The sequence below is a fragment of the Streptomyces abyssomicinicus genome (assembly GCF_008974245.1).
Classification (GTDB): Bacteria; Actinomycetota; Actinomycetes; order Streptomycetales; family Streptomycetaceae; genus Streptomyces; species Streptomyces abyssomicinicus.
The window spans coordinates 283146-339952 of record NZ_BBZI01000012.1; the positions used below are offsets into that span (position 1 = coordinate 283146).

Sequence of the window (56807 nt, forward strand, 5' to 3'; positions counted from 1 at the left end):
GGCGGGTCAGGGACGGATCAGGGGCGGCTCGGGGGCGGCCTGGGGGATGTCCCTGATTCCGCCGGTTCCGGCCGTGGACCGTGGCGTCGCGGCATGCGGCGGGGGCACGATGGAGGGAGCGGCATCCACCCGCCGCCCCGTCCGTCAGGAGGCATTGATGCTCGCCGAAACCATCTGCAGCGCGGTGTCCGCGGCCGGCCTGGGCATCGCCGCGGTCACGGCCTTCCGGCGCCGCTTCCTGACGGCCGCCCGGATCGCCGCCTACTCCCTGGTCCCGCTCGGCCTGGTGCTGACCGGCGTCGTCGCCTGGGCCGCGGACACCGCGTTCAGCCCGAAGGCGTGGGCCGGGTTCGGCCTGCTCGGCGGCGCCTGGCTGCTGTTCCTGATCACCCGCTCGGTGGAGCGGCGCCGCCTGCGCAGGGCCGAGGCCCCGGCCGCCGACGGGCAGCGGCGGCAGCCCGCGGCCACCGCCGCCCCCGAACGTCGCTCGGTGGGCCCGGCCCCGGAGACGGGCCGCCGCGCGCCCGCGGCCGGCTCCGGCGACCAGGACGACTTCAGCGACATCGAGGCGATCCTCAAGAAGCACGGCATCTGAGCCCCTGCCCTGTCCTGCCCTGCCCCGCCCTGCCCACGCCCCGCCCTGCCCCGCCCGGGTCAAGCCGGGCGGTCGTATGATCCGACGGTTTCGGCCGGTGATCACGCACGGCTCCGCGACCGGTCCGAACCGGTCGGGAAGCGGGCCCGTCGGCATACGGTCGACCCACTACCGTGCAGGTCGTGCGGCTTGATCGACCCGGCACCGGGCGCTGCCCCATGATGGCCGCGAGATGCTGGACACGACACGGACCGGGGCCGCTCCTCCGGAAGGAGACGAGCACGAGCCCCGCGGGTGCCTCTTCGCCCTGTCCCAGCCGCCGTTGATGATCTTCCTGGCGGTGATCGGGACCTTGTTCCTCATGGCAGCGCTGCACGACCTGCTGCTGCTGTGAGCCGGCCGCGCGCGTCCCCGGCGACACCCGTCGGGGGCGGCGTTCTCAGCCGCCCGCGGGCGGGCGGAGGGCCGCACTCAGCCCGCCGCCTCCTTGCGGCGCGCCCGGTAGGCCGCGACATGGAGCCGGTTCCCGCAGGTGCGGCTGTCGCAGTAGCGGCGTGAACGGTTGCGTGAGAGGTCCACGAAGGCGCGGCGGCAGTCCGGGGCCTCACAGCGCCGCAGCCGCTCCCGCTCCCCGGCGACGACGAAGAACGCCAGCGCCATGCCGCAGTCCGCGGCCAGGTGGTCGGCGACCGAGGCGCCCGGCGCGAAGTAGTGGACATGCCAGTCGTAGTCGTCGTGGTCGGTCAGCCGGGGCGTGGTGCCCGCCGCCGCGACCAGCTCGTTGATCATGCCCGCGGCGATCCGGGTGTCGGTGGCGGCGAAGACGGCGGCGAACCTCCCCCGCAGCCGCCGCACCGCCGACAGGTCCAGCTCGGTGAGGGTCCCCACGTCGCTGATTCGGTGGCCGGCCACGAAGGCCTCGAGCGCGCGGAGGTCCGCCAGCCCGTCCGCCGTGCCGTCCTCCGGCGCGGTGTTCACCAGGTCCACCACGGCGTCCAGGGCACACCTGGTGTCATGGGTGATCAGCACGTATCGCTCCCTGCCTGGGCATCCGCGGGCCGCCCGCCGATGGTGGCCGATCGTAATGGCTTTTCGGCCGGGGGGAAGGGGTGGTCGGTCGGTGGAACGCCCCGGCGCCGTCCACCGCGGGGAGAACCGCGGCGACGGCGCCGGTGCGTGCGTATGCGGTTGTGCCGGCCCGTTCGAGGCTGTGCCGGCCCCGGCCGTCTCCCCGAGTGGACGGCCGAGGTTGCTCGAGCTGTGGTGCGGCCGGGGCCGGAGGCGCCCCGGGGGTCTCCCGCTCCTAGCTCTCCGCCAGGATGTGCGAGAGTTCCTGGTCGAGATCGAAGTGACGGTGCTCCGTGCCGGGTGGCACGGCGGCGTCCGTACGCTTCAGGAAGGACTCCAGGGCCCGCGCCGGGGCCTCGAGCAGGGCCTCGCCCTCCGGGGAGCTCAGGGCGATGCAGACGACCCCCTGGCCGTGACTGCGGGACGGCCAGACACGGACGTCGCCCGTGCCGGTGGGCCGGTGCAGCCCCTCGGCGAGGAGATCACGGGCGAACACCCACTCGACCGTCTCCTCGGCTCCGGTGTGGAAGGTGGCGTGCACGGCATAGGGATCGGCCGTGTCGTACCGCAGGCCTGCGGGGACAGGCAGTGAGGACTCGCTCGATACAACGAGGCGCAGGTGCAGCTCGCAGCTGACCGTGGTGTTCATAAGCGCCAGGGCCTTTCGCTCAGTGTGCGCTCGGGGATTCGCACGTCGGCGAAATCGACATGCCACACACGATGCCGTTGTAAACCCCTCTGAGGGTTTTGCGTGCGTTTATGTACCTCTTCTGGCCGAGGGTACTTCGATAGAGGCGACCATTCCGGTGATCACTTTCGCTCGGGTAGGGTTTCGCGAGTGAATACGGGGAGTGACGAACCTGGGGAGACGCGGGGGATGCGCACGACAGCGGGCGAGGTGGAATCCGACGTGACACATGACGATCGTGGAACCCCGGCCGACGGCACGGAAGGCGGCGCGCCGGGCGCCGGTGCCACCATGAGTGAGGTGGCGGACACCGAGGGCTCCGGGCAGCCGGAGGGAAAGCACGAGCGGGCGCTGGGATCGCGGGCGCCCGAGTTCGTCCAGCGGCGCCGCGCGCTCCACGTGAGCTGGCAGGTGGGCGTCTTCCTGGTCGGCCTCGCGGTGATCGGGGCCGGCGTGCTGATGTTGGTCTTCCCCGGTCCCGGCTGGGTGGTGATCTTCGGTGGCATGGCGATCTGGGCCACCGAGTTCGTCTGGGCGCAGCTGGTGCTCCGCTGGACGAAGCGCAAGGTCACCGAGGCCGCGCAGAAGGCGCTGGACCCCAAGGTGCGCCGCCGCAACCTGACGCTCACCGCGATCGCCCTGGTGATCGTGGCCACGCTCTGCGGCATCTACCTGTGGAAGTTCGGCCTGGCCATGCCCTGGAACATCGACCGGCGGTGACCTGGGGGGTGGTGCGGAGCACCCCCTGACATGGGGTAATGTTCTTCCTGCGCCCGGGCGATTAGCTCAGCGGGAGAGCGCTTCGTTCACACCGAAGAGGTCACTGGTTCGAACCCAGTATCGCCCACCGACGAGGAGGGTCCGGTTCCGTGGAAACGCGGAGGCGGACCCTCCTCCTTTTGGCCTCCCGGGGCGGCTGTCCGGGCCCGCGCCGGTGAATTCGGTCCGGAATTGGGCGATTGTTTTCGTGGAACGCCGCACATTTCCCGGCGCGTTCACGGAGCCGCTTCCTCCGTTTATCCTGCGCTCCGTCAAGTCTCTGCCGAGGACCGGCAATTCGCCGCGCCATCGCGAATACGGCAATGGGAGCCGGGGCCTCCGCGGGGAAAGCGGCAACTCGGTGCGACACCCCGCGTGTTCGCCGCCGGGCCCGTCGGCCGCCGCCGAACGGCTCGTGGACACTGGGGCCATGAGGCCGAGCGAGCTCACCCGGTACCGCTTCTCCGGCCGCTGGACCCTGTCCGCGGCGCCCGGAGCCGTCTACCGGGCCCTGGAACACGTCGACGCGTACCCCCGCTGGTGGCCGCAGGTGCGACGGGCGGTGCGGACCGGGGAGGCATCCGGGCAGGTGCTCGTCCGCTCGCTCCTCCCGTACGACCTCCGCCTGGGCATCCGGGCCGTCCGGCACGAGCCGGCGGCCGGCGTGCTCCAGGCGGAGCTGTCCGGGGACCTGCGGGGCTGGATGCGCTGGACCGTCCGCCCGGCGGGCACCGGCACGCTGGTCCTCCACGACCAGGACACCGTCCTCGCCAAGCCGGTGCTGCGCCTGCTCGGCGTGCCCGGCCGCCCGCTGCTGCGGGCCAACCACGCCCTGATGATGCGCGGCGGACGCCGTGGGCTGGAGGCCTTCCTGGCGGGCGGCGGGGAAGCGGTTTGAACGAAGGGCCGTCGGGCCTGTATTGTTCAGTGCGTTCCCGGGCGATTAGCTCAGCGGGAGAGCGCTTCGTTCACACCGAAGAGGTCACTGGTTCGAACCCAGTATCGCCCACAACACCGGAGGCGATCCGAGACCGCGACACAGCGGCCGGGTCGCCTCCGTCGTTCCTCCGGACAGCCGGCGTCCCCGGACGCCGGCCCGTCGTCCGGCGGCAGTCGCCCGCCGGCGGCCGAGCACTCAGGCGGCCGCCGTCAGTCCCGGGCGCAGCGGCCACGAGCGGTCCACCGCCTCCGGCGTCCCGCTCCGCGCGAACCACGCCTCCAGACCCTTCGCCTGCGCCGCGTGCCAGGTCTGCTGGAGCGTGTGCAGTTCGGCCGGGGACAGCCGCTCCAGCCGGGAGGCGAACCGGCGCCCGACCGCCCGCGTGACGTCCAGGGCCGCCATCGCGTCCGCCGCCGCGTCGTGCGCCTCGGTCAGCTCCACGCCGTAGAACCCGCACAGGTCGACCAGGGTCCGGCGGCCCTTGCGGTACCGGTCGAAGTGCTTGTCCAGCACCCGCGGGTCGATCACCCGCAGCGGCGCCGACCGGAACCAGCGGTCCAGTGAGGACGCCCGGTGCCGCCGGAGCTCACGGTCCAGCAGGGTCAGGTCGAAGGGCGCGTTCATCACCACCAGCGGCCGGCCCGCGGCCGCCTGCTCGCCCAGCGCCCTGCCTATCTCGTACATCACCGGAGCCGGCCAGCGGCCGTTGCGCTCCAGATGGTCCTGGGTGAGCCCGTGCACCGCCGTCGCCTCGGCCGGAACCGGGACCCCCGGGTTCACCAGCCAGCGCGTCACGCGCGGCCGGGTGCCCGGTGCGTCCTGCACCACCAGGGCGGCCGACACCACGCGGTCGTTCTCCACGTCCACACCCGTCGTCTCCGTGTCGAAGGCGACCAGTGGGCCCTCGTACCAGCACGTCATGTCTCCGCAACCCCTCGCTCAACTCCCCGCACACGCAAGGCGGCAGACGGAACGTCCACCGTGCACCGGTGATACCCGGGCCGTTTGCGCCGTACGCCGGACGGAGACAACAGAGATACGGGTCCGCTCAGTTCAGCGGCTCCGCCCTCGAACCGTCCGGCCGGAGAGGCTGTTGGGCATGGCTACGGCGCAGCCCGAGCGCGGGGGACTGCTGCCCGAACGCGCGGCGCACCCACGCGGCACACTCGCCACGACCGCCTGCATGGAGACCCTCCAGGTGGGATACCTGCACGCCGTCGCGGCCGCGGCCGGGTGCTCGCTGTCCCAGCCGTTCCCCGACAACGGCATCGACTGGCACGTCAGCCACAGTTCGCCCGGCCACACCGTGGACGACGAGGTCACCATCAAGGTCCAGCTGAAGGCCACCTACCAGATACCGCCCCGCCCGCCGGGACGGCACTTCTCCTTCACGCTGGACAACGGCCACCTGGCCAAGCTGGCCCGCACACCCGTCACCGTGCACAAGATCCTCGTGGTGATGCTGGTTCCGCGCGCCCGCGACCAGTGGCTGACCGCGGGGCACGACCGGCTGGACCTCAGGCACTGCTGCTACTGGGTCAACCTCGCCGGACATCCGGTCACCGGGCGCACCCGCACCACCGTGCGGGTGCCGACCTCGCGCATCTTCGACGACCGGGCGCTCTGCGAGATCATGAACCGGGTCGGAAGGGGAGGCATACCGTGACGCACCGGCCGATCGACGACCCGGGGCGCGTCCCCCGTCGTGGGCGCCCCCGCCCCCATCCCGCGGACGGCGCGGACGACGGGGAGGCGGCATGCCCCGTGATGCCGCGCCCCCGCGGGCTCCGGAGGACCGGCGACCAGCGTCCCGGCGGGACGCCGCCCGACCCGGGGCAGGTGGACCCCGCCGTCCTCGCGGCACTGCTGGCCCGCCACGGCTGGCGGCGGCGCGGCGGAGCCGCCGGCCGATACGGCCGGTGGACGCCGCCCGGGCCGCGCGGAGAGCGCACCAGCCTGCTCGTGCCGGAGAGCCGCGCCTTCCCCGACAGCGCCGACCTGCTCGGCGAGGCCCTGGACGCCCTGGCCCGTACCGAGGAACCCGCCGCCCGCGAGATCCTGCTCGCCCTCGCCGTGCCCAGCGACGAGATCCGCTGGCGCCGGGACATCCCCGAGGGCCACTCCCGCGCGGGCGCGGCGGCGCCCTGGACGGCCGAGGAGGGGCTGCGCTCGGCGGCACGCCACACCCTGCTCGCCGCCGCGCTGGCCGGACGGGCCCGCACCGGCTACCACGGGGCCCGCCACCGCAGGGCCGCCGCGGCCGCGCTGGAGGACGTGCTGCTGCTCGGAACCGCCACCGGCGGTCGGGTGCTCACCGCCTTCGCGCCGGTCGCCCCGGCCCGCCCGCTGGCGGTCCGGCTGCACCAGGCGCTCCGCGCCACCCGGGAGGCCGTCGACCACCGACGGGCCACCGGCGGGATGGACGCCTTCGACGCCGCCGTCGCCGCCGGGGTGAGCCGTGAGCTGACCGAGGCCCTGGTCACCCTGGTCCGGGGCACCGAGGGAGCCGGCGTGACGATCTCCTGGGCTCCCGCCGCGGGGATCCCCGAGGGGTGCGGTCCCGACGCCGAGCCGGTCGATTTCTCGCCCGGGGACCTGCCCGCCCTCCGCGAGGCCGGCGTCCGCTACCGGCGTGCCGAGCCCTCCGTCACCGTGCGGCTCACCGGCACCGTGGACCGGCTGCGCCGCACCGGCGCCGACGGGGCGGGAACCGTGCGGCTGCGGGTGCTGACCGGGGCGGAGGTCCCGCACGTGCGCGTCACCCTGGACGAGGAGTCGTACCGGATCGCCGGACAGGCACACCTGGTCGGGCTGCCCGTCCGACTGGACGGCCGGCTCGACAGCCGGGCCGGCTTCCGCCGCCTCACCGGCGCCTGCGGGGTCACCCCGGTCACCGTGGACGAGGCCGAGCGCGAGCGGCTGATGAAGTCCCTGCAGGAGAACCTCGACTTCTTCGAGGAGGCGTGCGGGGAGGACTGCGAGGGCTAACCGCTTCGCGTGGGGTGCGCGCGGCTCGGTAGGATTCCCGTACACGTCAGCTGTGACGTGTCGAGATCCTCACCTCAGCAGGCCTTCAGTCAGGAGAGACCGGTGTCAGACGTCCGTGTGATCATCCAACGCGATTCCGAGCGGGAAGAGCGCGTGGTGACGACGGGCACTACGGCCGCCGACCTCTTCGCCGGCGAGCGCTCGATCGTCGCCGTCCGCGTCGGGGGCGAGCTCAAGGACCTCGCGTACGAGCCGAAGGACGGCGAGAGCGTCGAGGGCGTCGAGATCTCCTCCGAGGACGGTCTCAACATCCTCCGCCACTCCACCGCGCACGTCATGGCGCAGGCCGTCCAGGAGCTCTTCCCGGAGGCCAAGCTCGGCATCGGCCCGCCGATCAAGGACGGCTTCTACTACGACTTCGACGTCGAGGAGCCGTTCACCCCCGAGGACCTCAAGCGCATCGAGAAGAAGATGCAGGAGATCCAGAAGCGGGGCCAGCGCTTCTCCCGCCGCGTCACCACCGACGAGGCGGCGCGCGAGGAGCTGTCCGGCGAGCCGTACAAGCTGGAGCTGATCGGCCTCAAGGGCAACGCCGCGCAGGCCGCCGACGGCGCCGCCGCCGAGGTCGGCGCGGGCGAGCTGACCATCTACGACAACCTCGACGCCAAGACCGGCGACCTGTGCTGGAAGGACCTCTGCCGCGGTCCCCACCTGCCCACCACCCGGAACATCCCGGCGTTCAAGCTGATGCGCTCGGCCGCGGCCTACTGGCGCGGCAGCGAGAAGAACCCGCAGCTCCAGCGCATCTACGGCACCGCCTGGCCGTCCAAGGACGAGCTCAAGCAGTACCTGGACTTCCTCGTCGAGGCGGAGAAGCGAGACCACCGCAAGCTCGGCGCGGAGCTGGACCTCTTCTCCTTCCCCGACGAGCTCGGCCCCGGCCTCGCGGTGTTCCACCCCAAGGGCGGCGTGATCCGCAAGGAGATGGAGAACTACTCCCGCCGGCGCCACGAGGACGCGGGCTACGAGTTCGTGAACACCCCGCACATCTCGAAGGAAGGCCTCTTCGAGACCTCGGGGCACCTGCCGCACTACGCGGAGGGCATGTTCCCGCCCATCCAGTTCGACGAGCAGAACTACCGCCTCAAGGCGATGAACTGCCCGATGCACAACCTGATCTTCAAGTCGCGCGGCCGTTCCTACCGCGAACTGCCCCTGCGGCTCTTCGAGTTCGGCACGGTGTACCGCTACGAGAAGTCGGGTGTGGTGCACGGCCTGACCCGCTCCCGCGGGTTCACCCAGGACGACGCGCACATCTACTGCACCAAGGAGCAGATGCCGCAGGAGCTCGACACGCTCCTGACCTTCGTGCTCGACCTGCTGCGCGACTACGGCCTGACCGAGTTCGAGCTCGAGCTCTCCACCCGCGACGACTCCGACAAGTTCATCGGCTCGGACGAGGACTGGGCGGAGGCCACCGAGGCGCTCCGCCAGGCCGCCGAGAAGCAGAACCTGCCGCTGGTCCCCGACCCGGGCGGCGCCGCGTACTACGGGCCGAAGATCTCCGTCCAGGCCCGGGACGCGATCGGCCGGTCCTGGCAGATGTCGACGCTCCAGGTCGACTTCAACCAGCCCAAGCGGTTCGGCCTCGAGTACACCGCGGCGGACGGCTCCCGGCAGCAGCCGGTCATGCTGCACCGCGCGCTCTTCGGCTCCATCGAGCGCTTCTTCGGCGTGCTGCTGGAGCACTACGCGGGCGCGTTCCCGGCGTGGCTGGCCCCCGTGCAGGCGCTCGGCATCCCGATCGGCGACGCGCACGTGGAGTACCTCCAGGACTTCGCGGCCGAGGCGAAGAGCAAGGGGCTGCGGGTCGAGGTCGACGCGTCCTCCGACCGCATGCAGAAGAAGATCCGAAACGCCCAGAAGCAGAAGGTGCCGTTCATGGTCATCGTCGGCGACGACGACATGAACGCCGGCACGGTCTCCTTCCGCTACCGCGACGGCTCGCAGGAGAACGGCATCCCGCGGGACGAGGCGATCGCCAAGATCGCGGACGTCGTGGAGCGCCGCGTCCAGGTGTGACGCCCTGACGAACGGCCCCCGGGGAGCTCAGCTCCCCGGGGGCCTCTCGCGTTCCTCGTCCGTGGCGAAGACCGTCATCAGCCACGACGCGAAGGAGCCGGTGACCGCGCCGAGCAGGGCGAGGCCGCAGGCCATCAGGGCGACCGCGATGGTCCGCCCCATGAACGTCACCGGGGTCACGTCGCCGTAGCCGACGGTGGCCAGGGTGGAGCAGGTCCACCACACGGAGTCGCCGAAGGTGCGGATGGTGGCGCCGGGGGCGCCCCGCTCCTGCTGGTAGACGGCCAGCGCCCCGGCGAACCCGATCAGCAGCACGGACACCCCGGCGTAGAACATCACCCGCGCCTGCAGGGAGAACCGCGGCCGCCCCCGCCGCCGCACCACCGCCTCGTAGAGCCGGACGATCCGCAGCGGTCGGAGCAGGGGCAGGACCAGGACCAGCGTGTCCAGCCAGTGGGTGCGCACGAAGCGGGGGCCCTGGCCGCTGCGGCGCCAGCGGGCCGCGTAGTCGAGGGCGAAGAGCAGCCACACCGCGGCGATCACCGCGAGGGCGAGGCTGTGCCACACGTCGGGCAGCCCGGTGCTGAGGACGAGGAGGGCGTAGGCGGCGAGGAACAGCAGCGAGGCCACGGCGAGCGGGATCTCGGCGCGGTCCTCGCGGGGGTCACGGGTGTCCATGCCGCCAGCCTGGCGGGCCGGGGGCGGCGGCCGCCCCCGGCGACACGTTCCGTACGGGCGACGCCATATGCTGCCTGGTATGACGAGTGAGCCGGAGCTGCAGATCGGGGTGGGTTCGCCGGACGCCTTCCAGCGGCTGTGGACCCCCCACCGGATGGCCTACGTCCAGGGCGAGAACAAGCCCACCGGACCCGAGGCCGGCGACGGATGCCCGTTCTGCTCGATCCCCGCCAAGTCGGACGAGGACGGGCTGGTGATCCGGCGCGGGACCCACGTCTACGCGGTGCTCAACCTGTACCCGTACAACGGCGGTCACCTGATGGTGGTGCCGTACCGGCACGTCGCCGACTACACCGGGCTGACCGCCGAGGAGACGGCCGAGCTGGGCGAGCTCACCAAGCAGGCGATGACGGCGCTGCGGCGCTGCTCCGGGGCGCACGGCTTCAACATCGGCATGAACCAGGGGACGGTCGCCGGAGCGGGGATCGCCGCGCACCTGCACCAGCACGTGGTGCCCCGCTGGGGCGGGGACACCAACTTCATGCCGGTCGTGGGCCACACCAAGGTGCTGCCGCAGCTGCTGGCCGACACCCGGGCGATGATCGCGGCGGCCTGGCCCTCGGCCTGACACCACCCGGCGCGGACCGGACGCGGACCCGCTCCCGGCGCGCCGGGCCGGGACGGCGCGCGACCGGCCGGGCGGGCCTACGCGTCGTAGCTGTCCGCCTTGCGCGGAGCCGGGTCCTGCACCGCGCCGCTGACCACGGACGAGCGCGCCCCGAACTTCTCGGTGGCGACCCCGTGCTCGCGCAACATGCCGATCGCCGCCTGGTGCACGGCGCGGAGCACCGGCGTGGCCACGCGCATGGCGTCGTCGGCCATGAACCGGTGGCGCCAGGGCTGCTCCGCCCAGGAGTGCCGCAGGCCGAAGGGCTCCGGGAGACTCATGCTGCCGCCGAGCCAGTTGAGCGGCTTGTGGAACCAGGTCAGCGGCGCCCGCGCGGCCAGCCGCACCACCTCGTCGCTGTCGACCAGCGGCAGCGCCACGGTGCGCTTCTCCCAGGGCTTGAAGGCCTTGTCGACCGACTTCTCCTTGGCCGCCGGCCCGGAGTTGAACAGGCCGTGCACGGGGCCGAGGGCGTGCCCGGTGACCTCGATCCGCAGGGTCTGGTAGAGCACCGTGACGTTGATCAGCATGGTGAGGACCAGCTGTCCGTCCCAGAGGACCCACTGGACGCCCAGGTAGTGGCGGTCGCCGCTGCCGAACTGCTGGCGGTTGCAGATCTGCTGTATGGCGTGCGACTTGTACCGGAAGTTGTCGACGTCGGTGCCGTCGGGCCGGGCCACCGCGTCGGCCCCCTCGCCGATCGGGGAGACGATCCAGTGCTCCACCGACGGCTTGGGGATGCCCTCGGTGGGGACCGGGGTGCGCTCCATCAAGGACAGCTTGGCGTGGATGGCGCGGACCACGTCCCAGCTGCGGAAGGCGTAGATCTCCTTGCCCTCCTCGGCGGGTTCGAGGTCCTCGGCCATCTGCCAGCTGCCCCAGCGGGTGCCCATGCCGAGGATGCCCTTGGGACCGGCGTAGAAGGTGACGTTGGACTGCTGCTCGGAGCCGAGCCGGTTGAGGCTCTGGCGGAGCTGGTCGGCGGACTCGTCGGGGCTGGAGGGCACCGCCTCGGGCACCTTGGCGCCGATGCTGCTGCCCGAGAGCAGGGACGCCCAGCGGTCGCGGAGGTCCTTGGCGGTGGTCTCGCAGATCCGCTTGGCGACCACCCAGCCGATCACCGGGGCGATCACCGCGCCGCGCGAGTACCAGCCCCAGAAGCCGGCGAAGGGCATCTGGACGAAGAAGACCACGGCGAGCAGGCCGAACGCGGCCAGCAGCACGGTGCCCATGCCGGAGGTCCTGCGGTTCTCCGCCTTGGCGAGGCTCGCCCGGATCTGGAAGACCAGCAGCCAGGCCAGCAGGCCGGGCAGGAACAGCACCCCGCAGAGCAGCATCACGGCGGTGAGGCGGAGGTCGCGGGTGCGGCGCAGTCCGTTGGCGGCCAGGCAGTGCACGACCACGGTCTGCGGGTCCATGCCGAAGGACTGGACGACCGGCTTGCGGCCGGGGTCGAGGAGCCGGTCGACCACGGCGCGGGAGAATGCCTCGCCGAGGTTGGGGCGGAAGATCCTGGCCCAGCTCTTGCCGGGGTTGACCTTCGACCGGTGCCACTCGTTGTCGGCGTCGAGTATCTTCTCGACCGGGTCGTCCCGGTAGGCCGCGGAGGCCAGCGCGAAGGTCGCCTTCAGCCCCTCGCCGCCGGCTGCCGGGACCATCGGCCCGAATGCGTCGCTCGACACGGTTCTTTCCGCCCCCCTGCCGCGGTGTTCCCACGGCGGTGTGTCCTGGCCTTCCCGCACGACCGGAGACCGGTTCGTCAGCCTAACGGCCGGTTCACGGGCCCGGTGGGCCCTCGGCGGAATCGTCCGCCCGGGGGCCGACCGGTCCGGGCCCGGTCGCGCACTACACACACTGCCCAGGACGGGGGCCCGGTCAACCCCCGGCGCGGGGCGCACTGTTGCGGCGGGCCGGGGGCGCGGGATCAGACGGGTGCGGCCTCCTTCTCGCGCAGCCGCCGCACGACGTGCTCGGGGACCGGCTCGTGGCGCAGGTACCGGCGGCTGAAGCCGGCCGTGCCGTGGGCCAGGGAGCGCAGTTCCACGGCGTAGCGCTCGATCTCCAGCTCGGGGATCTCGGCGCGGACCAGGACCCGGCCGCCCTCGGTCTGCTCGGTGCCCAGCACGCGGCCGCGCCGGGAGGACAGATCGCTCATCACGGCGCCGACGTAGGCGTCGCCGATCAGCACGGTCACCTCGGCCACCGGTTCCAGGACGTGGAGCCGGGCGTCGGCGGCGGCCTCCCGCAGCGCGAGCGCGCCGGCGGTCTGGAAGGCGGCGTCGGAGGAGTCCACCGAGTGCGACTTGCCGTCGAGGAGGACGACCCGCACGTCGGTCAGCGGGTGACCGGAGCCGACCCCCTTGGCGGCCTGGGCGCGGACGCCCTTCTCCACGGAGGGGATGAACTGCCGGGGGATCGCGCCGCCCACCACCTCGTCGGCGAACTCGATGCCGGAGCCCGCCGGCAGCGGTTCGACCCTGACCTCACAGATCGCGAACTGCCCGTGCCCGCCCGACTGTTTGACGTGCCGTCCGCGCGCGGCGGCCGGCGCGGCGAAGGTCTCGCGCAGCGCCACCCGGTGCGGGACGACGTCGACCCGGACGCCGTAACGGGTGCGCAGGCGCTCCAGGGCGACCTCGGCGTGGGCCTCGCCCAGGCACCACAGGACGACCTGGTGGGTGTCCCGGTCGTGTTCGAGCCGCATGGTCGGGTCCTCGCCGGCGAGGCGGGCGAGGCCCTCGGAGAGCCGGTCCTCGTCCGCCTTGGAGTGGGCCTCCACGGCGATCGGGAGCAGGGCGTCGGGCAGGGCCCAGGGCGTCATCAGCAGCGGGTCGTCCTTGGCGGACAGGGTGTCGCCGGTCTCGGCGCGGGAGAGCTTGGCGACGCAGACCAGATCGCCCGCCACGGCGTGCGTGACGGGGCGCTGCTGCTTGCCGAACGGGCTGGTCAGGGCGGAGACGCGTTCGTCGACGTCGTGGTCCTCGTGGCCGCGGTCGGTCAGGCCGTGCCCCGAGACGTGGACGACGGTGTCGGGACGCAGCGTGCCGGAGAAGACGCGGACCAGCGACATCCGGCCGACGTAGGGGTCGGACGCGGTCCTGACCACCTCCGCGACCAGGGGCCCGGCGGGGTCGCCGAGCCGCAGGTCGCGGGGCGTTCCGTCGAGGGAGGTGACGACCGGTGCGCGGCGTTCGGGCGGGGTGGGGCAGCCGCGGGTGATCAGGTCGAGCAGCTCGACCGTGCCCAGTCCCTGGCGGGCGCCGGGCGGGGCGGGGGCGGCGCACAGGACGGGGTGGAAGGCGGCGCGGGAGACGGCCTTCTCCAGGTCCTCGATCAGGGTGTCGGGGCCGAGGTCCTCGCCGCCGATGTAGCGGTCCATGAGGGTCTCGTCCTCGCTCTCCGCGATGATGCCCTCGATCAGCCGGTCACGGGCCCGCTCGATGACCGGGATCCGGTCCGCGTCGGGGTCGTGCTCGGCGCGCTCGCCGGAGGAGTAGTCGAAGAGCTTCTTGGTGAGCAGGCCGATCAGACCGGTCACGGGGGCCTGCCCGTCGGGCCCCGCGGGGCCGCGCAGCGGCAGGTAGAGAGGGAGGACGGCGTCGGGGTCGCCGCCGCCGAAGGCCTCGGCGCACAGCCGGGTCATCTCCTCCACACCGGTGCGGGCGGACTCGAGATGGGTGACGACGATGGCGCGGGGCATGCCGACCGCCGCGCACTCGTCCCACAGGGCGCGGGTGGCGGCGTCCACGCCGTCGGAGGCGGAGACGACGAACAGGGCCGCGTCCGCGGCGCGCAGACCGGCCCTGAGTTCCCCGACGAAATCGGCGTAACCGGGGGTGTCCAGCAGGTTGATCTTGAAGCCGCCCCAGGTGAGCGGTACCAGGGAGAGCTGCACCGAGCGGTGGCGGCGCTGCTCGATCTCGTCGTGGTCGGAGACGGTGCCGCCGTCCTCGACCCGGCCCGCCCGGTTGACCGCGCCGGCGGTCCGGGCGAGGGCCTCGACCAGTGTGGTCTTGCCCGATCCGGTGGGGCCGACCAGCGCCACGTTCCGTATGGAGGCGGGGCGGTCGACCGTCGCCGCCCCTCCGGCGGCTCCGGGGTGATGGCTGTTCCTGTCGCCCATGGTCCTGCCCTCCCGTGCACGGTGAGGTCGGTGGTGGCGCGGGGCACGGTCCCAGGGGCCGCTGCGGCGGCGCCCGGCGCGCGCCCGCGGTTCCCTTCGAGCTTCGCACCGTCACCGGGAGTCGTCCATACGAGGGACGGGCACCCCGCGTGACCTGGCCGGGAGAGGGTCGTGGCCAGGACGTGACCCGACCCCGAGGGTGCCCCGCCCCCGGGTCGGGGAGGGCGTGGCTACGATGGGCCGGGCCGGTGGCCAGCAGGGGCGCCGGCCGCAACGACCCTCGGGAAGGCCATGCTGAACAAGTACGCGCGTGCATTCTTCACGCGTGTTCTCACACCGTTCGCCGCGTTTCTCATCCGTCTCGGCGTCAGCCCCGACACGGTCACCGTGCTGGGGACCGCAGGGGTGGTCGCGGGCGCGCTGGTCCTCTTCCCGGTGGGCGAGTTCTTCTGGGGCACGATCGTCATCACCCTGTTCGTGTTCTCGGACCTGGTCGACGGCAACATGGCCCGCCAGCTCGGCCGCTCCAGCCGGTGGGGGGCCTTCCTGGACTCCACGCTGGACCGGGTCGCGGACGGCGCGGTCTTCGGCGGCATCGCCCTCTGGTACGCGGGCGGCGGCGACAGCGTGACGCTGTGCGCGGTGGCGATCTTCTGCCTGGCCAGCGGCCAGGTGGTGTCCTACACCAAGGCGCGCGGCGAGTCGATCGGCCTGCCGGTCGCGGTGAACGGCCTGGTGGAGCGCGCCGAGCGGCTGGTGGTGACGCTGGTCGCGGCCGGGCTCGCGGGACTGCACGCCTTCGGCGTGCCCGGAGTCGACGTGCTGCTGCCGCTGGCGCTGTGGATCGTCGCCGTGGGCAGCCTGGTCACGCTGGTCCAGCGGGTGGTCACGGTGCGCCGCGAGGCCGCCGAGGCGGACGCCGGGACGGTCTCGTGAGCGCCCTCAAGGACAGGCTCGCCGACTCCCTCTACGGGCTCGGCTGGGCCACCGTGAAGAAGCTTCCCGAGCCGGCCGCGGTGCGGCTCGGCCGGACGATCGCCGACACCGCCTGGCGCCGCAGGGGCGCGGGCGTGCTGCGGCTGGAGCGGAACCTGGCCAGGGTGGTGCCCGACGCCACGCCGGAGCGGCTCGCCGAGCTGTCCCGGGCCGGCATGCGGTCCTACCTGCGGTACTGGATGGAGTCGTTCCGGCTTCCGGCGTGGAGCAAGGAGCGGATCGCCGCCGGGATGGAGGCCGAGGACGTCCACCTGCTGAAGGACGCCCTCGCCGACGACCGCGGCGTGATACTCGCGCTGCCGCACATGGGCAACTGGGACCTGGCCGGGGCCTGGGTCACCACGCACCTGGGCACCCCGTTCACCACCGTCGCCGAACGCCTGAAGCCGGACAGCCTCTACGACCGGTTCGTCGCCTACCGCGAGGGCCTGGGCATGGAGGTGCTGCCGCACACCGGCGGCTCGGCCTTCGGGGCCCTGGCGCGGAGGCTGCGCAAGGGCGGCCTGGTCTGCCTGGTCGCAGACCGCGACCTGTCCGCCTCCGGCGTGGAGGTCGACTTCTTCGGGGAGAAGGCGCGGATGCCGGCCGGGCCGGCGATACTCGCGCAGCAGACCGGGGCGCTGCTGCTCCCGGTGACCCTCTGGTTCGACGACACCCCGGTGATGAAGGCGCGGATACACCCGCCGGTGGAGGTGCCCGACCACGGCACGCGCGCCGAGAGGTCCGCCGTGATGACGCAGCGTCTCGCCGACGCGTTCGCGTCGGGGATCGCCGAGCATCCGGAGGACTGGCACATGCTCCAGCGGCTGTGGCTCGCGGACCTCGACGACCGGGGCGTTAGCGGCAAGGGGGAGGACCGTTGAGGATCGGCATCGTCTGCCCGTACTCCTGGGACGTGCCGGGCGGCGTCCAGTTCCACATCCGGGACCTCGCCGAGTACTTCGTGCGGCAGGGCCACGAGGTGTCCGTGCTGGCGCCCGCCGACGACGACACCCCGCTGCCGCCCTACGTGGTCTCCGCCGGGCGCGCGGTGCCGGTGCCGTACAACGGTTCGGTGGCCCGGCTCAACTTCGGCTTCCTGTCCGCGGCGCGGGTGCGGCGCTGGCTGCACGACGGGGCCTTCGACGTCATCCACATCCACGAGCCGGCCTCGCCCTCGCTGGGCCTGCTCGCCTGCTGGTCGGCCTCGGGGCCGATCGTGGCGACCTTCCACACCTCCAACCCGCGGTCCCGGGCGATGATCGCGGCCTACTCGATCCTCCAGGCCGCGCTGGAGAAGATCAGCGCGCGGATCGCGGTGAGCGAGTACGCCCGCCGCACGCTGGTGGAGCACCTCGGCGGCGACGCGGTGGTCATCCCCAACGGCGTGGACGTCGACTTCTTCGCCAAGGCCGAGCCGAAGCCGGAGTGGCAGGGCGGCACGATCGGCTTCATAGGGCGGATCGACGAGCCCCGCAAGGGCCTGCCGGTGCTGATGCGGGCGCTGCCGCGGATCCTCGCCGCCCGGCCGGAGACCCGGCTGCTGGTCGCGGGGCGCGGCGACGAGGAGGAGGCGGTCGCCTCGCTCCCCGCGGAGCTGCGCTCCCGGGTGGAGTTCCTCGGCATGGTCAGCGACGAGGAGAAGGCGCGGCTGCTGCGGTCGGTCGACCTGTACGTGGCGCCCAACACGGGCGGGGAGAGCTTCGGGATCATCCTGGTCGAGGCGCTGTCGGCGGGCGCGCCGGTGCTCGCCTCCGACCTGGACGCCTTCGCGCAGGTCCTGGACCAGGGCGCGGCGGGGGAGCTGTTCGCCAACGAGGACGCGGACGCGCTGGCCGTGGCGGCGGTCCGGCTGCTCGGCGATCCCGCGCGGCGGGAGGAGCTGCGGGAGCGGGGCAGTGCGCACGTCCGGCGGTTCGACTGGTCGACGGTCGGGGCCGACATCATGTCCGTCTACGAGACGGTGACCGCGGGCGCGGCGGCGGTGGCCGCGGACGACCGCGCGACGGGGCTGCGGGCCCGGCTGGGCCTCGCCCGCGACTGACCCCTTCGCGCGGGGGCGCCTCCCTGGCAGCGTGATCCACGGGGGCGGGGCGGACGCTCCGTGCACAGGGGCTGGGGCCGCGGCCCGGAACGGCTGAGCCCCTGCGGCGCGGAGGTTCCGGGCATGTGGGACCGCGGCCCGGGGCGGCTCGGCTTCCGCCGGGCGAACCGTCCCGTGCGTACGCGCCGGCCCGCGCCCACCCGTGCCGCCCGGGCGCACGACTGCCCGCAGGGTGTACCGGCGGCCGGCGCGGAGGGGCGGGGCGGGGCGGATACCCTGCCGCGGTGACCGCAACGCTGATCTGGATCCTCGTCGCCCTCGTCGCGATCGGGCTGTACCTGAGCTGGACGGCCGGCCGGCTCGACCGGCTGCACGCCCGGATCGACGCCACCCGCGCCGCCCTGGACGCCCAACTGCTGCGCCGTGCCTCCGTCGCCCAGGAACTGGCCACCGCCGGCGTGCTCGACCCCGCCGCCTCCATCGTGCTGTACGAGGCCGCCCACGAGGCCCGGCAGGCCGAGGAGGAGCACCGGGAGATCGCCGAGAGCGAGCTGAGCCAGGCGCTGCGCGCCGTCTTCGCCGAGGCGCAGCAGGTCGAGGGCGTCCGCGAGGCGCGCGGCGGCGAGGAGGCGGTGCGCGAACTGGCCGAGGCGGTGCGCCGCGTGCCGATGGCCCGCCGGTTCCACAACGACGCCGTGCGCGCCGCCCGCGCCCTGCGCCGGCACCGCAAGGTGCGCTGGTTCCGGTTGGCCGGCCACGCCCCGTTCCCGATGGCGTTCGAGATGGACGACGAGGCCCCCGCCGCCCTCGTCGAGCGCGTCTGAGCCGACGGCCCCGGGCCCCGGGCAGGCCACGCCCTGCACATTGGCTCTTGTCCCGCACCCGCCCCGCGGCGTTTCCTCACAGGGACGCGGGGACCCTGCCCCCGGGTCGTCACACCACCCCTTCGCACCCCTGTGAGGCATGCTCATGTCCACCCTCAACGGCTCCGGGTCCGCCCCCGTCACCGGCACCGCCCGCGTCAAGCGCGGCATGGCGGAGCAGCTCAAGGGCGGCGTCATCATGGACGTCGTCACCCCGGAGCAGGCGAAGATCGCCGAGGACGCCGGCGCGGTCGCCGTGATGGCCCTGGAGCGCGTGCCGGCCGACATCCGCAAGGACGGCGGCGTGGCCCGGATGTCCGACCCGGACATGATCGAGGGCATCATCGAGGCGGTCTCCATCCCGGTGATGGCCAAGTCCCGGATCGGCCACTTCGTCGAGGCGCAGGTGCTGCAGGCGCTGGGCGTCGACTACATCGACGAGTCGGAGGTGCTGACGCCGGCCGACGAGGTCAACCACTCCGACAAGTGGTCCTTCACCACCCCGTTCGTGTGCGGCGCGACCAACCTCGGCGAGGCGCTGCGCCGGATCTCCGAGGGCGCCGCGATGATCCGCTCCAAGGGCGAGGCCGGCACCGGCAACGTCGTCGAGGCGGTCCGCCACCTGCGGCAGATCAAGGGAGACATCTCCCGCCTGCGCGGCCTGGACGAGCACGAGATGTACGCCGCGGCCAAGGAACTGCGCGCCCCCTACGAGCTGGTCCGGGAGGTCGCCGAGCTCGGCAAGCTGCCCGTGGTGCTCTTCTCCGCCGGCGGCGTCGCCACCCCGGCGGACGCCGCGCTGATGCGGCAGCTCGGCGCCGAGGGCGTCTTCGTCGGCTCCGGCATCTTCAAGTCCGGCGACCCCGCCAAGCGCGCCGCGGCGATCGTCAAGGCGACCACCTTCTTCGACGACCCCAAGGTGGTCGCGGACGCCTCGCGCAACCTGGGCGAGGCCATGGTCGGTATCAACTGCGACGTGCTTCCCGAGTCGGAGCGCTACGCCAACCGCGGCTGGTGACACCTCAGATGACGGAGTCCGACCGTCCCGTGATCGGCGTCCTGGCGCTCCAGGGCGACGTCCGGGAGCACCTCGCGGCGCTGGCCGAGGCCGGCGCCGCGGCGGTCACCGTCCGCCGCCCCGAGGAACTGGCCGCCGTGGACGGCCTGGTCCTGCCGGGCGGGGAGTCGACCGTGATCTCCAAGCTGGCCGAGCTGTTCGGGCTGCTGGAGCCGCTGCGGGAGCGGGTGAGAGCCGGGATGCCGGTCTACGGCACCTGCGCCGGGATGATCCTGCTCGCCGACCGGATCGCCGATCCGCGCTCGGGTCAGCAGAGCGTCGGTGGGATCGACATGACCGTGCGCCGCAACGCCTTCGGGCGGCAGAACGAGTCCTTCGAGGCCGTGCTCGACGTGGCCGGTGTGACGGGTGACCCCGTGATGGGGGTGTTCATCCGCGCGCCCCTGGCCGAGTCGGTCGGGGAGGGCGTGGAGGTGCTCGCCCGGCACGAGGGCGCCGTGGTCGCCGTGCGCCAGGGCAACGCCCTGGCCACCGCGTTCCACCCGGAGCTCACCGGGGACAGCAGGGTGCACGCGCTGTTCGCCGAGATGGTGCGGGCGAAGCGGACGGCGGGAGCCTTGTAGGATCTCTGCCGTTCGTACGGAGATGGGTTACGCGAAGGAGACAGGCAGATGTCCGGCCACTCTAAATGGGCCACGACGAAGCACAAGAAAGCCGTCATCGATGCCAAGCGCGGCAAGCTCTTCGCGAAGCTGATCAAGAACATCGAGGTCGCTGCGCGGACCGGCGGCGCGGACCCGGACGGCAACCCGACGCTGTTCGACGCCATCCAGAAGGCGAAGAAGTCGTCGGTCCCCAACAAGAACATCGACTCCGCGGTCAAGCGCGGCGCGGGCCTCGAGGCCGGCGGCGCCGACTACGAGACGATCATGTACGAGGGCTACGGCCCGAACGGTGTCGCGGTGCTCATCGAGTGCCTCACCGACAACCGCAACCGCGCCGCCTCCGACGTGCGGGTCGCCATGACCCGCAACGGCGGCTCGATGGCCGACCCCGGCTCGGTGTCGTACCTGTTCAACCGCAAGGGCGTGGTGATCGTCCCCAAGGGTGAGCTGGGCGAGGACGACGTCCTCGGCGCGGTCCTGGACGCGGGCGCCGAGGAGGTCAACGACCTCGGCGAAACCTTCGAGGTCATCAGCGAGGCCACCGACCTGGTCGCGGTCCGCACCGCGCTGCAGGAAGCGGGCATCGACTACGACTCGGCCGACGCCAACTTCGTCCCGACCATGCAGGTCGAGCTGGACGAGGACGGCGCGCGCAAGATCTTCAAGCTGATCGACGCGCTCGAGGACAGCGACGACGTGCAGAACGTCTACGCCAACTTCGACGTCTCCGACGAGGTCATGGAGAAGGTCGACGCCTGATCGGCGCCACCTTGGACGCAGCGCCGCGGCGGGCCGGCGGGACGGACACGTTCCGCCGGCCCGCCGTCGGCTTCGCGGCTCCTGTCGGTGCGGCGCGATAGCCTTCCTGCCTGCGGGAACAGGTGAACGAACGCGGAACGGTCCAGGAGGCGAACGCGGTGCGGGTACTGGGGGTGGACCCGGGGCTGACCCGGTGCGGCGTCGGCGTGGTCGAGGGGGTCGCCGGACGGCCCCTGACCATGCGCGGCGTCGGCGTCGTCCGCACGCCCGTGGACGCCGAGCCCGCGCTGCGGCTGGTCGCCCTGGAACAGGGGCTGGAGAAGTGGCTGGACGAGTACCGGCCGGAGTTCGTGGCCGTGGAGCGGGTCTTCGCCCAGCACAACGTCCGCACCGTGATGGGCACCGCCCAGGCCAGCGCCGTGGCCATGGTCTGCGCGGCCCGGCGGGGCATCCCCGTCGCGCTGCACACCCCCAGCGAGGTCAAGGCCGCCGTCACCGGCAGCGGCCGGGCCGACAAGGCGCAGGTGGGGGCCATGGTGACGCGCCTGCTGAGGCTGGACGCCCCGCCGAAACCGGCCGACGCGGCGGACGCGCTGGCCCTGGCCATCTGCCACATCTGGCGGGCGCCGGCACAGAACCGCCTCCAGGTCGCGGTGGCCCGGCAGGCGCTGCGGAACCAGCACACCACGCGCACCCTCGGGCGACCCCGGCCGGCGAAGGCCAGGCCCCCGGAGGCGTCGCCCGCCGCCGGACCTCCGACCACCGGGGCCCCGCCCGCCGGGCCCACGCCCGTCGAGGCCACGGCCACCGGGGCCGCCCCCGCCGAGGCCATGCCTGCCGAGGCCCCGGCCCCCGAGGCCCCGCGTCCCGCAAGCCGTGCCCTCCGCCGTACCGGCCCCGCGCGGACCGCCTCTCCGCAGGCCGGCCCCGCGCAGGCCGGCCCCGCGCAGGCCGGCCCCGCGCAGGGCGGCCCCGCGCAGGGCGGACCCGCGCAGACCGACCCGGCGCACGCCGAACCCCAGCAACCGAAAGGCCGCCCGTCATGATCGCCTTCGTCAGCGGCCCGGTGGCCGCCCTCGCCCCGGACTCCGCCGTGGTCGAGGTGGGCGGCATCGGCATCGCCGTCCAGTGCTCGCCGAACACACTCTCCGCCCTCCGCCAGGGAGAGGCGGCCCGGCTGGCCACCTCCCTGGTCGTCCGTGAGGACTCGCTGACCCTCTACGGCTTCGCCGACGACGACGAGCGGCAGGTGTTCGAGCTGCTCCAGACCGCCAGCGGCGTCGGGCCCCGGCTCGCCCAGGCGATGCTCGCCGTGCACACCCCCGACGCACTGCGCCTGGCGGTGGCCTCCGGTGACGAGAAGGCGCTGACCGCCGTCCCCGGCATCGGCAAGAAGGGCGCCCAGAAGCTGCTGCTGGAACTCAAGGACCGCCTCGGCGCCCCGGTCGGCTCCGCGCGCCCCGCCGCCGCGGCCCTCGCCGCCCGCCCGGCCGGCTGGCGCGACCAGCTGCACGCCGCGCTGGTCGGCCTCGGCTACGCGCCCCGTGAGGCCGACGACGCCGTCGAGGCGGTGGCCCCGCAGGCCGAGGCGGAGGCCGACCCGCAGGTCGGACGCCTGCTGAAGGCGGCCCTGCAGACCCTGAACCGAGCCCGCTAGGAGACCCTGGGTGAACTGGGACGACACCACCGACGACGCCATCGCCCCCGAACGGCTGGTCGGCGCGTCCGCGGACGGCGAGGAGCAGGCCGTCGAGGCCGCGCTGCGCCCCAAGGACCTCGGCGAGTTCATCGGCCAGGAGAAGGTCCGCGAACAGCTCGACCTGGTCCTGCGGGCCGCCCGCGCCCGCGGCGCCACCGCCGACCACGTGCTGCTCTCCGGCGCGCCCGGCCTGGGAAAGACCACCCTGTCCATGATCATCGCCGCCGAGATGGGCGCGCCGATCCGCATCACCAGCGGGCCCGCCATCCAGCACGCGGGCGACCTGGCCGCGATCCTCTCCTCCCTCCAGGAGGGGGAGGTCCTCTTCCTCGACGAGATCCACCGCATGTCGCGGCCCGCCGAGGAGATGCTGTACATGGCGATGGAGGACTTCCGGGTCGACGTGGTCGTCGGCAAGGGCCCGGGCGCCACCGCCATCCCCCTGGAGCTGCCTCCGTTCACCCTGGTCGGCGCCACCACCAGGGCCGGGCTGCTCCCGCCGCCGCTGCGGGACCGCTTCGGCTTCACCGCGCACATGGAGTTCTACACGCCGGAGGAACTGGAGCGGGTCGTCCACCGCTCCGCGCTGCTGCTCGACGTGGAGATCGACGCCGAGGGCGCCGCCGAGATCGCCGGCCGCTCCCGCGGCACGCCCCGCATCGCCAACCGGCTGCTGCGCCGGGTGCGCGACTACGCCCAGGTCAAGGCGGACGGCGTGATCACCCGTGAGGTGGCCGCCGCGGCGCTGCGGGTGTACGAGGTCGACTCCCGCGGCCTCGACCGGCTGGACCGGGGGGTGCTGGAGGCACTGCTCAAGCTGTTCGGCGGCGGCCCGGTGGGTCTGTCCACGCTGGCCGTGGCGGTGGGGGAGGAGCGCGAGACGGTCGAGGAGGTGGCCGAGCCCTTCCTGGTCCGCGAGGGTCTGCTGGCCCGCACGCCCCGTGGCCGGGTCGCCACACCCGCCGCGTGGGCCCACCTCGGGCTCACCCCGCCGCACGCCGGGGCGCCCGGCGCGGCAGGGGCGGGCCAAGTGGGACAAGGGGACCTGTTCGGGGCGTGACGGCGTGTGACGGCAGGTAAAGCTCGCTACGGAAGGAACCCCGGTGACATGCTGGGCGTTGTTCCATCTGCGCGGGCTCGCTTAGACTCCGCCGATGCCGCCCCTGTCGGGCGGCGCTCCGACACCCCCGTCAACAGGCCGCTCACCATCGCGGTCGTGCGAAGGAACTCTCCGTCCCGTGGATATCTTGACCCTTTTCCCCATCATCATTCTCATCGGGTTCATGTTCGTGATGACCCGCTCGGCCAAGAAGAAGCAGCAGCAGGCCGCCGAGATGCGGGACTCGATGCAGCCCGGTACCGGCGTCCGGACGATCGGGGGCATGTACGCCACGGTCAAGGAGGTCAACGACGAGACCGTGCTGCTCGACGCCGGCCCGGGCGTGGAACTGCTCTTCGCCAAGAACTCCATCGGCGCCGTCCTCACCGATGACGAGTACAACCGCATCGTGCACGGCATCGAGGCCGAGCTGAAGGGCGACGTCGTTCCCGACGACGCCTCCTCCCTCACCGACGCGGACGACGCGGCCGCCGGTTCCGACACCGGTGCCGTCGCCGACGACAAGCCCGTCGACCTCGGCAAGGCTGAGGACGCGCCGAAGAAGACCGACGGCGAGTCCGACGCCAAGTAGGCACGCTCCGGCGTGGGGGGTGACCGGTCGCGCCCCGCGCACCCCGGGGGGGAACGCCAGCGTTCCGTACGGGGTCCGAACTTGTCATGGCCGCCCGCCGGCCCCAGAGGTGCGTGCGGCGGCCCGAGAGGGAGTACGAGAAGGTGGCAGCACCTAAGAAGGGCCGCAGCGCGAACGCGCCGAGCAAGCCGGGACGCGCCCTCGCCCTGATCCTGATCGCCATGGTGGCGCTCACCGGAGGCATGTTCCTCTCCGGTCACACCACCCCGCGTCTCGGCATCGACCTGGCCGGCGGCACCAGCATCACGCTTCGCGCGGTGGCCGAGAAGGGCCAGGAATCGGCGATCAACCCGACGAACATGGCCACGGCGGTCGACATCATGGAGCGCCGGGTCAACGGCCTGGGCGTCTCCGAGGCCGAGGTCCAGACCCAGGGCGATCGCAACATCATCGTCAACATCCCCAAGGGCACCAACTCGCAGCAGGCCCGGGAGCAGGTCGGCACCACGGCCAAGCTGTACTTCCGGCCCGTGCTGCAGACGGAGCTCTCCGGGGCCGACGCCGCCGTCCCGACGCCGGGCGCCACCGACGGGGCCTCCCCGTCGGCAGAGCCCTCCGGGAAGCCCACGGGGAAGTCCACCGCCTCTCCCTCGGCCCCCGCCGCCACCGACCCGTCCGAGGAGGCGTCCCCGCAGGGCCGCGCCCTGACCGAGGGTCTCAAGGCCGCCACCAGCTCCCCCTCGCCCGACGCGAGCGGCACGCCCGAGGCCCCGGCCGAGAGCCCGGTGCCGGCCGACACGGCCGCGCCGGTCGACGCGGTGGTCCAGGAGCAGTACGCCAAGCTCGACTGCACCGACCCCAAGCAGCGCGCCACGGCAGGCAAGGGCAGCAAGCCGGGCGACTCCATCGTCGCCTGCGGCAACGGCTCCGGCCAGTGGCAGAAGTACATCCTCGGCCCCGCCGAGGTCGACGGCACCGACATCGACGACGCCCAGGCCGTCCTCAACACCCAGACCGGCGCCGGCTGGACCGTGACCATGGAGTTCACCTCCAAGGGCGGCGACAAGTTCGCCGACATCACCGGCAAGCTCGCCACCCAGCCCAGCCCGCAGAACCAGTTCGCGATCGTGCTCGACGGCGAGGTCGTCTCCGACCCGTACGTCAGCCAGGCGCTGACCGGCGGCAACGCCGAGATCTCCGGCAACTTCACCCAGCCCGAGGCCCAGTCGCTGGCGAACATGCTGTCCTACGGCGCCCTGCCGCTGACCTTCGAGGAGGACAGCGTCACCACCGTCACCCCGGCGCTCGGCAGCGAGCAGCTGGAGGGCGGCCTCATCGCCGGCGCCATCGGCCTCGCGCTGGTCGTGATCTACCTGCTGTCCTACTACCGCGGCCTCGGCTTCGTCGCGCTCCTGTCGCTGGGCGTCTCCGCGGTGCTGACGTACACGATCATGTCGCTGCTCGGCCCGGCCATCGGCTTCGCGCTGAACCTGCCGGCGGTCTGCGGCGCGATCGTCGCCATCGGCATCACGGCCGACTCGTTCATCGTGTACTTCGAACGCATCCGGGACGAGATCCGCGACGGCCGCACCCTGCGTCCGGCCGTGGAGCGGGCCTGGCCGCGTGCCCGGCGCACCGTCCTGGTCTCCGACTTCGTGTCGTTCCTCGCCGCGGCGGTCCTGTTCGTGGTGACGGTCGGCAAGGTCCAGGGCTTCGCGTTCACCCTCGGCCTGACCACCCTGCTCGACGTGGTCGTGGTGTTCCTCTTCACCAAGCCGCTGATGACGCTGCTGGCCCGCACCACGTTCTTCTCGAGCGGCCACCGCTGGTCCGGCCTGGACCCGAAGCGCCTCGGCGTGCAGCCCCCGCTGCGCCGCAGCCGTCGTTCCTCCGCCCTCGTCGAACCGAAGGAGGCCTGAGATGTCGAAACTCGGCACCCTCGGCGCCCGGCTCCACCGCGGCGAGGTCGGCTACGACTTCGTCGGCAACCGCAAGATCTGGTACGGCCTGTCGATCCTGATCACGATCGTCGCCATCGTCGGCCTGTCCACCCGCGGCCTGCACATGGGCATCGAGTTCCAGGGCGGCGCCGTCTTCACCACCCCGAAGACCAGCGTCTCGGTCTCCCAGGCCGAGACGTACGCCGAGGAGGCCTCGGGCCACGACGCCATCGTCCAGGGGCTGGGCACCGGTGGCATGCGCGTCCAGGTGGCCGGCATCGACACCGGCGCCTCCGACAAGATCAAGACGGAGCTGGCCGAGAAGCTCAAGGTCGACCCCGAGCAGATCAACGCCGAACTCGTCGGCCCGAGCTGGGGCGAGCAGATCGCCAACAAGGCCTGGCAGGGCCTGGCGATCTTCATGGTCCTCGTGGTGATCTACCTGGCCATCGCCTTCGAATGGCGGATGGCCCTCGCCGCGCTGGTGGCCCTGATCCACGACATCACCATCACGGTCGGCATCTACGCCCTGGTGGGCTTCGAGGTCACGCCGGGCACGGTGATCGGTCTGCTGACCATCCTCGGTTACTCCCTCTACGACACGGTCGTCGTCTTCGACAGCCTCAAGGAGGGCACCCAGGGGATCACGAAGCAGACCCGCTGGACCTACCGGGACGTCGCCAACCGCTCGATCAACGGCACGCTCGTCCGGTCCATCAACACCACCGTGGTGGCGCTGCTGCCGGTGGCGGGCCTGCTGTTCATCGGCGGTGGCGTCCTGGGCGCCGGCATGCTGAACGACATCTCCCTGTCGATCTTCGTCGGCCTCGCGGCCGGCGCCTACTCGTCGATCTTCATCGCCACGCCGCTCGTCGCCGACCTCAAGGAGCGCGAGCCGGAGATGAAGGACCTGCGCCGACGTGTGCTCGCCAAGCGCGCGCAGGCCGGTGAGGGCGCGACCGCGGCGGTCGGCGCGGACGCGGAGAACACGAACGACCCGGAGGGCTCCGGGCCCGCCGTGGTCGGCCCGCGGGCCGGCCGGAGCGGCGGCCGGGCCTCCGGAAGGAGGCGATGACGCCGTGACGGACATCCAGGCGCTGCTGCTCAGCCGCATCCGCGAGGTCGAGGACTACCCCGAGCCCGGCGTGAGGTTCAAGGACATCACGCCGCTGCTCGCGGACCCGGACGCGTTCGTCGCGCTCACCGACGCGCTGGCGGACATCGCGGTGCGGACCGGGGCGACGAAGATCGTGGGCCTGGAGGCCCGCGGCTTCATCCTCGGCGCGCCCGCGGCGGTGCGGGCCGGGATCGGGTTCATCCCGGTCCGCAAGGCCGGCAAGCTGCCGGGCGCGACGCTGAGCCAGGCGTACGACCTGGAGTACGGATCGGCGGAGATCGAGGTGCACGCGGAGGACCTGTCCGCGGACGACCGGGTACTGGTCGTCGACGACGTGCTGGCGACGGGCGGCACGGCCGAGGCGTCGCTCCAGCTGGTGCGGCGGGCGGGGGCCGAGGTCGCCGGGCTCGCCGTGCTGATGGAGCTGGCCTTCCTCCAGGGCCGGGCCCGCCTGGAGACGGCCCTCGACGGCGCGCCCCTGGCCGCCCTCCTCGTCGTCTGACCCCTCGGCCCACGCGGCCGCACCGGAGCCGGGCCCCGCGCCTCACCGCGCGGGGCCCGGCTCCGTCGTACGCCGCCCCGGCGGGCCTGCCCCGCGGGACACGGGCCCTGAACAAGGCCCCGCGGGGGCGTACGCGGGGGTGGCGGGCGGCGTGCGGGAGTGGTGGGGGCGGGGTGCGAAAACGGGCGCTCACCCGGCTGACGGGCGTTCGAGGGGGAACGCTCGCTACCATGGGATCTCCGGGGCCCGACCGGGTGACCCGGACCGCGCCCGAGGAGTCCTCTTGCCAGACGAGGCCCAGTCACTGACCGCCGCCCAGCCCGAGCGGGCGAAGGGCGACGCGGCGAGCCCCGCGCCGGACACGGACGCGCAGGACATCCGTGAGGAGCCGGGCCCCCGGGCCGGCGGCGCCCATGACCGGACGGCGTCGGCGCCGTCGGAGGAGGCCCGCCCGAGGCCCTCCTCCCGCACCACCGGGCCCGCCGGCGCCAGCAGCACCAACGCCGCCCCCTCCCGCTCCGGCTCCTCCAGCCGCGTCCGGGCCCGCCTCGCCCGCCTCGGCGTGCAGCGCTCCAGCGCGTACAACCCCGTCCTGGAGCCGCTGCTGCGGATAGTCCGCGGCAACGACCCGAAGACCGAGACGGCCACCCTCCGCCAGATCGAGAAGGCCTACCAGGTCGCCGAACGCTGGCACCGCGGCCAGAAGCGCAAGAGCGGCGACCCGTACATCACCCACCCGCTCGCGGTCACCACCATCCTCGCCGAGCTGGGCATGGACCCGGCGACGCTGATGGCGGGCCTGCTCCACGACACCGTCGAGGACACCGAGTACGGCCTGGAGCAGCTGCGTCAGGACTTCGGCGACACCGTGGCCCTGCTGGTCGACGGCGTGACCAAGCTGGACAAGGTCAAGTTCGGCGAGGCCGCGCAGGCCGAGACGGTGCGCAAGATGGTCGTCGCGATGGCCAAGGACCCCCGGGTCCTGGTGATCAAGCTTGCGGACCGCCTGCACAACATGCGCACCATGCGCTACCTCAAGCGGGAGAAGCAGGAGAAGAAGGCCCGCGAGACCCTCGAGATCTACGCACCGCTGGCCCACCGGCTGGGCATGAACACCATCAAGTGGGAGCTGGAGGACCTCGCCTTCGCGATCCTCTACCCCAAGATGTACGACGAGATCGTCCGCCTGGTCGCCGAGCGCGCCCCCAAGCGCGACGAGTACCTCGCCACGGTCATCGACGAGGTCCAGGCCGACCTGCGCGCCGCCCGCATCAAGGCGACCGTCACCGGGCGGCCCAAGCACTACTACAGCGTCTACCAGAAGATGATCGTCCGCGGCCGCGACTTCGCGGAGATCTACGACCTGGTGGGCATCCGCGTCCTCGTGGACACCGTCCGCGACTGCTACGCGGCCCTCGGCACGGTGCACGCGCGATGGAACCCGGTCCCCGGCCGGTTCAAGGACTACATCGCGATGCCCAAGTTCAACATGTACCAGTCGCTGCACACGACGGTCATCGGCCCCGGCGGCAAGCCGGTCGAGCTGCAGATCCGCACCTTCGACATGCACCGCCGCGCCGAGTACGGCATCGCCGCGCACTGGAAGTACAAGCAGGAGGCCGTGGCCGGCGCCTCCAAGGTCCGCACCGACGCCCCGCGCTCCGGCGGGTCCGGCAAGGACAAGGACGCGGTCAACGACATGGCGTGGCTGCGCCAGCTCCTCGACTGGCAGAAGGAGACGGAGGACCCGGGCGAGTTCCTGGACTCGCTGCGCTTCGACCTCTCGCGCAACGAGGTCTTCGTCTTCACCCCCAAGGGCGACGTGATAGCGCTGCCCGCCGGGGCGACCCCGGTCGACTTCGCCTACGCGGTCCACACCGAGGTCGGGCACCGCACCATAGGCGCCCGGGTCAACGGCCGCCTGGTGCCGCTGGAGTCCACCCTGGACAACGGCGACACCGTCGAGGTCTTCACCTCCAAGGCCGACAACGCCGGGCCTTCCCGCGACTGGCTGGGCTTCGTCAAGTCACCGCGTGCCCGGAACAAGATCCGCGCCTGGTTCTCCAAGGAGCGCCGCGACGAGGCGATCGAACACGGCAAGGACGCCATCGCGCGGGCCATGCGCAAGCAGAACCTGCCGATCCAGCGCATCCTCACCGGCGACTCCCTGGTCACCATCGCGCACGAGATGCGCTACCCGGACATCTCCTCGCTGTACGCCGCGATCGGCGAGGGTCACGTGGCCGCGCAGAACGTCGTGCAGAAGCTGGTCCAGGCGATGGGCGGCGAGGAGGCGGCCAGCGAGGAGATCGACGAGAGCGTCCCGCCGGCGCGCAGCCGCAAGCGCCGCTCCAACGCCGACCCGGGCGTCGTGGTCAAGGGCGTCGACGACGTCTGGGTCAAGCTGGCGCGGTGCTGCACACCGGTGCCGGGCGACCCGATCATCGGCTTCGTCACCCGCGGCAGCGGCGTCTCCGTGCACCGCACCGACTGCGTGAACGTGGACTCGCTCTCCCGCGAGCCCGAGCGGATGCTCGACGTGGAGTGGGCGCCGACGCAGTCCTCGGTGTTCCTGGTCGCCATCCAGGTCGAGGCGCTGGACCGGTCCCGGCTGCTCTCCGACGTCACCCGGGTCCTGTCCGACCAGCACGTCAACATCCTGTCGGCGGCGGTGCAGACCTCCCGGGACCGGGTGGCCACCTCGCGGTTCACCTTCGAGATGGGCGACCCCAAGCACCTGGGGCACGTCCTGAAGGCCGTGCGCGGCGTGGAGGGCGTCTACGACGTCTACCGCGTCACCTCCGCCCGGCAGACCCGCTGACGCCCGACGGGGCAGCCCGTACGACGAAGCCCCCGGCCGTGGCGGCCGGGGGCTTCGTCGTACGGTCGGGCGGCCCGTCAGCCGCCGAACTCCTGGAGACCCTTGAGAGCCTGGTCCAGCAGGGCCTGACGGCCCTCCAGCTCACGCTCGAGCTTCTCCGCCCTGGCGGTGTTGCCCTGCGCGCGGGCCTGCTCGATCTGGCCGCGCAGCTTGTCCACGGCGGCCTGGAGCTGACCGGTCAGCCCCGCGGCGCGCGCCCGCGCCTCCGGGTTGGTGCGACGCCACTCGGCCTCCTCGGCCTCCTGGATCGCCCGCTCCACGGCGTGCATCCGGCCCTCGACCTTCGGCCGCGCGTCCCGCGGGACGTGACCGATGGCCTCCCACCGCTCGTTGACCGAACGGAACGCGGCCCGCGCCGCCTTGAGGTCCGTGACCGGCAGGAGCTTCTCGGCCTCGCCGGCCAGCTCCTCCTTCAGCTTCAGGTTCTCCGCCTGCTCGGCGTCCCGCTCGGCGAAGACCGAGCTGCGGGCGGCGAAGAAGACGTCCTGGGCGCCGCGGAAGCGGTTCCACAGCTCGTCCTCGTGCTCGCGCTGGGCGCGGCCCGCGGCCTTCCACTCGGTCATCAGCTCGCGGTAACGGGCGGCCGTCGGACCCCAGTCGGTCGACCCGGAGAGCGACTCGGCCTCGGCGACCAGACGCTCCTTGACCTTGCGGGCGTCCTCGCGCTGCGAGTCCAGCTGCGCGAAGTGGGCCTTGCGGCGCTTGGAGAACGCGCTGCGGGCGTGCGAGAAGCGGTGCCACAGCTCGTCGTCGGACTTGCGGTCCAGCCGCGGCAGCCCCTTCCAGGTGTCCACCAGCGCCCGCAGCCGCTCGCCGGCCGCCCGCCACTGCTCGGACTGCGCCAGCTCCTCGGCCTCGGTGACCAGCGCCTCCTTGGACTTGCGGGCATCCTCCGACTGCTTGGCCCGCTGCGCCTTGCGCTCCTCGCGACGGGACTCGACCGTCTCCGTGAGCTTGTCCAGACGCGCCCGCAGCGCGTCCAGGTCGCCCACCGCGTGATGGGCGTCGATCTGCTCGCGCAGGTGCTCGACGGCGGCCAGGGCGTCCTTCGCGGCGAGGTCGGTGGTCCGCACCCTCCGCTCGAGGAGGCCGATCTCGACAACCAGGCCCTCGTACTTGCGCTCGAAGTAGGCCAACGCCTCGTCAGGGGAGCCGGCCTGCCAGGAGCCGACCACCTTCTCGCCGTCGGCCGTACGCACGTACACGGTCCCCGTCTCGTCGACGCGGCCCCACGGGTCGCTGCTCACAGCGCCTCCTCCACATGATGCCGCGGGGGGTTTCGAGGCCCCGGGCATCCTCCACAGTTTCGTCACCGGTCAACATAGGCGACCGGCGGGTGGCCTGTCCGCATCCCGCGCGACCGAATATCGGCCCGCGGGACCGCGGCAGTGCCTAGGACTTGGTGACGGTCGCCTTGTCGAGGACCACCGTCGCGTTCGGGGCGCCGTCGCCCATGCCGGTGCTTTCGCCGGCCTTGGCGATCTTCTCCAGGACGGCCATGCTCTTGTCGTCGAGCTTCCCGAACGGCGTGTAGTTCGGCGGCAGCGGGCTGTCCTGGTAGACCAGGAAGAACTGGCTGCCGTTGGTGTTCGGGCCGGCGTTGGCCATGGCGACGGTGCCCGTCGGGTACGTGTCCTTCTTGAGGGCGTCCGACTTCAGGTTCTCGTCCTTCAGCTCGTACCCCGGACCGCCGGAACCGGTGCCCGTCGGGTCACCGCACTGGAGCACGTAGATGCCCTGGGTCGTCAGGCGGTGGCACTTCGTGTGGTCGAAGTAGCCCTTGCCGGCCAGGAACTCGAACGAGTTCACGGTGTGCGGGGCGCCCTTGGCGTCCAGCGCGACCGAGATCTCGCCGCAGGTGGTGTCCAGCGTCATCGTGTACTTCGCCGACTCGTCGATCTTCATCGGCGGCTCCTTGTCGAACTGGAGCTCCTCGACCTTGCCCTCGGCCGGCTTCTCACAGGGGTCCGGCGCCTTGCTCGGCTCGGCGCTCGGCGACGCCGAAGCGCCGGCCGCGGTGTTCTCACCGTCGTCCCGCAGGGTGCCCGTGGTGTACAGCGCGAGGCTGCCGACCAGGACCACGCCGAGGACCGACGCGATCACCGCGTTCCGCATGCGCGCCTTGCGGCGGGCGGCGGTGCGCCGCTGCTGCTGGCGCAAGAACTTCTCCCGGGCGAGCTGACGCCGCCGCTGTTCCTGGCTGACCACCGGGTCTCACTCCTCGTGCGAATCGTGCGTCGACCGGGCCGCGTGGGCCTCCTGAGCCGACCGCGTGCGTGTGCCCCGTACCGTATATGGGTTCACCGAGTAATCGGCAGCGCCGGTAGGCTGCTGACGCCAGGGTGGCCGGATGACCACCCGCCCGTATCGACACAACGAGGGACGATCGTGCTCATTGCCGGGTTCCCGGCCGGTGCCTGGGGGACGAACTGTTATCTCGTCGCCCCCGGGGCCGGCGAGGAATGCGTGATCATCGACCCCGGCCACCAGGCCGCCCAGGGAGTCGAGGAGACGCTCAGGAAGCATCGGCTCAAGCCCGTCGCGGTCGTCCTCACCCACGGACACATCGACCATGTCGCCTCGGTGGTCCCGGTGTGCGGCGCGCACGACGTGCCCGCCTGGATCCACCCGGCGGACCGGTACATGATGAGCGACCCCGAGAAGGCGCTCGGCCGGTCCATCGGCATGCCGCTCATGGGTGAGCTGGCCGTCGGGGAGCCCGACGACGTCAAGGAGCTGACCGACGGCGCGCGGCTGGAGCTGGCCGGCCTGGAGTTCTCCGTCGCGCACGCTCCCGGCCATACCAAGGGGTCGGTGACCTTCCGGATGCCCGAGGCCGCGGACGTCCCGTCCGTGTTCTTCTCCGGGGATCTGCTGTTCGCCGGCTCCATCGGACGCACCGACCTGCCGGGCGGCGACATGGACGACATGCTCGGGTCGCTGGCCCGCGTGTGCCTGCCGCTGGACGACACCACCGTCGTCCTGTCCGGCCACGGCCCCCAGACGACCATCGGCCAGGAGCGCGCCACCAACCCCTATCTGCGGCAGGTGGCCGCCGGCCCGGAGGGCTTCCAGGCCCCCCGACGAGGAATGTGACGAGAGAACACCCGTGAGCACTTTCAAGGCCCCCAAGGGCACCTACGACCTGATCCCGCCGAACTCCGCCCGCTACCTGGCGGTGCGCGAGGCCATCTCCGCCCCGCTGCGCAACTCCGGATACGGCTACATCGAGACGCCCGGCTTCGAGAACGTCGAGCTGTTCGCACGCGGTGTCGGCGAGTCCACCGACATCGTCACCAAGGAGATGTACGCCTTCGAGACCAAGGGCGGCGACCGTCTCGCCCTGCGCCCCGAGGGCACCGCCTCCGTGCTCCGCGCCGCGCTGGAGGCCAACCTCCACAAGGCCGGGAACCTGCCGGTGAAGCTCTGGTACTCGGGTTCCTACTACCGCTACGAGCGTCCGCAGAAGGGCCGCTACCGCCACTTCTCGCAGGTCGGCGCCGAGGCCATCGGCGCCGAGGACCCGGCGCTGGACGCCGAGCTGATCATCCTCGCCGACCAGGCGTACCGCTCGCTTGGCCTGCGGAACTTCCGCATCCTGCTCAACAGCCTGGGTGACAAGGAGTGCCGCCCCGCCTACCGGGCCGCCCTCCAGGACTTCCTGCGCGGCCTCGACCTCGACGAGGAGACCCTGCGCCGCGCCGAGATCAACCCGCTGCGCGTCCTCGACGACAAGCGGGCCGACGTCCAGAAGCAGCTCGTGGGAGCCCCGCTGCTCGAGGACCACCTGTGCGAGGCCTGCAAGGCCTACCACGAGGAGGTCCGCGAGCTGATCACCGCGGCGGGCGTCGCCTTCGAGGACGACCCCAAGCTGGTCCGCGGCCTGGACTACTACACCCGCACCACCTTCGAGTTCGTCCACGACGGCCTCGGCTCGCAGTCCGCGGTGGGCGGCGGCGGCCGCTACGACGGCCTCTCCGAGATGATCGGCGGCCCCGCGCTGCCGTCGGTGGGCTGGGCGCTCGGCGTCGACCGCACGGTGCTGGCCCTGGAGGCCGAGGGCGTGGAGCTGGACCTGCCCGCCACCACCAGCGTGTTCGCCGTGCCGATGGGCGACGAGGCGCGCCGCCTGCTGTTCGCCAAGGTCACCGAGCTGCGCAAGGTCGGCATCGCGGCCGACTTCGGTTACGGCGGCAAGGGGCTGAAGGCCGCCATGAAGGCCGCCAACCGCTCCGGCGCACGTTTCGCGATCGTGGCCGGCGAGCGCGACCTCGCCGAGGGCGTCGTCCAGCTCAAGGACATGGAGTCCGGCGAGCAGAGCGCGATCGGTGTGGGCGAGATCATCGCCGAGCTGGAGGCCCGGCTCGGCTGAGGCCCGCCGCCTCCCGCGGTTCTCCCGGGGCGTCCCCTCCACGGAGGGGGCGCCCCGTCGTGGTTCCGCGGCCCTGTGTCCGTCCCCGTGTCCGTCCTCCCCGCGCACGCCCCCGTGCCGTCCGCGCGTACGCCCCCTGTTCGTCCACGTGTGCGCCCCCGGAACGGACGTCCCCGGCGGGCGGGGCCTTCGGGGCATCCGGGCGGCCCTTGTTTACGTCAGTCCGACGGCCGCAGGGGCAGAGTGCGGCACAATGGCCGTGCCTCAACCTCTTCGATGCAGGGAATCGGTGTGATGAGCAGCATGACGACGGTCCACGACGTGCCGGCGCCCCGGACCGGGGACGACGGTCCGCGCCGACTGGGCGGCAGCCGGGGCTTCGGCGTGCTCCTGGCCATCACCGGCGCGCTCGGTGTGCTCGCCTCGTGGATCATCACCATGGACAAGTTCCACCTGCTCGAGGACCCGGACTTCACCCCGGCCTGCAGCCTGAACCCGATCTTCTCCTGCAAGAACATCATGCAGAGCGACCAGGCCTCGGTCTTCGGCTTCCCGAACCCGCTGCTGGGCCTGGTGACCTACGCCGTCGTCGTCTGCGTGGGCATGAGCGTGATCGCGGGGGCCCGGTTCCCCCGCTGGTACTGGCTCACCCTCAACGCCGGCACGCTCTTCGGCGTCGGGTTCTGCACCTGGCTGATGATCCAGTCCCTGTACGAGATCCACAACCTGTGCCTGTGGTGCATGCTCGCCTGGACCGCGACCATCGTCATGTTCTGGTACGTGACCTCGTTCAACGTCCGCAACGGCTTCCTGCCCGCCCCCAAGGGGCTGCGGACCTTCTTCGACGAGTTCACCTGGGTGCTCCCCGTGGTGCACATCGGCGTCGTCGCGATCCTGATCTTCTCGCGCTGGGGCAGCGCCCTCTGGGCCTGACCGGTCGGCCCGCCGCTCTGTCCTAGCCGTGGCTTAGGGTTTCCGTGTGGAGCCCGACCTGTTCACCGCCGCTGCCGAAGAACGCCAGGAGAAGGACCCGGCCGCCAGTCCGCTGGCGGTCCGGATGCGCCCGCGCACGCTCGACGAGGTCGTGGGGCAGCGGCACCTGCTGAAGCCCGGGGCCCCGCTGCGCCGTCTGGTCGGCGAAGGGGCCTCCGGCCCGGCCGGTCCCTCCTCGGTGATCCTCTGGGGGCCGCCGGGCACCGGCAAGACCACCCTCGCGTACGTGATCTCCAAGGCCACCGACAAGCGGTTCGTGGAACTCTCCGCGATCACCGCGGGCGTCAAGGAGGTCCGGGCCGTCATCGACGGCGCCCGCCGCGCCACCGGCGGCTTCGGCAAGGAGACCGTCCTCTTCATCGACGAGATCCACCGGTTCAGCAAGGCCCAGCAGGACTCACTGCTCCCCGCGGTGGAGAACCGCTGGGTCACCCTGATCGCCGCCACCACCGAGAACCCGTACTTCTCGGTGATCTCGCCGCTGCTCTCCCGCTCCCTGCTGCTCACCCTGGAGCCGCTCACCGACGACGACCTGCGCGGCCTGCTGCACCGCGCGGTGGCCGACGAGCGCGGGCTCGGCGGCTCGGTGGAGCTCCCCGGGGACGCCGAGGAGCACCTGCTGCGGATCGCCGGCGGCGACGCCCGCCGCGCGCTGACCGCCCTCGAGGCGGGCGCCGGCTCGGCCCTGGCCAAGGGCGAGGAGGCGATCACGCTGGAGACCCTGGAGGACTCCGTCGCCCGCGCCGCCGTGCGCTACGACAAGGACGGCGACCAGCACTACGACGTGGCCAGCGCCCTGATCAAGTCGATCCGCGGCTCCGACGTGGACGCCGCGCTGCACTACCTGGCCCGCATGATCGACGCGGGGGAGGACCCCCGGTTCATCGCCCGCCGGCTGATGATCTCCGCCAGCGAGGACATCGGCCTGGCCGACCCCAACGCGCTGCCCACCGCCGTGGCCGCCGCGCAGGCGGTCGCCATGATCGGCTTCCCCGAGGCGGCCCTGACCCTGAGCCACGCCACCATCGCGCTGGCGCTCGCCCCCAAGTCCAACGCGGCCACGACGGCGATCGGCGCCGCGCTGGAGGACGTCCGCAAGGGACTGGCCGGCCCGGTGCCCGCTCACCTGCGCGACGGGCACTACAAGGGCGCCGCCAAGCTGGGGCATGCCCAGGGGTACGTCTACCCGCACGACCTGCCCGAGGGGATCGCCGCGCAGCAGTACGCGCCGGACGCGATCAAGGACCGTGCGTACTACACCCCCACCCGCCACGGCGCCGAGGCACGGTACGCAGACGCGGTGGAGTGGACCAGGCAGCATCTCGGCCGCGGGCGGTCGTGACCGGCCCGGTCCGGAGCACTCCGCCCACGCCTGTAGACTGACCCGAAGTGCTGCGTCCCGTTGTCCGCCCCGGCGGACTCCACCAGGCGGGACATCCAGCCGGAACCCCGGACCGCGAGGTCCAGGGATCCAGGAGCGTCGCGCACCGTCGAAGGTGTCGCGGGCAGCCCACCACCGCCCCCGGTCCACGCGCCCGGGGAATCGGTCGGTGGGCCACTCGCGTGCTGCACGTATGTGCCCAGACCTGGGAGCGGCTGCCCGCCGGGTTCCTCGGAGCCCGAAGGGTTTCCCGGGCTGCGGATTGCGACCTCCCCTAACCCTGGTGAAGCCGTATTCACACAGAAACATGAGGTGTCGGTTCCATGGCGAACCAGTCCCGCCCCAAGGTCAAGAAGTCGCGTGCCCTCGGCATCGCGCTGACCCCGAAGGCCGTCAAGTACTTCGAGGCCCGCCCCTACCCGCCGGGTGAGCACGGCCGCGGCCGCAAGCAGAACTCGGACTACAAGGTCCGTCTGCTCGAGAAGCAGCGTCTGCGCGCGCAGTACGACGTGTCCGAGCGCCAGCTCGTCCGCGCCTACGAGCGTGCCTCCAAGGTGCAGGGCAAGACCGGTGAGGCCCTGATCATCGAGCTCGAGCGCCGTCTCGACGCGCTGGTCCTGCGTTCGGGCATCGCCCGCACGATCTACCAGGCCCGCCAGATGGTCGTCCACGGCCACATCCAGGTCAACGGCCAGAAGGTCGACAAGCCGTCCTTCCGTGTCCGTCCGGACGACGTCGTGCAGGTCCGCGACCGCTCCAAGGACAAGACGCTCTTCCAGGTCGCCCGCGAGGGTGGCTTCGCCCCCGACGGCGAGACCCCGCGCTACCTGCAGGTGAACCTCAAGGCCCTGGCGTTCCGCCTGGACCGCGAGCCGAACCGCAAGGAGATCCCGGTGATCTGCGACGAGCAGCTCGTCGTCGAGTACTACGCCCGCTGATCCTTCGGCTGACGTAGCACTCCGCGCCCCGGCCCGCCGTCGTGCCCTTCCGGCACGCGGCGGGCCGTCGCCGTTGCGCGGGGCCCGTCGCGCCGGCCCCGCGGCCGGTGGCCCGGGGCCCGTGGCGCGGCGGGTAATCCGGTACGGGGCCCGGCTCGTGGCGCGATAGGCTCGGGGCACGACTTTTCCGATGTCAGGGAGCGGGTGCGCAGTGTCCGGTGGAGAGGTGGCCGGGATCCTGGTGGCCGTCTTCTGGGCCATCCTGGTGTCCTTCCTCGCCGTCGCCCTGGTGAGGCTGGCCCAGACGCTCAGGGCGACGACCAAGCTGGTGGCGGACGTCACCGAGCAGGCCGTCCCGCTGCTGGCCGACGCCTCCGATGCCGTGCGCTCCGCGCAGACCCAGATCGACCGGGTCGACGCCATCGCATCGGACGTCCAGGAGGTCACGTCGAACGCGTCCGCGCTGTCGACGACCGTCGCCTCCACCTTCGGCGGCCCCCTGGTCAAGGTCGCGGCGTTCGGCTACGGCGTGCGCCGCGCGCTGAGCCGGAGCGACGCGGCGCCCGGGGCGCCGCGCCAATCCCGGCGCACCGTGATCGTGGGCCGAACCCTCCCGGCCGAGGGCCGGGCCAGCCGGACGAAGCGGAAGTAGGGACCGAACCACCGATGTTCCGTCGAGCCTTCTGGTTCTCCGCCGGCGCTGCCGCCGGTGTGTGGGCCACCACCAAGGTCAACCGCAAGCTGAAACAGCTGACCCCGGAGAGCCTCGCCGCGCAGGCGGCGAACAAGGCCGTCGAGGCCGGCCACCGGCTGAAGGACTTCGCACTCGACGTGCGCGACAACATGGCCCAGCGGGAGGCCGAACTCGGCGAGGCGCTCGGACTGCGCGCCTCGGTCGACGACGCGTCCCGCCCGGCGGCCCTGGAGCCGGGGCGGCCGGCCGGTCCGCGACCGGTCACCGCCGCGGACCACCGCAGCAACGAGAAGTACGCCAAGACGTACTCCTACAAGACGTACTCGCACAACCGGAATGAGGACCACTGATGGAGTCGGCCGAGATCCGCCGCCGCTGGCTGAGCTTCTTCGAGGAGCGCGGGCACACCGTCGTCCCTTCGGCGTCGCTCATCGCGGACGACCCGACTCTGCTGCTCGTCCCCGCGGGCATGGTGCCGTTCAAGCCCTACTTCCTGGGTGAGGTCAAGCCGCCCTTCGCGCGCGCCACCAGCGTGCAGAAGTGCGTGCGCACGCCCGACATCGAAGAGGTCGGCAAGACCACCCGCCACGGCACCTTCTTCCAGATGTGCGGCAACTTCTCCTTCGGCGACTACTTCAAGGAAGGCGCCATCAAGCTCGCCTGGGAGCTGCTCACCAGCCCCCAGGACAAGGGTGGTTACGGCCTGGAGCCCGAGAAGCTCTGGATCACCGTCTACCAGGACGACGACGAGGCCGAGCAGATCTGGCGCGACGTCGTCGGCGTGCCCGCCGAGCGGATCCAGCGCCTGGGCAAGAAGGACAACTTCTGGTCCATGGGCGTTCCCGGCCCCTGCGGCCCCTGCTCCGAGATCAACTACGACCGCGGCCCGGAGTTCGGCGTCGAGGGCGGCCCCGCCGTCAACGACGAGCGGTACGTCGAGATCTGGAACCTCGTCTTCATGCAGTTCGAGCGGGGCGAGGGCACCGGTAAGGACGACTTCCCGATCCTCGGCGACCTGCCGAGCAAGAACATCGACACCGGTCTCGGCCTCGAGCGGCTCGCCATGATCCTGCAGGGCGTGCAGAACATGTACGAGATCGACACCTCGATGGCCGTCATCGGGAAGGCCACCGAGCTGACCGGCGTCCGCTACGGCGACGCCTCCTCCTCCGACGTCTCGCTGCGCGTGGTCACCGACCACATGCGCACCTCGGTGATGCTCATCGGCGACGGCGTCACCCCGGGCAACGAGGGCCGCGGGTACGTGCTGCGCCGCATCATGCGCCGCGCCATCCGCAACATGCGCCTGCTCGGCGCCACCGGCCCGGTGGTCAAGGACCTCATCGACGTCGTCATCGCGATGATGGGCCAGCAGTATCCCGAACTGGTCACCGACCGGGAGCGGATCGAGAAGGTCGCCCTCGCCGAGGAGAACGCCTTCCTCAAGACGCTGAAGGCCGGCACCAACATCCTCGACACCGCCGTCACGGACACCAAGGCCGCCGGCGGCACGGTCCTCGCCGGCGACAAGGCGTTCCTGCTCCACGACACCTGGGGCTTCCCGATCGACCTCACCCTCGAGATGGCCGCCGAGCAGGGCCTCTCGGTGGACGAGGACGGTTTCCGCCGCCTGATGAAGGAGCAGCGGGAGCGCGCCAAGGCCGACGCCCAGGCCAAGAAGACGGGCCACGCCTCGCTCGGCGCCTACCGCGAGATCGCCGACGCCGCCGGTCAGACCGAGTTCATCGGCTACTCCCACACCGAGGGCGAGTCCACCGTCGTCGGCATCCTGGTCGACGGCGTCTCGTCCCCGGCCGCCCGGGAGGGCGACGAGGTCGAGATCGTCCTGGACCGCACGCCGTTCTACGCCGAGGGCGGTGGCCAGATCGGCGACACCGGCCGGATCAAGGCCGACTCCGGCGCCGTGATCGAGATCCGCGACTGCCAGAAGCCGGTGCCCGGCGTCTACGTGCACAAGGGCGTCGTCCAGGTCGGCGAGGTGACCCTCGGCTCCAAGGCCGAGGCCTCCATCGACCACCGCCGCCGCACCGCCATCGCCCGCGCCCACTCGGCCACCCACCTCACCCACCAGGCGCTGCGTGACGCGCTCGGCCCGACGGCCGCCCAGGCCGGCTCGGAGAACCAGCCGGGCCGCTTCCGCTTCGACTTCGGTTCCCCGGCCGCCGTCCCGACGGCCGTGATGACCGACGTCGAGCAGAAGATCAACGAGGTGCTCTCCCGCGACCTCGACGTGCGCGCCGACGTGATGAGCCTCGACGAGGCGAAGAAGCAGGGCGCCATCGCCGAGTTCGGCGAGAAGTACGGCGAGCGGGTCCGCGTGGTCACCATCGGCGACTTCTCCAAGGAGCTGTGCGGCGGCACGCATGTCCACAGCACCGCCCAGCTCGGTCTGGTGAAGCTGCTCGGCGAATCGTCCATCGGTTCCGGCGTGCGCCGCATCGAGGCCCTGGTCGGTGTCGACGCGTACAACTTCCTGGCCCGCGAGCACACGGTCGTCAACCAGCTCACCGAGCTGCTGAAGGGCCGCTCGGAGGAGCTTCCGGAGAAGGTCTCCGCCATGCTCGGCAAGCTCAAGGACGCCGAGAAGGAGATCGAGAAGTTCCGCGCCGAGAAGGTGCTCCAGGCCGCCGCCGGGCTCGCCGGGTCCGCCAAGGACGTCCAGGGTGTGGCCCTGGTCACCGGTCAGGTGCCGGACGGCACCACCCCCGACGACCTGCGCAAGCTGGTCCTCGACGTGCGCGGCCGGATCCAGGGCGGCCGGGCCGCCGTGGTGGCCCTGTTCACCGTGGCGAACGGCAAGCCGCTGACGGTGATCGCCACCAACGACGCCGCCCGCGACCGCGGCCTCAAGGCCGGCGACCTGGTCCGCGTCGCCGCCAAGACCCTCGGCGGCGGCGGTGGCGGCAAGCCCGACGTCGCACAGGGCGGCGGCCAGAACCCGGCCGCCATCGGCGAGGCCGTGGACGCCGTCGAGCGCCTCGTGGCCGACACGGCCAAGTAGCGGCGAGACGGCGGGAAGAGAGCGATCATGCGCAGAGGACGTCGGCTGGCCGTCGATGTCGGGGACGCCCGGATCGGGGTCGCCTCGTGCGACCCCGACGGGATCCTCGCCACACCGGTCGAGACGGTGCCGGGACGCGACGTCCCGGCGGCCCACCGGCGGCTCACGCAGCTCGTCGAGGAGTACGAGCCCATCGAGGTCGTGGTCGGCCTTCCCCGCTCCCTCAAGGGCGGGGAGGGCCCCGCGGCCGCGAAGGTGCGCGGCTTCACCCAGGAGCTGGCCCGGCGCATCGCGCCGGTGCCCGTCCGGCTGGTCGACGAGCGGATGACCACGGTCACGGCGAGCCAGGGGCTGCGCGCGTCGGGCGTGCGGTCCAAGAAGGGACGCTCCGTGATCGACCAGGCCGCCGCCGTCATCATCCTGCAGCAGGCACTGGAGTCCGAACGGGTCTCCGGCGCTGCGCCGGGGGAAGCAGTCGAGGTGGCCGGCTGATCGCGGTACGGTAACGTTCCGCGCGATGCGGCGCGTTCGAATGCCGTCGCACAGTAGAGGCGGCGCGGCTCCGTGCCGACCGGTGCCGGGTGACACCGCCTCGCGGCTCTAGGGGATCGATGACTGAGTATGGCCGGGGCCAAGGCTCCGAACCGTGGCATCCCGGTGACCCGTACTACGGGGACGACGGATGGGGAGGACAGCACCCGCAGGGGCAGCACCAGCACCCCCAGGGGCAGCAGTCCCCGTACGGCGGCCAGCCGCAGCAGTACCCGGAGCAGGACCCGTACGGGCAGCAGCACCAGCAGCAGTACGACGACGGCTACGGCCAGCAGCACCAGCAGCACCACCAGCAGCAGTACGGCGGTGACTGGAGCACGGGGCAGCAGCCGCAGTACGGCGCGGGCCACGACCCCTACGGCCAGCAGCAGCACCAGCAGCACCACCCGCAGCACCAACAGCACCAGAACCAGCACCCGCAGCAGCACCAGCAGCAGTACGACGACGGCTACGGGCAGCAGGGCTACGTGCAGCAGGGCGCCGGCCGGCCGGGCCCCGGTCCCGACCACACCGACTGGGACGCCGAGCCGCAGGAGGAGCAGCACCCGTTCTTCGCCGGTGGCGGCGACGAGGACGACGAGCAGGAGGAGCCGCGCGGGCGCCGTGGCCGCGGCGGCCGCTCGGACGGCGGCGGCGGCCGGTCGGACCGCAGAGGCCGTGGCGGCGGCCGCGACGAGGGCCGCAAGGGCGGCCGTGGCTGCCTGATCGCCCTGCTGGTGATCGGCGCGGTGGTCGTCGGCGGCGGCTACTACCTCTACCAGGAACGTTTCGCCGCGCCCCCGGACTACTCGGGCGACGGCAACGGCCAGGTCGTCACCATCTCCATCCCGCCGGGCTCCGCGGGCGCCGAGGTCGGCCGGATCCTCAAGGAGAAGGGCATCGTCAAGAGCGTCGACGGCTTCGTCGCGGCGCTCACCGAGAACGGCGGTGACCTCCAGGCGGGCGCGTACCAGCTCGAGAAGGAGATGTCCGCGGAGAGCGCCGTGGAGTGGCTGCTCGACCCGAAGAAGAGCCAGGCCAAGGGCGTGGTGGTCACCGAGGGCATGCGCAACGTCAACGTCTACGCGGCGATCGACAAGAAGCTCGGGCTGGACAAGGGCGCGACCCAGAAGATCGCCGAGACGAAGGCCGACGAGCTCGGCCTGCCCGAGTGGGCGGCCGGCGACGAGGACATAAAGGACCCGCTGGAGGGCTTCCTCTTCCCGGCGACCTACCCCGCCTCCGAGGACACCAAGCCCGAGGACCTGCTGAAGGACATGATCAAGCGGTCCGTCGAGGTCTACGAGAAGCACGGGGTGGAGACCGAGTACAAGAAGCACGGTCTCGACAGCCCCCTGGAACTGGTGACCGTGGCCAGCCTGGTGCAGGCCGAGGGCATCGACCACAAGGACTTCACCCAGATCGCCGAGGTCGTCTACAACCGGCTGTCCCCCCAGAACGACCAGACGGCGGGGCGGCTGGAGTTCGACTCGACGTACAACTACTTCAAGAACCAGACCGAGCTCGACATCTCGGCCCAGGACCTCCGCAACACCGATCACCCGTACAACACGCACTACGTGCGGGGCCTGCCGCCGGGCCCGATCGGCAACCCCGGTGAGGAGGCGCTCAACGGCGCGCTCAGCCCCACCGACAAGGGCTGGTACTTCTTCGTCTCGCTGGACGGGACGACGCACTTCACCAAGACCTACGAGGAGCACCTGGTCTGGGAGAGGAAGTTCCAGGACAGCCTCAAGGAGGGCGAATGACCGCCGGGCCCCGCCGCGCCGCCGTGCTCGGCTCGCCCATCGCCCACTCCCTCTCGCCCGAGCTGCACCGGGCCGCGTACGCGGCCCTCGGTCTGGACGGCTGGACGTACGAGAGGTTCGAGACCGTCGAGGAGGCCCTGCCCGGCTTCCTCGACGGACTCGGCCCCGAGTGGGCGGGGCTCTCGCTGACCATGCCGCTGAAGCGGGCCGTGATTCCGCTGCTCGACTCGGTCAGCGAGACCGCGGCGTCGGTGGAGGCCGTCAACACGGTGGTGTTCACCGAGGACGGCCGCCGGGTCGGCGACAACACCGACATCCCCGGCATGGTCGCCGCCCTGCGGGAGCGGGGCATCGAGAAGGCGGACACGGCGGCGGTGCTCGGCGCCGGCGCCACGGCGTCCTCCGCGCTGGCCGCGCTGGCGCGGATCTGCGCGGGCGAGATCACGGTGTACGTCCGCAGCGAGGCGCGCGCCGCCGAGATGCGGGAGTGGGGGGCCCGGCTCGCGGCGGACGTGCGGATCGCGGCCTGGGACGACGCCGCCGAGGCGCTGCGTGCCCCGCTGGTGATCGCCACCACGCCGGCCGGCGCCACCGACGCGCTCGCCGATGCGCTGCCGGAGCGTCCGGGGGCGCTGTTCGACGTCCTGTACGAACCGTGGCCGACCCGGCTGGCGGCGCGCTGGTCGGAGGCGGGCGGCGCGCTGGTCGGCGGGCTCGACCTGCTGGTCCACCAGGCGGTGCTCCAGGTCGAGCAGATGACCGGCCGGTCCCCGGGCCCGCTCGCCGCCATGCGGGAGGCGGGCGAACGCGCCCTCGCCGCCCGCTGACCCCGCCCCACGATCCGCCGCCCCGGAGTTTGTCCCCGCCCACGGTCGGGGGACAGGGTCCGGGGCCACCGGAGCCCCGGCCTCGCACGGGCCCCTGCCCGCGCCACCCGAGCCCTCGCCCGAGGACGCCGGAAGCACGGCCCGCCGACCCCTCGGCCGGAAACGCCCGCGAGTGCTTCCCATACGGCACCTGACGCCGGGGACGCTCGTGCCGGCACCTCGGCTCCCGCGGCACCGGAACCACCCACCTCCGGTCGCCGGGCCGGAGGCGCCGGAGGGCTTGGTTCCCGGCGCCATGCGCCGGGACGTCGGAAACCCGGCCCGGTGCCCGGGCCAGGCCTCAGGGCCGGACAGCAAGGCCCAGGCATCAGGTCAGGGGCGCCGGCCCCAGGCATCAGGCCCAGCCTCAGGCACCGGGGCGAGGGCGCCAGGGCAACGGACCGAGGACCGCCCAGGGGGCCGCGGCCCAGGACGCCCGCCTGCGCCGCGGCACGGTCCGCGGTGGCCGGTCCCGCGGTGCGGGGACGGGAGCCCGGCGGGCGGTGGGGTGCCCGCGGCGGTGGGGGTGCCCGTCGTCCACCCGGAATCCGGCGGGGGTCGAGGCGCCGGCGCCAGTGTGCGGTGGGCGGGCCACCGGTCCGCGGCCGCGAGCCCGCCGTCCGGGCGCGGATGCCCGGTGTGTCCGGCGTCTCCTCCCGTGGGACGCCGTGTCCGACCGGTGGACCGGTGGACCGTCCGCATCCCCCGGCATGGGAGGATCGGGGGCAAGGTGCGTCAGGTCAGGACCTGTGCGCGCCGTCGCCTCACCACTGGCGCGAGCAGGAGGAGCACCGTTGAGCAGGTTGCGCTGGCTGACCGCGGGGGAGTCCCACGGACCCGCACTCGTCGCGACGCTGGAAGGACTTCCGGCCGGCGTGCCGGTCACCACCGAGCTGGTGGCCGACCACCTCGCCCGCCGCCGCCTCGGCTACGGCCGCGGCGCCCGGATGAAGTTCGAGCGCGACGAGGTCACCTTCCTCGGCGGCGTGCGCCACGGCCTCTCCCTCGGCTCCCCGATCGCGGTCATGGTCGGCAACACAGAGTGGCCCAAGTGGGAACAGGTCATGTCCGCCGACCCGGTCGACCCGGAGATCCTCGCCGGGCTCGCCCGCAACGCGCCGCTGACCCGCCCCCGCCCGGGCCACGCCGACCTGGCCGGCATGCAGAAGTACGGCTTCGACGAGGCCCGCCCGATCCTGGAGCGCGCCTCCGCCCGCGAGACCGCGGCACGCGTCGCCCTCGGCGCCGTCGCCCGCTCCTACCTCAAGGAGACGGCCGGCATCGAGATCGTCTCCCACGTGGTCGAGCTGGCCTCCGCCAAGGCCCCGTACGGCGTGTACCCGACCCCCGCCGACACCGAGAAGCTGGACGCCGACCCGGTGCGCTGCCTCGACGCCGACGCGTCGAAGCGGATGGTCGCCGAGATCGACCAGGCGCACAAGGACGGCGACACCCTCGGCGGCGTCGTCGAGGTGCTGGCCTACGACGTGCCGGTCGGACTCGGCTCGCACGTCCACTGGGACCGTCGCCTGGACGCCCGTCTGGCCGCCGCGCTGATGGGCATCCAGGCCATCAAGGGCGTCGAGGTCGGCGACGGCTTCGACCTGGCCCGCGTCCCCGGCTCCCAGGCGCACGACGAGATCCTCCCCACCGAGGACGGCATCCGCCGCGCCACCGGCCGCGCCGGCGGCACCGAGGGCGGTCTGACCACCGGCGAGCTGCTGCGGGTGCGCGCCGCGATGAAGCCCATCGCCACCGTCCCCCGCGCGCTGCGCACCGTCGACGTCACCACCGGCGAGCCCACCCAGGCCCACCACCAGCGCTCCGACGTCTGCGCCGTGCCCGCCGCCGGCATCGTCGCCGAGGCCATGGTGGCCCTTGTGCTGGCCGACGCGGTGGCCGAGAAGTTCGGCGGCGACAGCGTGGCCGAGACCCGCCGCAACGTCCGGTCGTACCTCGACAGCCTGACCGTCCGATGAGTCCGGCGACCGCCGGGCCGCGCCTGGTCCTGGTCGGCCCGATGGGCGTCGGCAAGTCCACCGTGGGCGCCCTGCTCGCGGATCGGCTGGGCGTCGCCTACCGGGACACCGACGAGGACATCGTCGCCGCCGAGGGCCGCGCCATCGCCGAGATCTTCGTCGACGACGGCGAGGAGCGGTTCCGCGCCCTGGAGAAGGCCGCCGTGCGGTCCGCCCTCGCCGAGCACGAGGGCGTCCTCTCCCTCGGCGGCGGCGCGATCCTCGACGCGGACACCCGGGCGCTGCTCGCCGGCCACCCGGTCGTCTATCTGTCGATGGACGTCGAGGAGGCCGCCCGGCGCACGGGCCTGAACGTCGCCCGGCCCCTGCTCGCGGTCAACCCGCGCAAGCAGTGGCGGGAGCTGATGGAGGCCCGGCGCCACCTGTACACCGAGGTCGCCCGCGTGGTGGTCCCCACCGACGCGCGCACCCCCGAAGAAGTCGCCGAGGCGGTCCTCGACGCACTGGAGAAGGACGAAGCATGAGCACCAGCGAGGCCGTGACCCGGATCGAGGTCGCCGGAACCGCCGGCACCGAGTCCTACGAGGTCCTGGTCGGACGGCAGCTGCTCGGCGAGCTCGGCGCTCTGGTGGGCGGCAAGGCCAAACGCGTCGCCGTGATCCACCCGGAGGCCCTCGCCGACACCGGGGACGCGCTCCGCGCCGACCTGGCCGAGCAGGGCTACGAGGCCGTCGCCATCCAGGTGCCGAACGCCGAGGAGGCCAAGACCGCCGAGGTCGCCGCCTACTGCTGGAAGGCGCTGGGCCAGACCGGCTTCACCCGCACCGACGTGATCGTCGGCGTCGGCGGCGGCGCCACCACCGACCTCGCCGGCTTCGTCGCCGCCACCTGGCTGCGCGGCGTGCGCTGGATCGCCGTCCCCACCACGGTGCTCGCCATGGTGGACGCGGCCGTCGGCGGCAAGACCGGCATCAACACCGCCGAGGGCAAGAACCTGGTCGGCGCCTTCCACCCGCCGGCCGGCGTCCTGTGCGACCTGGCCGCGCTGGACTCGCTGCCGGTGCACGACTACGTCTCCGGCCTCGCCGAGATCGTCAAGGCCGGCTTCATCGCCGATCCGGTGATCCTCGACCTGATCGAGGGCGACCCGGAGGCCGCGCGCACCCCCGAGGGCCCGCACACCGCCGAGCTGATCGAGCGCGCCATCCGGGTCAAGGCCGAGGTGGTCTCCTCCGACCTCAAGGAGTCGGGCCTGCGGGAGATCCTGAACTACGGCCACACCCTGGCGCACGCCATCGAGAAGAACGAGCGCTACAAGTGGCGGCACGGCGCGGCGGTCGCCGTCGGCATGCGGTTCGCCGCCGAACTCGGCCGGGTCGCCGGGCGGCTCGACGACGCCACCGCCGACCGGCACACCGAGATCCTGCGCTCCCTCGGCCTGCCGCTGACCTACCGCTACGACCAGTGGCCCAAGCTGCTGGAGAACATGAAGGTCGACAAGAAGTCCCGCGGCGACCTGCTGCGCTTCATCGTCCTCGACGGCCTGGCCCGTCCGACCGTGCTGGAGGGCCCGGACCCGGCGGTGCTGCTCGCCGCCTACGGCGAGGTCGCCGAGTAGTCCGGAAGCCGCCGCCCTCCCCGGCCGGAGGGCACTTTCCCGCCGCCCCGCCCGTTCCCCACCAGACGGCGCGGGGCGGTACCGTTCCGAGGCCGGTACGACGGATGCGACCACGAGACGGAGTGGCAGGCGATGCAGCACGCGGTGGGGTCCGAACTGCCGCCTCCCCACGGGCCCGGGCAGGCCGCCTGGGCGGGGCAGGCGCCCGAGGCGACCGGTCAGATGCCCCTGCCCCAAGGAGGCCCGGTGCACGCGCCGGGAGCGCCCCTGGCACAGGGGGGCGTCCACCCGGTGGCCCCGGTGGCGCCCGTGCCGCCCGATCCGCGGACGGCCACCCTCGCGGTCCTGCTGATCGGCCCGGCCGGAGCCGGCAAGACCAGCGTCGCCAAGTACTGGGCCGGCCACCGCCGGGTGCCCACCGCCCACGTCAGCCTGGACGACGTCCGCGAATGGGTGCGGTCCGGCTTCGCCGACCCGCAGACCGGGTGGAACGAGCAGTCCGAGACCCAGTACCGGCTGGCCCGCCGCACCTGCGGCTTCGCCGCCCGCAACTTCCTCGCCAACGGCATCTCCTGCGTCATCGACGACGCCGTCTTCCCCGACCGCCCGGTGGTCGGCCTCGGCGGCTGGAAGCGGCACGTGGGGCCCGGACTGCTGCCGGTGGTGCTGCTGCCCGGGCTCGAGGTCGTGCTGGAGCGCAACGCCCGCCGCTCGGGGAACCGGCGGCTCACCGACGAGGAGGTCGCCCGCATCCACGGGCGGATGGCCGGCTGGTACGGCTCGGGCCTGCCCATCGTCGACAACTCCCAGCTGGACGTCCCCACCACCGCCAAGCTGCTGGACGACGTGCTGGCCCGCTCCCTGGCGGCGCCCCCGCAGTGGTGAGGCCACGGTGGTGAGGCCGCAGCGGTGAGCCCGCAGCGGTGAGGCCGCCGCGGACGCGGGCCGGGGGAGGACGCCGCCGTCCGCCCGTCGGCGCGGGGAACGCGGCGCACCCCCGACCGGCGGCGCTCAGGACGCGGTCGAACGCCGCGGAACATACGCTCGGGCCATGCCAGAGGTGTTCGCCGCCCGTCGGGCGCGGCTGAGGGAACGCTGCCACGCTGTGGGCAGCGCCGCCGCGCTGGTCACCCGCCCCGCCAACGTGCGCTACCTGGCGGGGGCGGCCCCGCCGGGCGCCGCGCTGCTGCTCGCGCCCCGCGACGGCGCCGAGGACGTGCTCCTGTGCCCGCACCCGCTGGAGGAGCAGCAGCCGGCCGGCGCCCGCGAGGGCGGCCGGCCCGACGACCTGCTGCGGATCCGCCCGCTGGGCGGCAGCCTCTCCCCGGAGGGCGGCGACGCGGCCGTGGCCGCGGCCGGGCTGGCGGCCGAGGAGGGAGCCGACTCGCTCGCGGTGGAGGAGCACCACCTCACGGTGGCCCGCCACCGCGCCATCGGCTCGGTCGCCTCCCGGCTCCGGCTCACCGACCTCGGCACCGCCGTGGAGCAGATGCGGGTGGTCAAGGACGAGGAGGAGATCGCCTGCCTGCGCGCGGGCGCGGAGATCGCCGACCAGGCGCTGGGCGAGCTGCTGGAGTCCATCCTGGTGGGCCGCACCGAACGCCACCTCGCGCTGGAGCTGGAGCGCCGCCTGGTCGACCACGGCGCCGACGGCCCGGCGTTCCCCACCTCGGTGGCCACCGGCCCGCACTCCGGACGGCCCGGCCACCGGCCCACCGACCGCCGGGTGGAGGAGGGCGACTTCCTCTCCGTCTGCATGGGCGCCGCCTACCGGGGCTACCGGTGCGAGATCGGCCGTACCTTCGTCATCGGGACCACCCCCGCGGACTGGCAGATCGAGCTCTACGACGTGGTGTTCGCCGCCCAGCGGGCGGGCCGTGAGGCGCTCCTGCCGGGCACCGAGCACCGGCAGGTGGACCGGGCGGCGCGCCAGGTCCTCGCCTCCGCCGGCTACGGCAGCGCCCTTCCCGCCCGCACCGGACACGGGGTGGGACTGGAAATCGCGGAGGACCCGCAGTTGGCCCCCGCGGCCATGGGTAAACTGGACGCTTGCGTGCCGGTCACCGTCGAGCCGGGGGTTCACCTCCCCGGTCGGGGCGGGGTCCGGATCGATGACACGCTCGTCGTGCGCCCCGAGGCGGACGGCGGACCCGAGCTACTCACCATCACGACCAAGGAGCTGCTCGCGCTGTAGCCTCCGGGCCGCGGCGCTCCTGCCCCGGGGTCGTCCACGTCAGTCCAGGAGATTCCGCAACCGTGGCTTCCACGAACGACCTCAAGAACGGCATGGTGCTCAAGCTCGAAGGCGGCCAGCTCTGGTCCGTCGTCGAGTTCCAGCACGTCAAGCCCGGCAAGGGCCCGGCCTTCGTGCGCACCAAGCTCAAGAACGTGCTCTCCGGCAAGGTCGTCGACAAGACCTTCAACGCCGGCGTCAAGGTCGAGACGGCCACCGTTGACAAGCGCGACATGCAGTTCTCGTACATGGACGGCGAGTACTTCGTGTTCATGGACATGGACACCTACGACCAGCTCATGGTCGACCGCAAGGCCGTCGGCGACGCCGCCAACTTCCTGATCGAGGGCTTCACCGCCGTCGTCGCCCAGCACGAGGGCGAGGTGCTCTTCGTCGAGCTGCCGGCCGCCGTCGAGCTGGTCGTCCAGGAGACCGAGCCGGGCGTCCAGGGCGACCGCTCCACCGGTGGCACCAAGCCGGCCACCCTGGAGACGGGTCACCAGATCCAGGTTCCGCTCTTCATCACCACCGGTGAGAAGATCAAGGTCGACACCCGCACCAGCGACTACCTCGGCCGGGTGAACAGCTAACCGTGGCTGCCCGCAATACGGCTCGCAAGCGGGCCTTCCAGATCCTCTTCGAGGCCGACCAGCGCGGCGCCGACGTGCTGTCCGTCCTCGCCGACTGGGTCCGGCACTCCCGGAACGACACCCGGCAGCCGCCGGTGAGCGAGTACACGATGCAGCTGGTCGAGGGGTACGCGGACCACGTCCGCCGGATCGACGAGCTCATCGCCCAGTACGCGGTGGACTGGACGCTGGACCGGATGCCGGTCGTCGACCGCAACATCCTGCGGCTCGGCGCCTTCGAGCTGATCTGGATGGACGAGACCCCCGACGCGGTGGTGCTGGACGAGGCGGTCCAGCTCGCCAAGGAGTTCTCGACCGACGACTCGCCCGCGTTCGTCAACGGACTGCTGGGCCGGCTGAAGGACCTCAAGCCGTCGCTGCGACGGGAAGAGGCCTGAGTCGCCCGCTCCACCACGACGCCGCATTGCCGAAGGGCCCCAGCGTGACGCTGGGGCCCTTCGGCATTTTCGTTTCTGCACGCGCGTGCCGCGCCGGGTTCCGCCCGGCCCGTGGTGGCGGGGAGGGCCTCAGCTCTCCTCGTGGGCGACCGCGCGGCGCGCGTCCGCGTCGAGCACGCCCCAGCTGATCAGCTGCTCGGTCAGCACCGAGGGGGACTGGTCGTAGATCACGGCCAGGGTACGCAGGTCGTCCTGGCGGATCGACAGCACCTTGCCGTTGTAGTCACCGCGCTGGGACTGGATCGTCGCCGCGTAGCGCTGCAGCGGGCCGGCCTTCTCCACCGGCACGTGCTGGAGGCGCTCGAGGTCGAGGACCAGCTTCGGCGGGGGCTCGGCGGCGCCGCCCGGCGTGGTGCCGGGGAGCAGCTCCTGGACGGGGACGCCGTAGAAGTCCGCCAGCTCGGCGAGGCGCTGCACCGTCACGGCGCGGTCCCCGCGCTCGTAGGAACCGACCACGACGGCCTTCCAGCGGCCCTGGGACTTCTCCTCCACACCGTGGAGGGACAGACCCTGCTGGGTGCGGATGGCCCGGAGCTTGGCCCCGAGCTGCTTTGCGTATTCGCTGGACATAAAGCTCCCGGACAGTCGGCGGCACGTGCGGTCAGCGGCGCTTTCACGGGGCGTGCCGCACGGTTGGTAACTCACTGTAAGGTTACGCAGCGTTACTCTGCCCCGTCAAGCGGAATGGTCCGGACCGACGGTTCGATGATCGGTTCGCCAGGTTGCTCCGAAAGGGTGAGCCTGCGGGTGAATCCGCGGAGGGGCGGGGGGTGAGCTGGGCCGTTTGCGGGCCTGTTAGGGTAGAGGGCGTAAACACGACGTCCTTTAAAGTCCGTCCCGTGAGGCGGAGAAGGGGGTCCTTTTCGTATGGACACGAACAGCTCCGCGTCAGCGGCGCAGGGGGCCGACGCACGTGCCGTGCTCGAGGCCCAGGACATCGCGCGGGTTCTGACCCGCATCGCGCACGAGATCGTCGAACGCGCCAAGGGCGCCGAGGACGTCGTGCTGCTCGGCATCCCGACCCGGGGCGTCTACCTCGCACGGCGGATCGCCGACAAGCTCGAGGAGATCACCGGGCGGAAGATCCCCGTCGGCTCCCTCGACATCACCATGTACCGCGACGACCTGCGGCTCCAGCCGCCGAGAGCGCTCGCCCGCACCGAGATCCCCGGTGACGGCATCGACGGCCGCCTGGTCGTCCTCGTCGACGACGTGCTCTTCTCCGGCCGCTCGGTCCGCGCCGCGCTCGACGCGCTGAACGACATCGGCCGCCCGCGAGCGGTGCAGCTCGCGGTCCTCGTCGACCGCGGCCACCGCGAACTGCCGATCCGGGCCGACTACGTCGGCAAGAACCTCCCCACGTCGCTGCGGGAGACGGTCAAGGTCCAGCTCGCCGAGGAGGACGGTCGTGACACCGTGCTGCTCGGCACCAAGCCGGCCTCCCAGGGCCAACGGCAGTAGACCCGCCGGCGTACCCGCGCCACCGGGGTACGCACACGCGTCCGCGCCTGCCCGAAATCTCCCAGATGATCCTTCCCACGGAGCCTGCCCGATGAAGCGCCACCTCATCTCGGCCGCCGACCTGACCCGCGACGACGCCGTCCACATCCTCGACACCGCCGAGGAGATGGCACGGGTCGGCGACCGCACGGTCAAGAAGCTTCCCGCCCTGCGCGGCCGCACCGTCTGCAACCTCTTCTTCGAGGACTCGACCCGCACCCGGATCTCCTTCGAGGCCGCCGAGAAGCGGCTGTCCGCCGACGTCATCAACTTCGCCGCCAAGGGATCCAGCGTCTCCAAGGGCGAGTCCCTCAAGGACACCGCCCAGACGCTGGCCGCCATGGGCGTGGACGCGGTGGTCATCCGCCACAGCGCCTCCGGCGCCCCCTACCGCCTGGCCACCTCCGGCTGGATCGACGCCCCGGTGATCAACGCCGGCGACGGCACCCACCAGCACCCCACCCAGGCCCTGCTGGACGCCTTCACCATGCGCCGCCGCCTGATCGGTCCCGACGCCGGCCTCGGCCAGGACCTCACCGGCAAGCACGTCACCCTGGTCGGCGACGTCCTGCACAGCCGGGTCGCCCGCTCCAACGTCGACCTGCTGCACACGCTCGGCGCCCACGTCACCCTGGTCGCCCCGCCCACCCTGCTGCCCGTCGGCGTGGAGACCTGGCCCTGCGAGGTCTCCTACGACCTCGACTCCGCCCTCCCCAAGGCCGACGCGGTGATGATGCTCCGCGTCCAGCGGGAGCGGATGAACGCCGCCTTCTTCCCCACCGAGCGCGAGTACTCCCGCCGCTACGGGCTGGACGGCGAACGGATGGCGAAGATGCCCGACCACGCCATAGTGATGCACCCCGGCCCGATGGTCCGCGGCATGGAGATCACCGCGGAGGTCGCCGACTCCGAGCGCTGCACCGTCACCGAGCAGGTCGCCAACGGCGTCTTCACCCGGATGGCCGTCCTGTACCTGCTGCTCGGCGGCAACGCCAACGAGCCCACGCCCAGCCAGTAACACCCGCACCGAGGAAAGGCAGAACCCATGAGCAAGACCCTGATCCGCGGTGCGCGCGTGCTCGGCGGAGACCCGCAGGACGTGCTGATCGACGGCACGACCGTCGCCGCCGTCGGCACCGGCCTGGACACCGAGGGCGTCGACACGGTGGTCGAGGCCGACGGCAAGGTCCTCCTGCCGGGCCTGGTCGACCTCCACACCCACCTGCGCGAGCCCGGCCGCGAGGACTCCGAGACGGTCCTCACCGGCACCCGCGCCGCCGCCAAGGGCGGATACACCCAGGTGTTCGCCATGGCCAACACCTTCCCCGTCGCCGACACGGCCGGCGTGGTCGAGCAGGTCTACCGGCTCGGCCAGGAGCACGGCTACTGCGACGTGCAGCCCATCGGCGCCGTCACCGTGGGCCTGGAGGGCGAGAAGCTCGCCGAGCTCGGCGCCATGCACGAGTCCGCGGCCGGCGTCACCGTCTTCTCCGACGACGGCAAGTGCGTCCACGACGCGGTGATCATGCGCCGCGCCCTGGAGTACGTGAAGGCCTTCGGCGGCGTCGTCGCCCAGCACGCCCAGGAGCCCCGGCTGACCGAGGGCGCCCAGATGAACGAGGGCGTGGTCTCCGCCGAACTCGGCCTCGGCGGCTGGCCGGCGGTGGCCGAGGAGTCGGTCATCGCCCGCGACGTCCTGCTCGCCGAGCACGTCGGCTCCCGCGTCCACATCTGCCACCTGTCCACGGCAGGCTCCGTCGAGATCGTCCGCTGGGCCAAGTCCCGCGGCATCGACGTCACCGCCGAGGTCACCCCGCACCACCTGCTCCTCACCGACGAGATGGTGCGCAGCTACAACCCGGTCTACAAGGTCAACCCGCCGCTGCGCACCGAGCGCGACGTGATGGCCCTGCGCGAGGCGCTGGCCGACGGCACCATCGACATCGTCGCCACCGACCACGCCCCGCACCCGCACGAGGACAAGGACTGCGAGTGGGCCGCCGCCGCCATGGGCATGGTCGGCCTGGAGACCGCCCTGTCCGTGGTGCAGGAGACCATGGTGGAGACCGGGCTGCTGGACTGGGCCGGCGTCGCCGACCGGATGTCCGCCGCGCCCGCCCGGATCGGGCGGGCCCAGGGGCACGGCCGCCCGGTGGCCGTCGGTGAGCCCGCCAACCTCGTCCTGGTCGACACCGCATACCGTGGAGACGTGGACCCCGCGGGCTTCGCCTCCCGCAGCCGCAACACCCCCTACGAGGGCCGTGAGCTGCCGGGCCGTGTCACCCACACGTGGCTGCGGGGCAAGGCCACCTACTCCGACGGGAAGCTCGCGTGACGTCCTCCAGCCCCCTCCTCCTCGTACACCTCGCCGCCGAGACCGAACGCAGGTCGGCCGAGGTCACCAACTGGCCGGGCCGTATCGCCGCGGTCATCGGCCTCGCCCTGTTCGTCGCGCTCGTCTACTGGCTGATGCGCGAAGGCTGGAAGTGGCGGAGCACCCTCCAGGGCGACCTGCCCGAACTGCCACAGGCCCCCGAGCCGGCGGGCGAGCCGGAGCTGACGCTCACCGGCCGCTACCACGGCTCCACCACCGCCCACCAGTGGCTGGACCGCATCGTGGCCCGCGGCCTGGGCACCCGGAGCCGGGCCGAGCTCACCCTCACCGACGCCGGACTGGCCGTCGGCCGCCCGGGCGCGGACGACTTCTTCGTCCCGGCCGGCCGGCTGCGCGAGGCCCGGCTGGACAAGGGCATCGCCGGCAAGGTCCTCACCGAGGGCGGACTGCTGGTGGTGACCTGGGAGCACGGCGACCGGCTGATCGACTCCGGATTCCGCTCCGACCGATCGGCCGAACACACCGAGTGGGTCGCCGCCCTCAACGACATGATCGAACAGCACAAGAAGCAGACGGAAGGCGCACGATGACGACCTCCACCAGGGGAGCCAAGGCTCCCGCAGTACTCGTCCTGGAGGACGGCCGGATCTTCCGCGGCCGCGCCTACGGGGCCGTGGGGGAGACCTTCGGCGAGGCCGTCTTCTCCACCGGCATGACCGGCTACCAGGAGACCCTCACCGACCCGTC

Annotated in this window: 54 protein-coding genes, 2 tRNA genes and 1 pseudogene (1 of these 57 only partly in view); 48 read left to right on the forward strand and 9 right to left on the reverse strand. The window is 72.5% G+C overall.

The genetic code is table 11. The annotated features are described in order from the left end of the window. The first annotated feature begins 157 nt into the window (after positions 1-157). Positions 158-595 (forward strand): hypothetical protein, encoded by a 438-nt coding sequence (locus GBN72_RS28620; RefSeq protein WP_151774839.1) that lies wholly within the window; start codon positions 158-160, stop codon positions 593-595. Between the two features lie 232 nt (positions 596-827). After that, positions 828-989, forward strand: coding sequence for a hypothetical protein (locus GBN72_RS34350; RefSeq protein ID WP_164540927.1), 162 nt, complete (start codon positions 828-830; stop codon positions 987-989). Between the two features lie 77 nt (positions 990-1066). Here GBN72_RS34350 and GBN72_RS28625 read toward each other — a convergent pair whose 3' ends face one another. Together GBN72_RS28625 and GBN72_RS28630 are read right to left on the reverse strand one after the other, a co-directional pair. Beyond that, the gene (locus GBN72_RS28625) at positions 1067-1624 is read right to left on the reverse strand and encodes a CGNR zinc finger domain-containing protein (protein ID WP_151774840.1); all 558 of its coding nucleotides are present in this window, start codon (positions 1622-1624) and stop codon (positions 1067-1069) included. Between the two features lie 274 nt (positions 1625-1898). After that, complete coding sequence (locus tag GBN72_RS28630; RefSeq protein WP_004002642.1) at positions 1899-2312, reverse strand: SsgA family sporulation/cell division regulator; 414 nt, start codon at positions 2310-2312, stop codon at positions 1899-1901. Between the two features lie 330 nt (positions 2313-2642). Between GBN72_RS28630 and GBN72_RS28635 the strand changes: the two genes are divergently transcribed. The 4 genes from GBN72_RS28635 (at position 2643) to GBN72_RS28650 (ending at position 4119) form a co-directional block, all read left to right on the forward strand. Continuing rightward, the gene (locus GBN72_RS28635) at positions 2643-3071 is read left to right on the forward strand and encodes a TIGR02611 family protein (RefSeq protein ID WP_151774841.1); all 429 of its coding nucleotides are present in this window, start codon (positions 2643-2645) and stop codon (positions 3069-3071) included. Positions 3072-3126: 55 nt separating this feature from the next. Continuing rightward, positions 3127-3198, forward strand: a tRNA-Val gene (locus GBN72_RS28640). 342 nt (positions 3199-3540) lie between these two features. Further along, positions 3541-4008 (forward strand): SRPBCC family protein, encoded by a 468-nt coding sequence (locus GBN72_RS28645; RefSeq protein WP_151774842.1) that lies wholly within the window; start codon positions 3541-3543, stop codon positions 4006-4008. Between the two features lie 39 nt (positions 4009-4047). Continuing rightward, positions 4048-4119, forward strand: a tRNA-Val gene (locus tag GBN72_RS28650). A 126-nt stretch (positions 4120-4245) separates the two neighbouring features. Here the strand turns inward: GBN72_RS28650 and GBN72_RS28655 are convergent. Further along, positions 4246-4971 (reverse strand): 3'-5' exonuclease, encoded by a 726-nt coding sequence (locus GBN72_RS28655; RefSeq protein WP_151774843.1) that lies wholly within the window; start codon positions 4969-4971, stop codon positions 4246-4248. 178 nt (positions 4972-5149) lie between these two features. On the opposite strand from GBN72_RS28655, the gene GBN72_RS28660 reads away from it, so the two are divergent. The 3 genes from GBN72_RS28660 (at position 5150) to thrS (ending at position 9120) form a co-directional block, all read left to right on the forward strand. Further along, on the forward strand, positions 5150-5716 hold the full coding sequence (locus GBN72_RS28660) for a DUF4365 domain-containing protein (RefSeq protein ID WP_151774844.1): 567 nt from the start codon (positions 5150-5152) through the stop codon (positions 5714-5716). Further along, complete coding sequence (locus GBN72_RS28665) at positions 5713-7038, forward strand: serine/threonine-protein kinase (RefSeq protein WP_439959827.1); 1326 nt, start codon at positions 5713-5715, stop codon at positions 7036-7038. The genes GBN72_RS28660 and GBN72_RS28665 overlap by 4 nt, the downstream gene beginning before the upstream one ends. 102 nt (positions 7039-7140) lie before the next feature. Further along, a complete protein-coding gene (thrS, locus tag GBN72_RS28670; protein WP_151774845.1) occupies positions 7141-9120 on the forward strand; it encodes a threonine--tRNA ligase in 1980 nt (659 codons plus the stop codon). A 27-nt stretch (positions 9121-9147) separates the two neighbouring features. On the opposite strand, the gene GBN72_RS28675 is transcribed toward thrS, so the two are convergent. Then, on the reverse strand, positions 9148-9798 hold the full coding sequence (locus tag GBN72_RS28675; RefSeq protein ID WP_151774846.1) for a potassium channel family protein: 651 nt from the start codon (positions 9796-9798) through the stop codon (positions 9148-9150). Between the two features lie 67 nt (positions 9799-9865). Here GBN72_RS28675 and GBN72_RS28680 point away from each other — a divergent pair, with 67 nt between their 5' ends. Continuing rightward, complete coding sequence (locus tag GBN72_RS28680) at positions 9866-10426, forward strand: HIT family protein (protein WP_151774847.1); 561 nt, start codon at positions 9866-9868, stop codon at positions 10424-10426. Between the two features lie 77 nt (positions 10427-10503). Here the strand turns inward: GBN72_RS28680 and GBN72_RS28685 are convergent, their stop codons facing one another. Together GBN72_RS28685 and GBN72_RS28690 are read right to left on the reverse strand one after the other, a co-directional pair. Next, positions 10504-12123 carry an AbeC-like domain-containing protein gene (locus tag GBN72_RS28685; protein WP_151774971.1) on the reverse strand — a complete coding sequence of 540 codons (1620 nt, stop codon included), beginning with the start codon at positions 12121-12123 and terminating at the stop codon, positions 10504-10506. Positions 12124-12389: 266 nt separating this feature from the next. Beyond that, positions 12390-14588 (reverse strand): elongation factor G-like protein EF-G2, encoded by a 2199-nt coding sequence (locus GBN72_RS28690; RefSeq protein ID WP_151774848.1) that lies wholly within the window; start codon positions 14586-14588, stop codon positions 12390-12392. A 291-nt stretch (positions 14589-14879) separates the two neighbouring features. Between GBN72_RS28690 and pgsA the strand changes: the two genes are divergently transcribed. The 15 genes and pseudogenes from pgsA to GBN72_RS28765 all read left to right on the forward strand — a co-directional run bounded on the left by pgsA (position 14880) and on the right by GBN72_RS28765 (position 30682). Further along, a complete protein-coding gene (gene pgsA, locus GBN72_RS28695) occupies positions 14880-15524 on the forward strand; it encodes a phosphatidylinositol phosphate synthase (protein WP_151774849.1) in 645 nt (214 codons plus the stop codon). Next, positions 15521-16447 (forward strand): phosphatidylinositol mannoside acyltransferase, encoded by a 927-nt coding sequence (locus GBN72_RS28700; RefSeq protein WP_151774850.1) that lies wholly within the window; start codon positions 15521-15523, stop codon positions 16445-16447. The genes pgsA and GBN72_RS28700 overlap by 4 nt, the downstream gene beginning before the upstream one ends. Next, complete coding sequence (locus tag GBN72_RS28705; protein ID WP_151774851.1) at positions 16444-17607, forward strand: glycosyltransferase family 4 protein; 1164 nt, start codon at positions 16444-16446, stop codon at positions 17605-17607. The genes GBN72_RS28700 and GBN72_RS28705 overlap by 4 nt, the downstream gene beginning before the upstream one ends. A 284-nt stretch (positions 17608-17891) precedes the next feature. Continuing rightward, positions 17892-18431, forward strand: a complete 540-nt coding sequence (locus GBN72_RS28710; RefSeq protein ID WP_151774852.1) for a LemA family protein — start codon at positions 17892-17894, stop codon at positions 18429-18431. 145 nt (positions 18432-18576) lie between these two features. Beyond that, positions 18577-19488 carry a pyridoxal 5'-phosphate synthase lyase subunit PdxS gene (pdxS, locus tag GBN72_RS28715; RefSeq protein WP_151774972.1) on the forward strand — a complete coding sequence of 304 codons (912 nt, stop codon included), beginning with the start codon at positions 18577-18579 and terminating at the stop codon, positions 19486-19488. Between the two features lie 8 nt (positions 19489-19496). Next, a complete protein-coding gene (pdxT, locus tag GBN72_RS28720) occupies positions 19497-20111 on the forward strand; it encodes a pyridoxal 5'-phosphate synthase glutaminase subunit PdxT (RefSeq protein ID WP_151774853.1) in 615 nt (204 codons plus the stop codon). A gap of 48 nt (positions 20112-20159) precedes the next feature. After that, the gene (locus tag GBN72_RS28725) at positions 20160-20912 is read left to right on the forward strand and encodes a YebC/PmpR family DNA-binding transcriptional regulator (protein ID WP_151774854.1); all 753 of its coding nucleotides are present in this window, start codon (positions 20160-20162) and stop codon (positions 20910-20912) included. Positions 20913-21070: 158 nt separating this feature from the next. Further along, a pseudogene (gene ruvC, locus GBN72_RS28730) lies at positions 21071-21592 on the forward strand (crossover junction endodeoxyribonuclease RuvC); the annotation flags it as partial. A 362-nt stretch (positions 21593-21954) separates the two neighbouring features. Beyond that, positions 21955-22569, forward strand: a complete 615-nt coding sequence (ruvA, locus tag GBN72_RS28735) for a Holliday junction branch migration protein RuvA (RefSeq protein ID WP_151774855.1) — start codon at positions 21955-21957, stop codon at positions 22567-22569. 10 nt (positions 22570-22579) lie between these two features. Further along, positions 22580-23671: a Holliday junction branch migration DNA helicase RuvB gene (gene ruvB / locus GBN72_RS28740; RefSeq protein ID WP_151774856.1), complete on the forward strand. Its 1092-nt coding sequence runs from the start codon at positions 22580-22582 to the stop codon at positions 23669-23671. Between the two features lie 178 nt (positions 23672-23849). Next, positions 23850-24302, forward strand: a complete 453-nt coding sequence (gene yajC, locus GBN72_RS28745) for a preprotein translocase subunit YajC (protein ID WP_151774857.1) — start codon at positions 23850-23852, stop codon at positions 24300-24302. Between the two features lie 143 nt (positions 24303-24445). Further along, the gene (secD, locus tag GBN72_RS28750; protein ID WP_151774858.1) at positions 24446-26221 is read left to right on the forward strand and encodes a protein translocase subunit SecD; all 1776 of its coding nucleotides are present in this window, start codon (positions 24446-24448) and stop codon (positions 26219-26221) included. Position 26222: 1 nt separating this feature from the next. Continuing rightward, entirely contained in the window at positions 26223-27317 is a 1095-nt protein-coding gene (gene secF / locus GBN72_RS28755; RefSeq protein WP_151774859.1) for a protein translocase subunit SecF, read from the forward strand. 4 nt (positions 27318-27321) lie between these two features. Then, a complete protein-coding gene (locus GBN72_RS28760) occupies positions 27322-27861 on the forward strand; it encodes an adenine phosphoribosyltransferase (RefSeq protein ID WP_151774860.1) in 540 nt (179 codons plus the stop codon). A 283-nt stretch (positions 27862-28144) separates the two neighbouring features. After that, the gene (locus GBN72_RS28765; protein ID WP_151774861.1) at positions 28145-30682 is read left to right on the forward strand and encodes a RelA/SpoT family protein; all 2538 of its coding nucleotides are present in this window, start codon (positions 28145-28147) and stop codon (positions 30680-30682) included. A gap of 77 nt (positions 30683-30759) precedes the next feature. Here the strand turns inward: GBN72_RS28765 and GBN72_RS28770 are convergent, their stop codons facing one another. Both GBN72_RS28770 and GBN72_RS28775 read right to left on the reverse strand, forming a co-directional pair. Beyond that, the gene (locus tag GBN72_RS28770; RefSeq protein WP_151774862.1) at positions 30760-31989 is read right to left on the reverse strand and encodes a DUF349 domain-containing protein; all 1230 of its coding nucleotides are present in this window, start codon (positions 31987-31989) and stop codon (positions 30760-30762) included. A 145-nt stretch (positions 31990-32134) separates the two neighbouring features. Then, the gene (locus GBN72_RS28775) at positions 32135-32950 is read right to left on the reverse strand and encodes a peptidylprolyl isomerase (RefSeq protein ID WP_151774863.1); all 816 of its coding nucleotides are present in this window, start codon (positions 32948-32950) and stop codon (positions 32135-32137) included. Between the two features lie 180 nt (positions 32951-33130). On the opposite strand from GBN72_RS28775, the gene GBN72_RS28780 reads away from it, so the two are divergent. From GBN72_RS28780 to nusB, 18 genes are all read left to right on the forward strand, one after another. Continuing rightward, positions 33131-33838: an MBL fold metallo-hydrolase gene (locus GBN72_RS28780; protein ID WP_151774864.1), complete on the forward strand. Its 708-nt coding sequence runs from the start codon at positions 33131-33133 to the stop codon at positions 33836-33838. A 13-nt stretch (positions 33839-33851) separates the two neighbouring features. Next, positions 33852-35114, forward strand: coding sequence for a histidine--tRNA ligase (gene hisS, locus GBN72_RS28785; protein WP_151774865.1), 1263 nt, complete (start codon positions 33852-33854; stop codon positions 35112-35114). Between the two features lie 294 nt (positions 35115-35408). Beyond that, positions 35409-36047: a vitamin K epoxide reductase family protein gene (locus tag GBN72_RS28790; RefSeq protein WP_151774866.1), complete on the forward strand. Its 639-nt coding sequence runs from the start codon at positions 35409-35411 to the stop codon at positions 36045-36047. Positions 36048-36093: 46 nt separating this feature from the next. Then, positions 36094-37449 carry a replication-associated recombination protein A gene (locus GBN72_RS28795; RefSeq protein ID WP_151774867.1) on the forward strand — a complete coding sequence of 452 codons (1356 nt, stop codon included), beginning with the start codon at positions 36094-36096 and terminating at the stop codon, positions 37447-37449. A 362-nt stretch (positions 37450-37811) separates the two neighbouring features. Further along, positions 37812-38426, forward strand: a complete 615-nt coding sequence (gene rpsD, locus GBN72_RS28800; protein WP_108957064.1) for a 30S ribosomal protein S4 — start codon at positions 37812-37814, stop codon at positions 38424-38426. A 190-nt stretch (positions 38427-38616) separates the two neighbouring features. Continuing rightward, on the forward strand, positions 38617-39078 hold the full coding sequence (locus tag GBN72_RS28805) for a DUF948 domain-containing protein (RefSeq protein WP_151774868.1): 462 nt from the start codon (positions 38617-38619) through the stop codon (positions 39076-39078). A 14-nt stretch (positions 39079-39092) separates the two neighbouring features. Next, positions 39093-39470, forward strand: coding sequence for a DUF6167 family protein (locus GBN72_RS28810; protein ID WP_151774869.1), 378 nt, complete (start codon positions 39093-39095; stop codon positions 39468-39470). Beyond that, the gene (alaS, locus tag GBN72_RS28815) at positions 39470-42142 is read left to right on the forward strand and encodes an alanine--tRNA ligase (protein ID WP_151774870.1); all 2673 of its coding nucleotides are present in this window, start codon (positions 39470-39472) and stop codon (positions 42140-42142) included. Before GBN72_RS28810 ends, alaS begins: the two co-directional genes overlap by 1 nt. Positions 42143-42169: 27 nt before the next feature. Further along, positions 42170-42634, forward strand: coding sequence for a Holliday junction resolvase RuvX (ruvX, locus tag GBN72_RS28820; protein ID WP_151774871.1), 465 nt, complete (start codon positions 42170-42172; stop codon positions 42632-42634). Between the two features lie 119 nt (positions 42635-42753). After that, the gene (gene mltG, locus GBN72_RS28830) at positions 42754-44442 is read left to right on the forward strand and encodes an endolytic transglycosylase MltG (RefSeq protein ID WP_151774872.1); all 1689 of its coding nucleotides are present in this window, start codon (positions 42754-42756) and stop codon (positions 44440-44442) included. Further along, a complete protein-coding gene (locus GBN72_RS28835) occupies positions 44439-45269 on the forward strand; it encodes a shikimate dehydrogenase (protein WP_151774873.1) in 831 nt (276 codons plus the stop codon). Before mltG ends, GBN72_RS28835 begins: the two co-directional genes overlap by 4 nt. 833 nt (positions 45270-46102) lie before the next feature. After that, positions 46103-47287: a chorismate synthase gene (gene aroC / locus GBN72_RS28840; protein ID WP_151774874.1), complete on the forward strand. Its 1185-nt coding sequence runs from the start codon at positions 46103-46105 to the stop codon at positions 47285-47287. Then, the gene (locus GBN72_RS28845; protein WP_151774875.1) at positions 47284-47811 is read left to right on the forward strand and encodes a shikimate kinase; all 528 of its coding nucleotides are present in this window, start codon (positions 47284-47286) and stop codon (positions 47809-47811) included. The genes aroC and GBN72_RS28845 overlap by 4 nt, the downstream gene beginning before the upstream one ends. After that, positions 47808-48905 (forward strand): 3-dehydroquinate synthase, encoded by a 1098-nt coding sequence (gene aroB, locus GBN72_RS28850; RefSeq protein WP_151774876.1) that lies wholly within the window; start codon positions 47808-47810, stop codon positions 48903-48905. The genes GBN72_RS28845 and aroB overlap by 4 nt, the downstream gene beginning before the upstream one ends. Before the next feature lie 132 nt (positions 48906-49037). Then, a complete protein-coding gene (locus GBN72_RS28855) occupies positions 49038-49790 on the forward strand; it encodes an AAA family ATPase (RefSeq protein ID WP_151774877.1) in 753 nt (250 codons plus the stop codon). Positions 49791-49956: 166 nt separating this feature from the next. After that, positions 49957-51099, forward strand: coding sequence for an aminopeptidase P family protein (locus GBN72_RS28860; RefSeq protein ID WP_151774878.1), 1143 nt, complete (start codon positions 49957-49959; stop codon positions 51097-51099). A gap of 62 nt (positions 51100-51161) precedes the next feature. Next, positions 51162-51728, forward strand: coding sequence for an elongation factor P (gene efp / locus GBN72_RS28865; protein ID WP_151774879.1), 567 nt, complete (start codon positions 51162-51164; stop codon positions 51726-51728). Between the two features lie 2 nt (positions 51729-51730). Then, positions 51731-52165 carry a transcription antitermination factor NusB gene (gene nusB / locus GBN72_RS28870; protein ID WP_151774880.1) on the forward strand — a complete coding sequence of 145 codons (435 nt, stop codon included), beginning with the start codon at positions 51731-51733 and terminating at the stop codon, positions 52163-52165. A 129-nt stretch (positions 52166-52294) separates the two neighbouring features. Here the strand turns inward: nusB and bldD are convergent, their stop codons facing one another. Continuing rightward, a complete protein-coding gene (bldD, locus tag GBN72_RS28875; protein WP_108957078.1) occupies positions 52295-52795 on the reverse strand; it encodes a transcriptional regulator BldD in 501 nt (166 codons plus the stop codon). A gap of 297 nt (positions 52796-53092) precedes the next feature. Here bldD and pyrR point away from each other — a divergent pair, with 297 nt between their 5' ends. The 5 genes from pyrR to carA all read left to right on the forward strand — a co-directional run. After that, positions 53093-53686 carry a bifunctional pyr operon transcriptional regulator/uracil phosphoribosyltransferase PyrR gene (pyrR, locus tag GBN72_RS28880; protein WP_151774881.1) on the forward strand — a complete coding sequence of 198 codons (594 nt, stop codon included), beginning with the start codon at positions 53093-53095 and terminating at the stop codon, positions 53684-53686. Between the two features lie 91 nt (positions 53687-53777). Continuing rightward, complete coding sequence (locus GBN72_RS28885) at positions 53778-54743, forward strand: aspartate carbamoyltransferase catalytic subunit (protein ID WP_151774882.1); 966 nt, start codon at positions 53778-53780, stop codon at positions 54741-54743. 27 nt (positions 54744-54770) lie between these two features. Beyond that, the gene (locus tag GBN72_RS28890) at positions 54771-56060 is read left to right on the forward strand and encodes a dihydroorotase (protein ID WP_151774883.1); all 1290 of its coding nucleotides are present in this window, start codon (positions 54771-54773) and stop codon (positions 56058-56060) included. Next, positions 56057-56650 carry a PH-like domain-containing protein gene (locus tag GBN72_RS28895; protein ID WP_151774884.1) on the forward strand — a complete coding sequence of 198 codons (594 nt, stop codon included), beginning with the start codon at positions 56057-56059 and terminating at the stop codon, positions 56648-56650. The genes GBN72_RS28890 and GBN72_RS28895 overlap by 4 nt, the downstream gene beginning before the upstream one ends. Then, positions 56647-56807: the 5' end (the start) of a glutamine-hydrolyzing carbamoyl-phosphate synthase small subunit gene (gene carA, locus GBN72_RS28900; RefSeq protein WP_151774885.1), read on the forward strand. It continues 1021 nt past the right edge of the window; 161 of the gene's 1182 nt are visible here — the first part of the coding sequence; the start codon lies at positions 56647-56649; its stop codon lies beyond the right edge, outside the window. Before GBN72_RS28895 ends, carA begins: the two co-directional genes overlap by 4 nt.

Excerpts from the sequence above, each read along its gene's own strand:
- pgsA (WP_151774849.1), top strand. The coding sequence starts at position 14,880 with ATGCTGAACAAGTACGCGCGTGCATTCTTCACGCGTGTTCTCACACCG.
- GBN72_RS28835 (WP_151774873.1), top strand. The coding sequence starts at position 44,439 with ATGACCGCCGGGCCCCGCCGCGCCGCCGTGCTCGGCTCGCCCATCGCC.
- GBN72_RS28860 (WP_151774878.1), top strand. The coding sequence starts at position 49,957 with ATGCCAGAGGTGTTCGCCGCCCGTCGGGCGCGGCTGAGGGAACGCTGC.
- GBN72_RS34350 (WP_164540927.1), top strand. The coding sequence starts at position 828 with ATGCTGGACACGACACGGACCGGGGCCGCTCCTCCGGAAGGAGACGAG.
- GBN72_RS28630 (WP_004002642.1), bottom strand. The coding sequence starts at position 2,312 with ATGAACACCACGGTCAGCTGCGAGCTGCACCTGCGCCTCGTTGTATCG.
- pyrR (WP_151774881.1), top strand. The coding sequence starts at position 53,093 with ATGGACACGAACAGCTCCGCGTCAGCGGCGCAGGGGGCCGACGCACGT.
- ruvX (WP_151774871.1), top strand. The coding sequence starts at position 42,170 with ATGCGCAGAGGACGTCGGCTGGCCGTCGATGTCGGGGACGCCCGGATC.
- GBN72_RS28680 (WP_151774847.1), top strand. The coding sequence starts at position 9,866 with ATGCTGCCTGGTATGACGAGTGAGCCGGAGCTGCAGATCGGGGTGGGT.
- GBN72_RS28635 (WP_151774841.1), top strand. The coding sequence starts at position 2,643 with ATGAGTGAGGTGGCGGACACCGAGGGCTCCGGGCAGCCGGAGGGAAAG.
- bldD (WP_108957078.1), bottom strand. The coding sequence starts at position 52,795 with ATGTCCAGCGAATACGCAAAGCAGCTCGGGGCCAAGCTCCGGGCCATC.
- GBN72_RS28645 (WP_151774842.1), top strand. The coding sequence starts at position 3,541 with ATGAGGCCGAGCGAGCTCACCCGGTACCGCTTCTCCGGCCGCTGGACC.
- secF (WP_151774859.1), top strand. The coding sequence starts at position 26,223 with ATGTCGAAACTCGGCACCCTCGGCGCCCGGCTCCACCGCGGCGAGGTC.
- GBN72_RS28725 (WP_151774854.1), top strand. The coding sequence starts at position 20,160 with ATGTCCGGCCACTCTAAATGGGCCACGACGAAGCACAAGAAAGCCGTC.
- GBN72_RS28855 (WP_151774877.1), top strand. The coding sequence starts at position 49,038 with ATGCAGCACGCGGTGGGGTCCGAACTGCCGCCTCCCCACGGGCCCGGG.
- ruvA (WP_151774855.1), top strand. The coding sequence starts at position 21,955 with ATGATCGCCTTCGTCAGCGGCCCGGTGGCCGCCCTCGCCCCGGACTCC.
- GBN72_RS28620 (WP_151774839.1), top strand. The coding sequence starts at position 158 with ATGCTCGCCGAAACCATCTGCAGCGCGGTGTCCGCGGCCGGCCTGGGC.
- GBN72_RS28685 (WP_151774971.1), bottom strand. The coding sequence starts at position 12,123 with ATGGTCCCGGCAGCCGGCGGCGAGGGGCTGAAGGCGACCTTCGCGCTG.
- pdxS (WP_151774972.1), top strand. The coding sequence starts at position 18,577 with ATGTCCACCCTCAACGGCTCCGGGTCCGCCCCCGTCACCGGCACCGCC.
- rpsD (WP_108957064.1), top strand. The coding sequence starts at position 37,812 with ATGGCGAACCAGTCCCGCCCCAAGGTCAAGAAGTCGCGTGCCCTCGGC.
- GBN72_RS28690 (WP_151774848.1), bottom strand. The coding sequence starts at position 14,588 with ATGGGCGACAGGAACAGCCATCACCCCGGAGCCGCCGGAGGGGCGGCG.
- GBN72_RS28810 (WP_151774869.1), top strand. The coding sequence starts at position 39,093 with ATGTTCCGTCGAGCCTTCTGGTTCTCCGCCGGCGCTGCCGCCGGTGTG.
- mltG (WP_151774872.1), top strand. The coding sequence starts at position 42,754 with ATGACTGAGTATGGCCGGGGCCAAGGCTCCGAACCGTGGCATCCCGGT.
- GBN72_RS28805 (WP_151774868.1), top strand. The coding sequence starts at position 38,617 with ATGTCAGGGAGCGGGTGCGCAGTGTCCGGTGGAGAGGTGGCCGGGATC.
- GBN72_RS28890 (WP_151774883.1), top strand. The coding sequence starts at position 54,771 with ATGAGCAAGACCCTGATCCGCGGTGCGCGCGTGCTCGGCGGAGACCCG.
- GBN72_RS28790 (WP_151774866.1), top strand. The coding sequence starts at position 35,409 with ATGAGCAGCATGACGACGGTCCACGACGTGCCGGCGCCCCGGACCGGG.
- pdxT (WP_151774853.1), top strand. The coding sequence starts at position 19,497 with ATGACGGAGTCCGACCGTCCCGTGATCGGCGTCCTGGCGCTCCAGGGC.
- aroB (WP_151774876.1), top strand. The coding sequence starts at position 47,808 with ATGAGCACCAGCGAGGCCGTGACCCGGATCGAGGTCGCCGGAACCGCC.
- GBN72_RS28845 (WP_151774875.1), top strand. The coding sequence starts at position 47,284 with ATGAGTCCGGCGACCGCCGGGCCGCGCCTGGTCCTGGTCGGCCCGATG.
- GBN72_RS28675 (WP_151774846.1), bottom strand. The coding sequence starts at position 9,798 with ATGGACACCCGTGACCCCCGCGAGGACCGCGCCGAGATCCCGCTCGCC.
- GBN72_RS28655 (WP_151774843.1), bottom strand. The coding sequence starts at position 4,971 with ATGACGTGCTGGTACGAGGGCCCACTGGTCGCCTTCGACACGGAGACG.
- GBN72_RS28885 (WP_151774882.1), top strand. The coding sequence starts at position 53,778 with ATGAAGCGCCACCTCATCTCGGCCGCCGACCTGACCCGCGACGACGCC.
- alaS (WP_151774870.1), top strand. The coding sequence starts at position 39,470 with ATGGAGTCGGCCGAGATCCGCCGCCGCTGGCTGAGCTTCTTCGAGGAG.
- GBN72_RS28660 (WP_151774844.1), top strand. The coding sequence starts at position 5,150 with ATGGCTACGGCGCAGCCCGAGCGCGGGGGACTGCTGCCCGAACGCGCG.